This is a genomic window from Shewanella sp. Iso12, assembly GCF_012030025.1.
Taxonomy (GTDB): domain Bacteria; phylum Pseudomonadota; class Gammaproteobacteria; order Enterobacterales; family Shewanellaceae; genus Shewanella; species Shewanella algae.
In genome coordinates, this window is record NZ_JAAUHW010000016.1 from 1 (window position 1) to 56,237 (window position 56,237).

The 56,237-nt window shown below is 51.7% G+C and carries 59 protein-coding genes (1 of these 59 running past the window's edge); 32 read left to right on the forward strand and 27 right to left on the reverse strand.

What is annotated here, in order from left to right; all coding sequences use genetic code 11:
* The 6 genes from HCX89_RS20200 to HCX89_RS20225 form a co-directional block, all read right to left on the reverse strand.
* A partial coding sequence (locus tag HCX89_RS20200; protein WP_167717183.1) for a transposase family protein occupies positions 1-408 on the reverse strand: 408 nt, incomplete at its 3' end.
* A 317-nt stretch (positions 409-725) separates the two neighbouring features.
* On the reverse strand, positions 726-1,394 hold the full coding sequence (locus HCX89_RS20205) for an HNH endonuclease (protein ID WP_167717185.1): 669 nt from the start codon (positions 1,392-1,394) through the stop codon (positions 726-728).
* Positions 1,395-1,398: 4 nt separating this feature from the next.
* Positions 1,399-2,640, reverse strand: a complete 1,242-nt coding sequence (locus HCX89_RS20210) for an AAA family ATPase (protein ID WP_167717187.1) — start codon at positions 2,638-2,640, stop codon at positions 1,399-1,401.
* Positions 2,641-2,923: 283 nt separating this feature from the next.
* Positions 2,924-3,283, reverse strand: coding sequence for a hypothetical protein (locus tag HCX89_RS20215; protein ID WP_167717189.1), 360 nt, complete (start codon positions 3,281-3,283; stop codon positions 2,924-2,926).
* A gap of 2 nt (positions 3,284-3,285) precedes the next feature.
* Positions 3,286-4,449, reverse strand: coding sequence for a hypothetical protein (locus HCX89_RS20220; RefSeq protein WP_167717191.1), 1,164 nt, complete (start codon positions 4,447-4,449; stop codon positions 3,286-3,288).
* Positions 4,442-4,828: a hypothetical protein gene (locus HCX89_RS20225; RefSeq protein ID WP_167717192.1), complete on the reverse strand. Its 387-nt coding sequence runs from the start codon at positions 4,826-4,828 to the stop codon at positions 4,442-4,444. Before HCX89_RS20225 ends, HCX89_RS20220 begins: the two co-directional genes overlap by 8 nt.
* 913 nt (positions 4,829-5,741) lie before the next feature.
* On the opposite strand from HCX89_RS20225, the gene HCX89_RS20230 reads away from it, so the two are divergent.
* Both HCX89_RS20230 and HCX89_RS20235 read left to right on the forward strand, forming a co-directional pair.
* Entirely contained in the window at positions 5,742-7,379 is a 1,638-nt protein-coding gene (locus HCX89_RS20230; protein ID WP_167717194.1) for an AAA family ATPase, read from the forward strand.
* Entirely contained in the window at positions 7,372-8,460 is a 1,089-nt protein-coding gene (locus HCX89_RS20235) for a hypothetical protein (protein ID WP_167717196.1), read from the forward strand. The genes HCX89_RS20230 and HCX89_RS20235 overlap by 8 nt, the downstream gene beginning before the upstream one ends.
* Positions 8,461-9,361: 901 nt before the next feature.
* Here HCX89_RS20235 and HCX89_RS20240 read toward each other — a convergent pair.
* Both HCX89_RS20240 and HCX89_RS20245 read right to left on the reverse strand, forming a co-directional pair.
* Entirely contained in the window at positions 9,362-9,523 is a 162-nt protein-coding gene (locus HCX89_RS20240) for a hypothetical protein (protein WP_167717197.1), read from the reverse strand.
* Between the two features lie 91 nt (positions 9,524-9,614).
* Positions 9,615-11,717 (reverse strand): TonB-dependent siderophore receptor, encoded by a 2,103-nt coding sequence (locus tag HCX89_RS20245; protein ID WP_144218677.1) that lies wholly within the window; start codon positions 11,715-11,717, stop codon positions 9,615-9,617.
* A gap of 125 nt (positions 11,718-11,842) precedes the next feature.
* Between HCX89_RS20245 and HCX89_RS20250 the strand changes: the two genes are divergently transcribed.
* Both HCX89_RS20250 and HCX89_RS20255 read left to right on the forward strand, forming a co-directional pair.
* Positions 11,843-12,997, forward strand: coding sequence for a PepSY domain-containing protein (locus tag HCX89_RS20250; RefSeq protein ID WP_144218679.1), 1,155 nt, complete (start codon positions 11,843-11,845; stop codon positions 12,995-12,997).
* Entirely contained in the window at positions 12,997-13,467 is a 471-nt protein-coding gene (locus HCX89_RS20255; RefSeq protein ID WP_037436671.1) for a hypothetical protein, read from the forward strand. The genes HCX89_RS20250 and HCX89_RS20255 overlap by 1 nt, the downstream gene beginning before the upstream one ends.
* Here HCX89_RS20255 and dpsA read toward each other — a convergent pair whose 3' ends face one another.
* Positions 13,468-13,938, reverse strand: coding sequence for a DNA starvation/stationary phase protection protein DpsA (dpsA, locus tag HCX89_RS20260; protein ID WP_025009858.1), 471 nt, complete (start codon positions 13,936-13,938; stop codon positions 13,468-13,470).
* Between the two features lie 280 nt (positions 13,939-14,218).
* Here dpsA and HCX89_RS20265 point away from each other — a divergent pair, with 280 nt between their 5' ends.
* Both HCX89_RS20265 and rimI read left to right on the forward strand, forming a co-directional pair.
* Entirely contained in the window at positions 14,219-14,554 is a 336-nt protein-coding gene (locus HCX89_RS20265) for a DNA polymerase III subunit psi (protein ID WP_167717199.1), read from the forward strand.
* Positions 14,518-15,009: a ribosomal protein S18-alanine N-acetyltransferase gene (rimI, locus tag HCX89_RS20270; RefSeq protein WP_082052765.1), complete on the forward strand. Its 492-nt coding sequence runs from the start codon at positions 14,518-14,520 to the stop codon at positions 15,007-15,009. The genes HCX89_RS20265 and rimI overlap by 37 nt, the downstream gene beginning before the upstream one ends.
* 151 nt (positions 15,010-15,160) lie before the next feature.
* Here the strand turns inward: rimI and lipA are convergent, their stop codons facing one another.
* From lipA to HCX89_RS20295, 5 genes are all read right to left on the reverse strand, one after another.
* On the reverse strand, positions 15,161-16,126 hold the full coding sequence (gene lipA / locus HCX89_RS20275; protein WP_025009861.1) for a lipoyl synthase: 966 nt from the start codon (positions 16,124-16,126) through the stop codon (positions 15,161-15,163).
* The gene (gene lipB / locus HCX89_RS20280; protein ID WP_039035899.1) at positions 16,119-16,778 is read right to left on the reverse strand and encodes a lipoyl(octanoyl) transferase LipB; all 660 of its coding nucleotides are present in this window, start codon (positions 16,776-16,778) and stop codon (positions 16,119-16,121) included. Before lipB ends, lipA begins: the two co-directional genes overlap by 8 nt.
* Before the next feature lie 137 nt (positions 16,779-16,915).
* Positions 16,916-17,182 (reverse strand): DUF493 family protein YbeD, encoded by a 267-nt coding sequence (ybeD, locus tag HCX89_RS20285; RefSeq protein ID WP_028781166.1) that lies wholly within the window; start codon positions 17,180-17,182, stop codon positions 16,916-16,918.
* A 135-nt stretch (positions 17,183-17,317) separates the two neighbouring features.
* Complete coding sequence (locus HCX89_RS20290; RefSeq protein ID WP_107005592.1) at positions 17,318-19,126, reverse strand: aminopeptidase P family protein; 1,809 nt, start codon at positions 19,124-19,126, stop codon at positions 17,318-17,320.
* Positions 19,127-19,266: 140 nt separating this feature from the next.
* Positions 19,267-19,530 carry a hypothetical protein gene (locus tag HCX89_RS20295; RefSeq protein WP_107005593.1) on the reverse strand — a complete coding sequence of 88 codons (264 nt, stop codon included), beginning with the start codon at positions 19,528-19,530 and terminating at the stop codon, positions 19,267-19,269.
* 115 nt (positions 19,531-19,645) lie between these two features.
* On the opposite strand from HCX89_RS20295, the gene HCX89_RS20300 reads away from it, so the two are divergent.
* Together HCX89_RS20300 and HCX89_RS20305 are read left to right on the forward strand one after the other, a co-directional pair.
* The gene (locus HCX89_RS20300) at positions 19,646-20,836 is read left to right on the forward strand and encodes an MFS transporter (RefSeq protein WP_062793354.1); all 1,191 of its coding nucleotides are present in this window, start codon (positions 19,646-19,648) and stop codon (positions 20,834-20,836) included.
* 84 nt (positions 20,837-20,920) lie between these two features.
* On the forward strand, positions 20,921-21,697 hold the full coding sequence (locus tag HCX89_RS20305) for an ROK family protein (RefSeq protein ID WP_025009865.1): 777 nt from the start codon (positions 20,921-20,923) through the stop codon (positions 21,695-21,697).
* A gap of 30 nt (positions 21,698-21,727) precedes the next feature.
* On the opposite strand, the gene HCX89_RS20310 is transcribed toward HCX89_RS20305, so the two are convergent.
* Positions 21,728-22,048: a hypothetical protein gene (locus HCX89_RS20310; protein WP_096141597.1), complete on the reverse strand. Its 321-nt coding sequence runs from the start codon at positions 22,046-22,048 to the stop codon at positions 21,728-21,730.
* A 159-nt stretch (positions 22,049-22,207) separates the two neighbouring features.
* Here HCX89_RS20310 and HCX89_RS20315 point away from each other — a divergent pair, with 159 nt between their 5' ends.
* Positions 22,208-23,425 carry a Xaa-Pro peptidase family protein gene (locus HCX89_RS20315; RefSeq protein ID WP_167717200.1) on the forward strand — a complete coding sequence of 406 codons (1,218 nt, stop codon included), beginning with the start codon at positions 22,208-22,210 and terminating at the stop codon, positions 23,423-23,425.
* A 55-nt stretch (positions 23,426-23,480) separates the two neighbouring features.
* Here HCX89_RS20315 and HCX89_RS20320 read toward each other — a convergent pair whose 3' ends face one another.
* Complete coding sequence (locus HCX89_RS20320; RefSeq protein ID WP_044733888.1) at positions 23,481-23,951, reverse strand: FKBP-type peptidyl-prolyl cis-trans isomerase; 471 nt, start codon at positions 23,949-23,951, stop codon at positions 23,481-23,483.
* 187 nt (positions 23,952-24,138) lie between these two features.
* On the opposite strand from HCX89_RS20320, the gene HCX89_RS20325 reads away from it, so the two are divergent.
* The gene (locus HCX89_RS20325) at positions 24,139-25,449 is read left to right on the forward strand and encodes a short-chain fatty acid transporter (RefSeq protein ID WP_167717202.1); all 1,311 of its coding nucleotides are present in this window, start codon (positions 24,139-24,141) and stop codon (positions 25,447-25,449) included.
* Here the strand turns inward: HCX89_RS20325 and HCX89_RS20330 are convergent.
* Positions 25,436-25,981, reverse strand: a complete 546-nt coding sequence (locus HCX89_RS20330) for an HPP family protein (RefSeq protein ID WP_167717204.1) — start codon at positions 25,979-25,981, stop codon at positions 25,436-25,438. The genes HCX89_RS20325 and HCX89_RS20330 overlap by 14 nt on opposite strands.
* Positions 25,982-26,098: 117 nt before the next feature.
* On the opposite strand from HCX89_RS20330, the gene HCX89_RS20335 reads away from it, so the two are divergent.
* Positions 26,099-26,659 (forward strand): TetR/AcrR family transcriptional regulator, encoded by a 561-nt coding sequence (locus tag HCX89_RS20335; protein ID WP_107005595.1) that lies wholly within the window; start codon positions 26,099-26,101, stop codon positions 26,657-26,659.
* A 44-nt stretch (positions 26,660-26,703) separates the two neighbouring features.
* Here HCX89_RS20335 and HCX89_RS20340 read toward each other — a convergent pair whose 3' ends face one another.
* The 3 genes from HCX89_RS20340 to HCX89_RS20350 all read right to left on the reverse strand — a co-directional run bounded on the left by HCX89_RS20340 (position 26,704) and on the right by HCX89_RS20350 (position 29,089).
* Positions 26,704-27,333 (reverse strand): cold shock and DUF1294 domain-containing protein, encoded by a 630-nt coding sequence (locus HCX89_RS20340; protein ID WP_167717206.1) that lies wholly within the window; start codon positions 27,331-27,333, stop codon positions 26,704-26,706.
* A complete protein-coding gene (locus tag HCX89_RS20345; protein WP_254428408.1) occupies positions 27,330-28,496 on the reverse strand; it encodes a DUF418 domain-containing protein in 1,167 nt (388 codons plus the stop codon). Before HCX89_RS20345 ends, HCX89_RS20340 begins: the two co-directional genes overlap by 4 nt.
* A gap of 98 nt (positions 28,497-28,594) precedes the next feature.
* Positions 28,595-29,089 (reverse strand): hotdog fold domain-containing protein, encoded by a 495-nt coding sequence (locus HCX89_RS20350; protein ID WP_025889883.1) that lies wholly within the window; start codon positions 29,087-29,089, stop codon positions 28,595-28,597.
* Between the two features lie 359 nt (positions 29,090-29,448).
* Between HCX89_RS20350 and HCX89_RS20355 the strand changes: the two genes are divergently transcribed.
* The 13 genes from HCX89_RS20355 to HCX89_RS20415 all read left to right on the forward strand — a co-directional run bounded on the left by HCX89_RS20355 (position 29,449) and on the right by HCX89_RS20415 (position 40,933).
* A complete protein-coding gene (locus HCX89_RS20355) occupies positions 29,449-30,369 on the forward strand; it encodes a DUF368 domain-containing protein (protein ID WP_025889882.1) in 921 nt (306 codons plus the stop codon).
* Between the two features lie 300 nt (positions 30,370-30,669).
* Positions 30,670-31,626 (forward strand): DUF523 and DUF1722 domain-containing protein, encoded by a 957-nt coding sequence (locus HCX89_RS20360; RefSeq protein WP_144220272.1) that lies wholly within the window; start codon positions 30,670-30,672, stop codon positions 31,624-31,626.
* A complete protein-coding gene (locus HCX89_RS20365) occupies positions 31,616-32,587 on the forward strand; it encodes a MerR family transcriptional regulator (RefSeq protein WP_144220271.1) in 972 nt (323 codons plus the stop codon). The genes HCX89_RS20360 and HCX89_RS20365 overlap by 11 nt, the downstream gene beginning before the upstream one ends.
* 1 nt (position 32,588) lies before the next feature.
* The gene (gene phrB, locus HCX89_RS20370; protein WP_167717207.1) at positions 32,589-34,088 is read left to right on the forward strand and encodes a deoxyribodipyrimidine photo-lyase; all 1,500 of its coding nucleotides are present in this window, start codon (positions 32,589-32,591) and stop codon (positions 34,086-34,088) included.
* Between the two features lie 27 nt (positions 34,089-34,115).
* Entirely contained in the window at positions 34,116-34,610 is a 495-nt protein-coding gene (locus HCX89_RS20375) for a nuclear transport factor 2 family protein (RefSeq protein ID WP_052657954.1), read from the forward strand.
* Positions 34,607-35,356 carry an SDR family NAD(P)-dependent oxidoreductase gene (locus HCX89_RS20380; protein ID WP_167717209.1) on the forward strand — a complete coding sequence of 250 codons (750 nt, stop codon included), beginning with the start codon at positions 34,607-34,609 and terminating at the stop codon, positions 35,354-35,356. The genes HCX89_RS20375 and HCX89_RS20380 overlap by 4 nt, the downstream gene beginning before the upstream one ends.
* Positions 35,353-36,624 carry an NAD(P)/FAD-dependent oxidoreductase gene (locus HCX89_RS20385; RefSeq protein ID WP_167717211.1) on the forward strand — a complete coding sequence of 424 codons (1,272 nt, stop codon included), beginning with the start codon at positions 35,353-35,355 and terminating at the stop codon, positions 36,622-36,624. The genes HCX89_RS20380 and HCX89_RS20385 overlap by 4 nt, the downstream gene beginning before the upstream one ends.
* A complete protein-coding gene (locus HCX89_RS20390) occupies positions 36,621-37,412 on the forward strand; it encodes a DUF1365 domain-containing protein (protein ID WP_101060106.1) in 792 nt (263 codons plus the stop codon). The genes HCX89_RS20385 and HCX89_RS20390 overlap by 4 nt, the downstream gene beginning before the upstream one ends.
* Positions 37,413-37,465: 53 nt before the next feature.
* Positions 37,466-38,725, forward strand: a complete 1,260-nt coding sequence (locus HCX89_RS20395) for a cyclopropane-fatty-acyl-phospholipid synthase family protein (RefSeq protein WP_096141586.1) — start codon at positions 37,466-37,468, stop codon at positions 38,723-38,725.
* 3 nt (positions 38,726-38,728) lie between these two features.
* Positions 38,729-39,352 (forward strand): DUF2878 domain-containing protein, encoded by a 624-nt coding sequence (locus HCX89_RS20400; RefSeq protein WP_107111510.1) that lies wholly within the window; start codon positions 38,729-38,731, stop codon positions 39,350-39,352.
* Positions 39,353-39,364: 12 nt separating this feature from the next.
* The gene (locus HCX89_RS20405) at positions 39,365-40,048 is read left to right on the forward strand and encodes a hypothetical protein (protein ID WP_167717212.1); all 684 of its coding nucleotides are present in this window, start codon (positions 39,365-39,367) and stop codon (positions 40,046-40,048) included.
* Entirely contained in the window at positions 40,036-40,596 is a 561-nt protein-coding gene (locus tag HCX89_RS20410) for a DUF3833 domain-containing protein (protein WP_096141583.1), read from the forward strand. Before HCX89_RS20405 ends, HCX89_RS20410 begins: the two co-directional genes overlap by 13 nt.
* A 106-nt stretch (positions 40,597-40,702) precedes the next feature.
* Positions 40,703-40,933 (forward strand): hypothetical protein, encoded by a 231-nt coding sequence (locus tag HCX89_RS20415; RefSeq protein ID WP_045283660.1) that lies wholly within the window; start codon positions 40,703-40,705, stop codon positions 40,931-40,933.
* Here HCX89_RS20415 and HCX89_RS20420 read toward each other — a convergent pair whose 3' ends face one another.
* Positions 40,934-41,275 (reverse strand): DUF3634 family protein, encoded by a 342-nt coding sequence (locus tag HCX89_RS20420; protein WP_025009884.1) that lies wholly within the window; start codon positions 41,273-41,275, stop codon positions 40,934-40,936.
* A gap of 208 nt (positions 41,276-41,483) precedes the next feature.
* Between HCX89_RS20420 and HCX89_RS20425 the strand changes: the two genes are divergently transcribed.
* Entirely contained in the window at positions 41,484-41,666 is a 183-nt protein-coding gene (locus tag HCX89_RS20425) for a hypothetical protein (protein WP_025890124.1), read from the forward strand.
* 129 nt (positions 41,667-41,795) lie between these two features.
* Here HCX89_RS20425 and HCX89_RS20430 read toward each other — a convergent pair whose 3' ends face one another.
* The 4 genes from HCX89_RS20430 to HCX89_RS20445 all read right to left on the reverse strand — a co-directional run bounded on the left by HCX89_RS20430 (position 41,796) and on the right by HCX89_RS20445 (position 45,849).
* Positions 41,796-42,497 (reverse strand): TorF family putative porin, encoded by a 702-nt coding sequence (locus HCX89_RS20430; protein ID WP_037436715.1) that lies wholly within the window; start codon positions 42,495-42,497, stop codon positions 41,796-41,798.
* A gap of 140 nt (positions 42,498-42,637) precedes the next feature.
* Positions 42,638-43,000, reverse strand: coding sequence for a cupin domain-containing protein (locus HCX89_RS20435; protein WP_167717214.1), 363 nt, complete (start codon positions 42,998-43,000; stop codon positions 42,638-42,640).
* Between the two features lie 10 nt (positions 43,001-43,010).
* Complete coding sequence (locus HCX89_RS20440) at positions 43,011-44,495, reverse strand: CoA-acylating methylmalonate-semialdehyde dehydrogenase (RefSeq protein WP_167717216.1); 1,485 nt, start codon at positions 44,493-44,495, stop codon at positions 43,011-43,013.
* A 16-nt stretch (positions 44,496-44,511) separates the two neighbouring features.
* Complete coding sequence (locus tag HCX89_RS20445) at positions 44,512-45,849, reverse strand: aspartate aminotransferase family protein (protein ID WP_107353239.1); 1,338 nt, start codon at positions 45,847-45,849, stop codon at positions 44,512-44,514.
* Between the two features lie 255 nt (positions 45,850-46,104).
* Here HCX89_RS20445 and HCX89_RS20450 point away from each other — a divergent pair, with 255 nt between their 5' ends.
* Positions 46,105-47,601 (forward strand): aldehyde dehydrogenase, encoded by a 1,497-nt coding sequence (locus HCX89_RS20450; protein ID WP_044733901.1) that lies wholly within the window; start codon positions 46,105-46,107, stop codon positions 47,599-47,601.
* Between the two features lie 322 nt (positions 47,602-47,923).
* Here HCX89_RS20450 and HCX89_RS20455 read toward each other — a convergent pair whose 3' ends face one another.
* Both HCX89_RS20455 and HCX89_RS20460 read right to left on the reverse strand, forming a co-directional pair.
* Positions 47,924-48,145 (reverse strand): hypothetical protein, encoded by a 222-nt coding sequence (locus HCX89_RS20455; protein ID WP_071238081.1) that lies wholly within the window; start codon positions 48,143-48,145, stop codon positions 47,924-47,926.
* Between the two features lie 87 nt (positions 48,146-48,232).
* Positions 48,233-49,540 carry an FAD-binding oxidoreductase gene (locus HCX89_RS20460; protein WP_167717225.1) on the reverse strand — a complete coding sequence of 436 codons (1,308 nt, stop codon included), beginning with the start codon at positions 49,538-49,540 and terminating at the stop codon, positions 48,233-48,235.
* A gap of 209 nt (positions 49,541-49,749) precedes the next feature.
* On the opposite strand from HCX89_RS20460, the gene HCX89_RS20465 reads away from it, so the two are divergent.
* The 6 genes from HCX89_RS20465 to potA all read left to right on the forward strand — a co-directional run.
* Positions 49,750-50,298 carry a cupin domain-containing protein gene (locus HCX89_RS20465; protein WP_028780691.1) on the forward strand — a complete coding sequence of 183 codons (549 nt, stop codon included), beginning with the start codon at positions 49,750-49,752 and terminating at the stop codon, positions 50,296-50,298.
* Between the two features lie 369 nt (positions 50,299-50,667).
* Positions 50,668-51,432 carry a gamma-glutamyl-gamma-aminobutyrate hydrolase family protein gene (locus HCX89_RS20470; RefSeq protein ID WP_028780690.1) on the forward strand — a complete coding sequence of 255 codons (765 nt, stop codon included), beginning with the start codon at positions 50,668-50,670 and terminating at the stop codon, positions 51,430-51,432.
* Between the two features lies 1 nt (position 51,433).
* Positions 51,434-52,783, forward strand: coding sequence for a glutamine synthetase family protein (locus HCX89_RS20475; RefSeq protein ID WP_028780689.1), 1,350 nt, complete (start codon positions 51,434-51,436; stop codon positions 52,781-52,783).
* A 10-nt stretch (positions 52,784-52,793) separates the two neighbouring features.
* Positions 52,794-54,167, forward strand: a complete 1,374-nt coding sequence (locus tag HCX89_RS20480; protein WP_167717218.1) for an aspartate aminotransferase family protein — start codon at positions 52,794-52,796, stop codon at positions 54,165-54,167.
* A gap of 155 nt (positions 54,168-54,322) precedes the next feature.
* The gene (locus HCX89_RS20485; protein ID WP_025009893.1) at positions 54,323-55,420 is read left to right on the forward strand and encodes a polyamine ABC transporter substrate-binding protein; all 1,098 of its coding nucleotides are present in this window, start codon (positions 54,323-54,325) and stop codon (positions 55,418-55,420) included.
* Between the two features lie 118 nt (positions 55,421-55,538).
* Positions 55,539-56,237, forward strand: the 5' portion of a protein-coding gene (potA, locus tag HCX89_RS20490; protein ID WP_025009894.1) for a polyamine ABC transporter ATP-binding protein. 438 nt of this gene lie beyond the right edge of the window; the window shows 699 of its 1,137 coding nt (coding positions 1-699); it begins with the start codon at positions 55,539-55,541; its stop codon lies off the right edge, out of view.

Consider the following 56,237-nt stretch of genomic DNA (forward strand, 5'->3'; position numbering starts at 1 on the left):
TCTTGCCAGCCGACGTTTGTCGATAGTCTTGATGGTATGCCAGTGCAGGCCAATGAGTTGCGAAATATGTTTAATCGGCAAGAGCTTGAGTAGCGCCTCGACATGCTCAATGAGCAGTGTGGTCTGGCGAGCATAGGGCTTTAACCAGCTGATATGTTCCCGAACGATACCGCAATCGGGGCAAAGAATACGGCGGACGGGTAGCCGTAACTGAACCTGAAACGCCAGTATGGTTCGTTCCGATACGCTGCGAAGTGAAGCGTCGTGAACGGCCTTAGCCGGTTTGCCGCAAGCACAGTAGCCGTTATCAATCGGCTTTAGGTGGATGATGAGGGTTTGTTGATTTTGCTCGGTATGGACGGCTTCAAAGCCTTCCCAGAGCGCAATGGGAAAGGTAATATTCGACATTGAGAACGGTTGGGGTTGGTCATTGTTTTGGTTTGGCGACTAAACAATAACTCTCCAACCGTTTTCATTTCCAGTCCACGCTAATCTGCGATGAACCTTTTTTATTGGCCTCTTGGAATTGTATTAGTCTGAATGCAATTTGTCAGTTTCGTTTCCCCGATGTGACTAGATTTGACTGGTTTCCCTAAATCGGTTCAGCCTCAAAGTCATTTAGACTACAAACGCTTTCAATTTTTCTACTCTCGATTATCCCTATGAGAAGTTGTCCAAATCTAAATATAATATGGCTGAGATTAATTCAGCCCTTTGTTCGCTGTTCATTCAGTCCCACCTATAAAATCATGAAGTATTGGTCCTAACTCCTCATCGTCCATAATGCACCAACTTATGAATGCACTGTACGGAGAAGATGGTTTTAGGAGAAGTTTGATACGTGCGGCTGCATCATCCTTTTCTTCCTGTAACGCCATTGGTTTGTAGTAATTGTTCAATTGCGACAAAAGTAGGTTATATTGCTCAAAGACTCTTTTTCTTAGAAATGCAGAAGAAACCGCTTTATTTGGAGTATGTTCACTGTTGAATACTTTATCTAACAACTCCGTAGTTAATATAGTCTTGGCATCAGCGGCTTGAGCTTTAATATGAAGTTTCTTCGCATATGGAGTTGATGGGGGAAGGTGTTTTATTGCGCGAACAACATCAACAGTAGGGTCACAGCAATCTAAAAGGCCATCATACTTAGCGAGTTTGATATTGTTGCAGCGACCACATGAAAAGTATAAATTCGCCCAGTCATACTTTAAGTTTTCATCACCTTCATGTGGAACGAAATGCTCTACATTAATATCTTGCGGCTCAAATGTTTCACAGATATAGCATTTCTTGTGAAATACCTTTTTTAAGGCCTCCCAAACATCTTCGGAGTCATACTTTTTCCCGCTTGCTAGTGATGCAGGAGCTGGTTCATTTCTAACTACATTGAACATGCTACTACCTCTTTGCTTTATTGATTGCTAGCTTTGCGGAATTAACAAAGTAAAGCGATTCAGAGTCCAGTGAATCTTCATTCTCAGGCAATTTCTCTAATAGTGATTGAACCTGTTCAATATCAATGGGATGTTTTTCAAGTAGCTTGGCTAATGTTTCAATATTTTGTTGAAGTAAACTAGAAATTGGAAGAACACCAAATAAGCCCTCTAGAACAGCCTCATAAGAATACATAGATAGATCTTCGACTTGCTCGAGTTTTGACAGGTCGTAAATTACAGCATCATTTACAGATGACACTACAAAAGGTGAATGTGTAGTCACGATAAACTGAACTTTCGGAAATGCCTTTTTAAGGAAAGCTAGGATTTTTTTCTGTATTGATACATGAAGGTGAGCGTCGATCTCGTCAATTAAAACTATTCCCATTAGGTCATCTGGATCTATTAAACGTAATGACACTTTTGTAATTAAATCAGCATAGACTGCCATGATTGAAGAAAACCCAGATGACAAGCTTTGAAATGTGTAGGGTTCTTTGTGTGGCTGATGTATCTCAAAAGAGAGTGAATCTGATTGGAAAACTAGTCTAAGTTTCTCATCTTCAAATAGGTTCTGTAAGTCAGCCTCTAGTTTCTTAAACCATTTATCAATGCGCTCTGCTTCTATTGGGTCATTATTAATTTTCTTGGACTCAGAAAATGCTTGATTGGCGATACTTGTAACAAGGAACTCTTCAAATAGGCATGATGAAGTTTTCCTTTGATTTGAACTTGTAGATAATCGATCTTTTTCTTTAAGGCTACTCAATGATGAAACTGACGATGGCTTCAAAATGTCTGACTTTCTTCCCGCTTCGAAAAGAAGAAGGAGCGCTTTAAAATCTTTGTGCTTTAAAACAAACTCCTCCAGATCAGATAATGTTACTGGTGGTTTCTTGAATTCTTCTATTTTCTGAAGAGTATCTTGTAATGCGCTCACATAGTGGTCGTAACCATTGTTCGCAGGACCAGTATTCTCAATCATCATCTTGTTGTGTGATTTTTGGTTTTCTAGTTGTCTTAAACTATAGTTATATTTCTTTATTACTCGGTCATGTAATTTTTCGTGAAGATAGTTAAGTAGCTGGGTCTTACCGCAACCATTTCCGCCAGTTAAGATCAGCGTTTTACCATCGACGTTGATGTCTACTTCCTTATCAGAATATGGAATTTTAGTTTTAATTTTAGTTAGATAGCCAGACATAATGTTACCCCCAAGTGATACAGACCCGATTGTATACCAAAAAACTAGGAGGCATGAAGTTTAGTTTCTACAAGATGTGCTCACATTAGCTTCGTCTGAGCCTTGCATGGACACCCTACAACGTAAATTTTCCATAATTAAAGTAATCTGTCGCATACTAATTTCGCGAATTCGCCGGCACGTTTTTGTCCAACAGTGAGTTACGGTACCGGCAGTTCGACATTACGATCTAGTCGTGGCTAACCTGCGGATGTGTATGATCGAGTATGAGTTACCGCAACCTCTATTTTTCTTGCTCTGCTTCCTTCAATGCTTTTCTCATCTCAGCTAAGTCTCCTTTGAGGTCATCCATTGACTCACCGTTAGCCGCTTCCAACTGAGCGCGCAGTTTTTTGAGCTGCTTGATTCGCTCGTTCCGTTCAGCGTTTTCCGAGGAGAGGAGGGCCTTATCATGCTGGTTGGGTAGATCAAACTCAGCCCAAGCCTTAGAGAAGTCACGATGAAACTCTTCCGAGCGGATTTGTTGCTGAACTTCATGTGTTTTTTGTTGGATAAGAACTTCCTGCCTACCAGTTAAGGCAAAGTAGATCACAATGGCTGTGATTGGGCAGGCAATGATGATGCCATACAGTACAGATTTCATTTTTAATTACCCCCTTTTATGCCTGGCTGAGACACAGTGAAACTTGTCTCCGTGGAGTTGCTGAGATTGGATGCTTCCTCAGTTTGTAATCGTTCAGACGTTCTCATTGAAAGGTTCCGGGATTTGGATGAACGATTGTCGGTGCTTGCATACTGAGCATTAGACGTCGATGCTTCTTTTGAGTTAGTTCTGGTAGTCGATAACGAAAAAAGAGTGTCGTGATTTAATGATGTCTCCAGCTCCCATGACTCTCCAAAGAGTGAGTTCCCTCGGCCAAAGACAATGAACTCGCCGATTGAAGCTGACAGGTTCTTTGGATCAGCAGAGAAAGAACCGCATGACCATTCGTATTTTCCTTCATACTGATATCCTCGTGTCGATGGCACTGCGCAGTTCCTTCCAAATTGCCTATCTACTATCTTCAAGGCTTTTTCTGGCAAGTCATTACGTATGAGCTGTTTACTCATCGCCTTGGCAAGCGCCATTTTTATCGCGGACTTGTCACTTCCGTTGACCGAAATCCCATTTGATATTTCATCCAGTGTTGCTTCTGCTACAAGGCCGTATGTCGCCCAGCAGACGCCCTCTCTTTTCAGTTGCTCAGATGGAACTCTTATAGATGAAGGCATGCCAGTGGTCGCCCAGTTGAAAGCTGCCTGCTGTAACTCAACTTGGCATTGTCCCAGTGTTTTTTCTTTGTTCCAGGCCATGCAGGCCTGAACGCTTGTAACTAAGGGCTTGGGTTCTAGCTCTGGAAATTGTGGCGCTTGTGGGTTCGTAATGAGCGAACAATTTCTGATGACGTTTGCAGTTTTCCCTCTTGCAGATTTGCCTTTTTCGACATAGGCAAATAGCTCTACAAGAATAGAAAGTGGGGCTGTTTTGACTGAAAGACGGTTAGCCTTTTGATATTGCTGCCTAGATGATGTTTCGTTCGCATCTCGAATTGACGTAGAAGTCGTGTCTCTTTTTTCCTCACCTTTTCTTGCTTCTTCTCCTTTTTGGCGTTGTAACTCCATGCTGGTCTCATCGTTCAGCGTGGTTTCTTTTTGGGTGCGCTTTTCCTGTGAGGATTTTTGACCCACAGTGGCGCTTTCCTGAGCAAGTGTAATGTTTGAGTATGCAATTAATGCAAAGGTCAGCAAACTCAATGACTTTTTAATCATGTTGAAAAGCCTCCTTGAGCAAGGTGATTTGTGAGATGCTATTGATACTCGGCTCTACCAACCATGCGTATCTGTACCTTTGAATGCTTTTACAGAGCGCAACTATGTACTGATCTGCATCCTGAGGTACTGAATGGATTTCCCCATCTTCTTCTGCGGCCATAAAATCAGAAAAATCATCAAAGGCTGTTTTGCTTAGGTACTCAGCCAAATGAGTTGCATCGTCAGAACTCTTGCACAGCAAAACCTCCGGCCAGAGCAGGTCACCATCTGGCCCCCGATTGCCGGGCTGATCGGGTGGGTCTAACCTGACGACCCAAACTTCTCTTAGCTCATGTGCTACAGCTAGGTGGAGCAGCTCAATGCCATTTAACTTCATAAAAATAACTCCGTGCTTAGTGAACGGAGCCATTATCCCGCTGATAATTGCCGAGATTGGCACGCCAAACTGCCCAATTTGGACAAATGTCTTGTCTGTAGAGTCAGAAGGAAATTTCCAGATTTTGACTTAGGTTGGTGTTACTGGTTGAACGTATCTAAATGAATTTAAAAAGATATTTATGTTTCGTTACATGTCACGAATGTAAAATGTGACATGTAACGCCACTGCAAGGGCATATGTGGGAACATTGCACGTTTAAGCCTTGGATATATTGGTTGGCTGCACGATTAACCCCTTAAACCTATGGGATGGCTGCACGATAGGGACTACCCAAAGCCCAATTGGGGGCGTTTACTGAACAAAATGAAGACCAAATCACTTGTATGCGGACTTTTTCGTTGGTCTGAGAGCGTATGTGGGGCCGTTGCACGGTTAACTAGGAGGTCTATGGGAACGTTGCACTGTTGGCCTAAACTGATAATTTTTAATGCTTATGTATCAAAATAGAATGAGCCAACTTGTAGACGAAGAAAATTATGCCTCATAATGAATTTCATCCCAACGATACCTGTTGAATCACTTCGAACTTGTTGGCCAAATTTTTGTAATGCTACCAAGTGGCTACGGTGGCTACGGTGGCTACGGTGGCTACGATGACTATGGTGACTATGGTGACTATGGTGACTATGGTGACTATGGTAATAGTGGCGATTCACTAGGATCTCATCCTAGGTATCTGTCTAAGGTATTGAACAGTAAGTCTTTCACTCGATGTTTGATTTGCTGTGAGGGAAAAGGCCAAAGGCAGAAATGTAGCACTATTAGGTTCAGCTAGTTAGTAAGTAACTAGTTGGTAACGCTTTGTGAATTATAGTATTATTTTTTATGATTTTATTTGAGTGGTTTTTGTATGAAGTTATGTTTTATATGGGTTGATGAGTACAAAGGTTTTAATGACTTTTCTTTAAATTTATCTAGTGATGAAGAGTTCAGCTATGACTCAGCAATAAACAAAATTTGTAAGAAAGAAAATAATAATGTCTTCAAGGAACTATTTGATAGCAGGATTAGAGATGTCACTGCAATTATAGGTAAGAATGGAACTGGAAAAAGTAATTGTTTAGAACTTATTTGTACAGTATTACAAGGATCAATTAAACAATTTAATACAAACTTTATTGCAGTTATCAAAAATGATGAAGGTTATATCGTTTATAAAAATGACAGTGGTAATAGTCAACTAGATGCTAATTTTAACTTCAAGTTGGAAAAGTATGATAGAAAAGTAAAAGGGCTAAATACGATTTTTTTCTCTAATATTTATGATAATCGCAAGTACGAATTCAGCCACGATGTGGTTAATGTTACCGCGAATAATGGGTATGGTTATCAAAGGTTGAAGGGGAAAGTTGGGAATACATTTGATCTAATATCTGCGCAAATTGATCTTATCCAAAAATATAGAGATATTTTAAAGGGCGAGATTGGTATTGATATGCCAAAAGATATGTTGATTGAAATAAATCTTTACAGTCAGTCGTACAGGTTTGATAATGAGTTTGGTGAGTTGTTTCGAAATTTAAGAAAAAGAATTAATGATATAGTTAATGTGGAGAATAAATTTCTTTCTTCTCTCAGGTATATCGTTCTGTTAGATGTCATTCGAATTGTAGAGTTATTTATTCTAGATGATATGACTTCTATTTCATTGAAGGTGGAAGAAAAAGAATCGACAGATTTATATTTAAAGAAAGCACTAAAGATAGCCGCGGAGTTAATAAATTTTCAAGTGTTGGCTAAAGTTAATAATAGTTATAACAAAGAAAGTGCTCAAAGCGTAATAGATAAAATAAAAGCAATAGATATGCTGGAGCAGAATATGGAAAAATTATCTTCCACACTATTGGAAGAAGGTAGAGTAAGTATAGGCGTTTTATCCTTTAAAATTAATTTTGATGCTCATAAGATTGAACAAATAAAGAATTTAAGTAGAGCATTTAGTAATGAAAGGTATATTCGTATCAGTTGGATCGGTATTAGTTCTGGTTCAAAAGCATATCTGACACTTTTTTCTGTTTTGCATGACAAATTAAAAGGAACAAGAAATGATACTCTAGTATGCATAGATGAGGGGGATCTTTACCTTCATCCTGCTTGGCAGATTGATTTTCTAAGAAACATAAACAATTTATTACCTAAATTTTTTAATGCTTATATCCAACTGGTTTTAACTTCTCATTCACCATTCTTATTGACAGATTTACCTAGAGATAACGTGATAATATTACATGAAGGGAAGATTGTTGATAAGAATGAAAATCCTTTAAAGACATTTGGGGCTAATCTATATGATATTTATAGTAATGCCTTTTTTTTAAATGAAAAAAGATTTGGTTCTTTGGCTGATGAGCATATAGATAAAGTTATTGATAGAATATCTAGGAACGATTTAAGTAACTTTGATATTGAAAAAATAACTGGTTTTATAAATTTGATTGGCGATCGCCTATTAAGAAATCAGTTAAAAAGGATGCTTGGAAATGATTAAATTTTCCGATAGTATTCCAATGGGAAACCCGACAGGTTATTTAAATGAAAAAGTTGATGAATATTGGGATATAGTTAATCCTAAAAAAGTCAATGGGGAGCTAAAAAAATATTCATTATGTCAAAGGGCTTTAGATTTACTTTCGGAATATAAAAATGACAAGTATTTAGCAACGGCAGCATTAGATGATAGAGCTAGAAATAGAAGGCATATAGACTTTCTGGAATACCTCGTAGAAGATGATTTCGAAAAATTAGAAGGAATAGTTAAAGCTAAACCTAACGAATTTCCTGGTATACTAGGAAATATATTTAATATTATAAATGTATCCGATATTACTAAAGTGGATAATGGGAAGTTAAAGTCTGTAGGTTTAGGTTATTTGTTGTTGAAAAAAGTTTTCTTCTACGATTCGTTCAGGGGGAGTGATGCCTGCGTGAATTTTTATAAAGGGTTACAATTGGAAGGTAAATATTGTTTTTATTGCAATGAATCAGAATTGAGTGTTATTTCAGCTGAAAAGCCTTTGGCATCAAAGTCATATGTGAATGCGGATGGGAAATTGCTCTTTGACCTAGATCATTTTTATTTGAAAAGTAACTACCCATTTTTCGCTCTATCGTTTTACAATCTTATACCATGTTGTGGTTTATGTAATTCAAGGTTTAGAGGGGTGAAGAAATTCAATATTAACACGCACATTAATCCATATCTCGATTCGTTCGATGAACATTATATATTTAAGTTTGACGAGTGTGAGTTGGCAACTTCTTTTCGCATTGGGCTTTCTAAGTTAACAAAGGTGGAAGTCAGTTTAAAGGGGCATTCTAGCAGGCTCAATGATAAAACAGCAGATGACTTACAAATCAAGAGAAGATATAAAAGTAAACTTAAGCACGTAAATGATATTTTGGATACGATGATTAAATATAGCTATGCTCCTAAAGAAGAACTAGATGACCTGATTTATGGTGTTAACGAGCAGTACGTCCCTAAATCTAGAAGAAGGATTTTAGATGTACGTAGAGCAAAGTTTAGTTTAGATTTTTTGGATATTGCTTTCCCTCTGCTCGATGATTAAGAGCGATGATATTAATCGAAAAGAGGATGTGTAGTAGAAATTAGATACTCCATCCTTGATCGAGCGCTAGTTAATCTCCTACTATGCTTTGGTTAAGCATTGAACAAGGAGGTTTCTATGCCGCGTCCTCGTAGAACCAAGATAAGTCTTGTAGACACAGCCTATTGCTATTACTGTAGCCGTGTGGTTCGACGTGCATTTTTATGCTGCCGTGATAGTTTTAAGGGTAAAAACTATGACCATCGCCGAACTTGGTTAGAATTGCTACTACCATTGCCCGTGAACACAGGCCGCCCGCTGCTGGAGAAGACACTCGCGCAGCCGGAACCCTTAAACCAAAAAAACCAAAAGGGCTGAGCCACAGTGACTTAACTCCTATGTTTACGGTAACCTTAGCCCTTTGATTGACATATACACTGGATGCAGTCCGCATGGCTGAGCTGGATAAAGGAAGATACGACGACGCATTAACCAAGAGTCATACGTCATCTAAGGGGTTTAATAGTACTGAACAGTGACCAAGGTAACTGTTTTAGTGTCCACCTCTGTTGCGTAAACCTTCCTGGTGGCAGCCAAAGCCTTAATTTATCCAAAATCAGGATTAATTATCCATACAAACGACTATCGTATTTCAGGGCTTAGACGTTACCAAACTTTTTCTCATATCTGTATGCTCTTAGTGCAGGGAGTTTAAACAGTTTGGGTTACACACGCTCAGAGTCATACTTGTGATCAAAAATGAGTAATAGGTTCTGTGAAGAGCATATTGTGGTTAGCCGTCTAATCTTATAAGAGTCTGTGAGCTAAGTGAGTGCGAATAGGTATCCTTTTTTTGTGATTAAAATAGTTAGAAATTAGTAATGTAAAGCATTAAAAATCATGTGTTTATTCGATGTTTTTTCTAGTTTGATTTTCTAAGGGAAATCTTATCCAATTGATTTTTATGATTTAAATAACTCACTCCAAAACCGACGGTTGCGGGTTCGAGTCCTGCCACCCCTGCCACATTCCAGACGGCCTGCATAGCAATATGCGGGCCGTTTTTCTTTATGGCTGCATTCAAAGTTTCTCTGTTCTCGATATAAAAAAACAGCAGCCCTACAGGCTGCTGTTTGAGCTACCACTTTACTTACTGAACCATGAGCAAGCAGGGATTACCAGGTGTAGTTGATACTCAGCTCCAGGCTTCTCGGTTCACCAAAGAAACCCTGGTTGTAAAAGTCGATGCTGGAATAATACTTCTTGTCGAACAGGTTCCGGACATTTAACCTGGCAACTAGATTGTCCTGTATTTGATAGCTGGCCATCAGATTAGCCAGGAAATAGCTATCCTGTCTGGAAGAAGCTTTGTTAGGGCCTACCTGGTCTTTGTAGGTTTTACTTTGCCAGCTGATGTTGCCTCCCAGAGTCAGATCGCTCAGCGCCCCGTCGAAGTGATACAGGCTGGAAATACGCAGCAGATGCTTGGGCAAATGAGTCCCGAAGGGGCTGCCATCGGCCTTTTCTGATTCGCTATAGGTATAGCTGAAGAACACGTCCAAGTCGTTGCTGGGGGTGCCGCTAAGCTCCAATTCAAAACCTTTATTGTTGGTGCCTTTCACCGCTCGTTGAGGGAAGCTGCCATCCGGTAGCGGTGGTTGCCCGGGATCGGCTTCGGCGACATTATCTTTTTGCACCTTGAATACCGCCAGGCTTGCCGTCAGCGCTTCATTAAAGAAGTCCCCCTTGGCCCCCAACTCTATGTTGTCGCCTGTGACGGGATCCAGGTACTGGTTATTAACGTCTTTGGCATTCTGGGGTTGAAAGATTTCGGTATAGCTGGCGTAAAGCGACAGGGTATCGTTGAGCTTGTATACCAGTCCGGCGTAAGGCGTGAAAACATCATCATGTTTATAATCCTTGTTGTCCTGGTTTACCTCCATTTCATATTTACTCAACCTGGCACCCAAGATAAGAGTGACATCGTCATGCAGAGATAATTGGCTGGCCAGATAGGCACCCTGCTGGGTTTCGGTCGATTCGCTGCGCTGGGGAGTTTGTGTGTAGGTGGGTTCTTTGATGCTGCCATCCCACTCAAAGAAATTACCCACTTGCAGAGTGTCGCTGCTGTAATATGAATCAGCGTCCACTTCCTGCTTGGAGTAGAGCAGACCCGCAGTTAACCTGTGGCTACGGCCAAAGAGTTCGAAGGGACCCGAAACAAACAGCCTGGCTGCATCTTGATCGCGCCAGGATTGGTAAATCATGGGAAGAGCCCCCATTCCTAGGCCGGTTGTTTTATCGGGATAACCGGACAAGTACAGCAGATGGCCATCCATTTCATCTTCTCTGTGCTCCAAGTCGATTCTCAGATCCCAGTCGCTATCGAAGCTGTGCTCAACTGAAGCAAAAACATTGGTGCCTTCCCGTTCCCAACGGGACCAGGATGCGGCAGTGGTACTGGAGGTGGACAGATCGTCTGCCAGGCTCCCATCGGCATAAAACAGTGGTAACCCACCCCAAGTTGAGCCTTTGGGATCGCGTTTACTATGATCGGCTCCGATCAACAGTTTGGTTTGGTCACTGAGAGCGGCGCTGAACACAGCATAGAGTTGTAGATTTTGCTCTTCCGAGAGATTAACGTAGCTTTCTTTATCCTCGTAGGCTGCAGCAACCCGCGCCTGGTACTTACCATCCTGGTCCAGATCAAATGAGCCGTCACCCTCGACTCGATAACTATTCCAGGAGCCTAGCTTGGCACTCAGATAACCTGATGGATAGGCCTTGGGGCGTTTGCGGATCAGGTTGATGGCGGCCGAGGGTTCACCAGCACCAGTCAGGAGCCCTGTGGCACCACGGACTATCTCCACTCGGTCAAAGATGATGGTATCTGTAACCGCATCGTTGAAGAAGCTGCTGTAGTTTACCGGCACCCCATCAAACTGAAAGTTGGTGATAGGATTGCCTCTGGCATTGAAAAAGTAACGATTGGTTTCAGCCTGCTGGGCATAGATCCCTGGGCTAAGGGTCATGATCTCGGCAATATTATTCAAAGAGAAACTCTGAATAAACTCCTGATCTATGATGGACACAGATTGCGGCGTTTCCCTGAGTGTCAGTGGCAGTCCAGTTGCCGTGGCAGCCTTGTCCAGGCGACTGCCCTTGATCTGTATTACTTCAATATCGCTTGAGTCTGTTGTGGTTTCCTGGTCCTTTGCGTATGCCTGCGGTACCAGACTGATGCCCGCCAACAGGCTGGCAGTGACGACTCTGTGCATATTTCCCCTCTCAATATGATGGCTTGTGTTAGCTGAACTTGGTTTTTCTGTAGTTATTATTGCGATATTGATAATGATTTCTATTGTATTTACAATTCAGCTTTATTTTTTAGCCATGAGAAACTATGCCGAAGATAAGTAATCGCATGTGGTTCCTGTTTCACGGATGGTGTTCATTGCCTATCTGGTTGCTGTTCTGCTTCGTATGTTTGACCGGGACAGTGGCTGTTTTGAGCCATGAGATTACCTGGCTGACGAATCCCGCGGCCAGGGCATTGAATCCGGATGCTTTACCGGAAAAGAGCGTTGCCGAGTTGGTGGAGAATGTGCAGCGTGCTTACCCTGATGCCGATGTCAGCAATGTGATGCTGTTTGAGCCTTATCTGGTGAATGCTGTGGTGTTCTCCGATGTCGACAAGCCCTTTGCTATCGCTTATGTGAACCAGTACAGCGGAGAGATCCAGGAGGTGAACAGTGGTATTACCTTCATAGGATTCATGCGCTCATTGCATGGTTGGTTGCTGTTTCCCTGGCAAAATGGTTTTAGTGTCGGGTATTACCTGGTCAGTGGTTTATCACTGTTGATGTTGGGGTCTGTGATATCCGGGATGGTTATATACAAGCGTTTCTGGCGTAGTTTCTTCAGCCCCAAATTAAGATTCAACCAAGGTAAGAGAACCCTGGTGACAGATTTGCATCGCCTGCTGGGTGTCTGGTCTATCTGGTTTATTGTCCTGATGAGTCTTACCGGTCTTTGGTATCTGGCACAAGGAATAATGTGGCATGCCGATGTCGATATCGAGCCCCACACGCCTCTGGTTGATATCACCGATGTGCCAATGGGCGAAGCCAGACCTCAGCCCTCTTTGAGTCTTAAACAGGCTCTGTTACAGGCCAAAGAGCAGTTTCCCGACTTTCATCCCAGTTATATCAGTTTGCCGGAGCACAACCGGGATCTCTATCGTTTGCAGGGCAGTGGCGATTTCCTGTTTTATGACCAGTATGCCTACGGATTGGAACTGGATCCCTGGAGCGGCGTAATCGTCAGTAGCAAGTCACCGCAAACCATGACCACATTGCAAACTATGATGCATATTGCCGATCCATTGCATTACGGCACTTTGGCTGGCGTTTGGACCAAGACAATCTGGTTCCTGTTTGGCTTATTGCTCAGTGGGATATCTATCACAGGATTTATGATCTGGAGCAGTCGCATATTCAAGGCTGGCAGGCGTCAACAAGAGGTGCCATTAGTGGCAGAGCAACAGGAGAGTTATTGATGAAGAAACGGCTTTCTTTTTGGCAGCGCAATAAATTCAAGCTCAACGGAGTGTTGTTATTGCTGCCCATCTGGTTTCTCTATCGCTCCTTGACGCCTGAATTACCAGTGAGCTGGTCATCAGTAAGTGCCGGGCCGTTTGAGGTAGAGGCCACTCCGGCCGATATGGCGCCGGCTTATCTGCACCATGGTGAATATGTGAAGGACTTTGCCCTGAGGTTTATTGCAGGAGAAGTGAGTGATATTCGCCAGGGATACCTGAATATTGGTCCTGAGCCACTGGCGCTGGAGGTGTTGCAGCAAGGTGAGAGTGGCATCTTGCACGGAAGTCGCCACGGCCAACATGTACACGCCATAGCTCCGGCCGCGTTCGGCGCGGCCGATAAGTTATGGCTAACTCTCGAAGACTGGCACGGACGGCGTTATGTCGCTCATTGGCCTTTGCCGTCGGCTTGGGTGTTAGTGCAGTAATTACTGCACTAACAAGCTGCGAAGCATCCAGGCGGTCTTTTCATGCAGCTGAATACGCTGGGTCAGCAGATCTGCCGTTGCTTCGTCATTGGCCTGGTTCACCAGAGGGTAGAGTGCCCGGGCGTTGCGAATAATGATCTCCTGGCCTTCCAGCAGTTCCTCAAGCATCTGTTTGGCATCTGTGATGCCTGAGTCTTCTTTTATTTCGGTCTGAGCGGCGTAGGCGCTGTAGGATCCCAAGGCTCTTTCACCCAGGGCTCTGACCCGCTCTGCTATGACATCCACCGCGGCAGCCAATTCGGTGTACTGCTCTTCAAACAGTTGGTGTAGGCTGGTGAACATAGGACCTGTCACGTTCCAGTGGAAGCTGTGAGTCTTAAGATAAAGGCTGTAGGTGTCAGCAAGTAAGCGATTCAAACCGTTGGCTATTTCCAGGCGATCGGCTTGGTTGATCCCGATATTGATATTCATAATATAACCTCCGTAAATGATCTGTTTTCTATATTACTCCGGAGGCTAATTAGTTAAAGTGGATAAAGTAGATATCTGCAATCGATTTTGTTTAAGTGGGTTGTCGGGGGATTTGCTCTCAGGTCACAGACAGTTGCTGAGCAAGCTGGTATTCTAAAGCGCTTAACTTGGAAGCTTTGTTGCCGGTTTCTTTCAGTCATTTTTTGCCCTTCTTGTTCGTCCCTCGGCTATGGGTTTTGGGCGACATTTTCAAACTGCGTTAAAGCGGAGCGCAATCACCATGAATAAATATTTGCACGCCATGGGAATAGAGCTGTGGCGCAGTAGACAAGACTCTCCCTCCCAGGTGCCTTTCATGCTGTTGGTGCCTGATGCTGACGAGAGCGTATTGCAGCATCCTCTGGTGCTCAGGGTGTTGGCGTTATTGGGACTGGAGGCCGGGCAGTGCAGCGTCGGTAATCGGCCTGTGGCTGGGCAAGAGGTGATATGGAATATGTTCCCTGAGCCTGTTGAAGGGGCCTGGCTGCATTCATCGCAGCCGGCGCAATTGATGTCAGGCAGCGAGGGCAAGCGCGCCCTATGGCAACAGATTTGGCACAGGTTGGGGGCGAAGTGACAGAGGTTATTGCAATCAGAGCCTTGGAGGCCGATGACCTCGACGAGATGATGAAAATTGAACAACTGGCCCATGAGTTTCCCTGGAGTGAGGCGACTCTGGGCAGTTGCTTTGGCCGTTTTTACCGGGCTCTGGGGTTATATCTAGGACCGGAGCTTCAAGGCTTTTGCTTGCTGCAGGTCTTGTTCGAGGAAGCGACCCTGATGAATATCTGTATCGCTCCTGCCGCACAAGGTCAGGGGTTGGGGCGGCAATTATTACAGGCGGCAATCGAGCTGCTTAAAGAGACTGGAGTGGAGAGATTATTGCTGGAAGTCAGGGTGGGTAATGCCGCCGCTATCGCCTTGTACCGGCGCCTGGGCTTTATTGAGACTGGCTCCAGAGCCGATTACTATCAGGCCAAAGAGGGCCGGGAAGATGCTCTGTTGATGGAGTTGTCTCTTCACTCCTCTTAGTCTCTCTTGGTTCTTTTTCGCTCATCCCGGCTAATATGGACAGAGGCAGCTATGTCAGAGCCTTTGTCGCTAATCTTTAGGCCCATCATTGTACCTTTAAATAGAAAAACAGCGCCTGTGGGCGCTGTTTCTTTAGGTGCTTGGGCTTGGTCTATTTGACCTCTTTCCCCTGGGCCTGAAGGTCGGCATGGTAGCTTGAGCGAACCAGCGGGCCACAGGCGGCGTGGGTAAAGCCAAGTTCGGTTGCCAGGTTGTGGAAGTCGTCAAATTCCTTGGGAGTCACGTAACGCTCCACCGGCAAGTGGAACTTGGATGGCTGCAGATACTGGCCCAGAGTCAGCATGTTGACATTGTGAGCGCGCAGATCTCTGAGCACCTGTTCAATTTCTTCATTGCTTTCACCCAGTCCGAGCATGATCCCCGACTTGGTCGGGATATCCGGGTGGCGCTCTTTAAAGCGTTTGAGCAGATCCAATGACCACTGATAGTTGGCACCGGGACGGGCCTTACGATAGTGAGCCGGAGCCGTTTCCAGGTTGTGGTTGAATACATCCGGTGGCTCGGTCGCCAGAATATCCAGCGCCTGATCGATACGGCCGCGGAAGTCAGGCACCAATATCTCTATCTTGATCTCAGGGTTGAGTTTGCGGATCTCACGGATACAGTCGGCGAAGTGCTGGGCGCCGCCGTCACGCAGATCGTCACGATCCACAGAGGTGATCACCACATACTTGAGCTTCATATCCTTGATGGTCTGTGCCAGCTTGAGAGGCTCCTCGGCGTCAGGCTTGAGTGGGCGGCCATGGGCTACGTCACAGAAGGGACAACGCCGGGTACAGATGGCGCCGAGGATCATAAAGGTGGCTGTACCATGGTTGAAGCACTCGGCCAGGTTTGGACAGGAGGCTTCTTCACACACTGAGTGCAAACCATTTTTACGCAGTGCCTGTTTGATATCCAGGATCCGCTGATTGGAAGATGGCAACTTAACCCGCAACCAATCGGGCTTGCGCAGCATGGTGTCGCGCTCTGATGGCACAACTTTGACCGGGATACGGGCGACCTTTTCGGCGTCCCGCAATTTCACGCCGGGCTGTAATCTTTCTGGCCTATTCATATGACTCTGCTAATCCTTGGTGATGCACTGTTTGCTCATAGCCCAAACGCTGGCTAAAAGTTTCAATCAGGTGTTGGCCTGCCTCCTCGACACTCTGGGGGCCACCGAGTGCTTTGCACTGGGCCATTTCGAGTCCGGCATAACCACAGGGGTTGATACGACGAAAAGGGGCGAGATCCATGTCGACATTCAGCGCCAAGCCGTGGAATGAGCACCCCTTACGGATCCTCAGCCCCAAAGAGGCTATTTTACGCTCCTCGACATAGACACCTGGCGCATCAGACTTGGCATAGGCCGGAATATCGAAGCGCTTGAGCAGCTCCACCAGGCTTTGTTCTATGTCGGTAACCAGCTGTCTTACCCCAAGCTTGCGCCGTTTGATGTTGATAAGAGGGTAGGCGACCAACTGCCCCGGGCCATGGTAAGTTACCTGACCACCGCGATCCACCTGGATCACCGGGATATCGCCGGTGTTGAGCAGATGCTCGCTCTTACCGGCCTGGCCTTGGGTGAAAACCGGTGGATGCTCCACCAGCCAGAGTTCATCTGGGCTGTGTTCGTCACGGGTGTCGGTATAGTGCTGCATGGCATGCCATACAGTCTCATAATCCATGTTACCCAAGTGGCGGATATGCAATGTATTGTCTGGCAAGGGCAACGTCTCCCCCTCTGTTTGAGATGATACCAATCAGTATCAAGCTGTGCTCAATCTTTGATACCGGCAGGTATTATACGCTTCGGCAGGTAAAATGTAATCCAGATCACACTTTCTCTGCCGAGTGCCAGGTATCAGAGTACCCGGCGAACGCCTTCAATAGCGGCAAGTTCAGTGTACAAGGTTTCGATATGTTCCTTGCTGGTCACTCTCACATTTATGGTCACCGAGATGTAGGTGCCTTTGCTGGAGGCCTTGGTGGTGGGGCTGTAATCGCCGGGGGCGTGCTTCTGGACGACTTCGACTACGCGGTCGGCCAGGGTATCGCTGGCATCGCCAACCACTTTAAATGGGAAGGAGGTTGGAAACTCCAGATACTGATCAAAGGTGGTACTTATCATGGGATTGAGATTCTCATGGCAAAATAATAACAGCTATATGGCGGCTATTATATCCCAATTCAAGGGGCGGATCTTCTCGCGAATAGCACAGAGAGTTTGACAAAGGGCGCCGGCCATTGACGGCGCCCTTGGGCGTTACAGCGGCGAGGTGGCCTGTTCGAGCCAGGCCAGTGATTCGCCACTCATCAGCGGTGACAGGGTCTGATAAACGCGGCTGTGATAGTCATTGAACCAATTGAGCTCAGCTTCAGTAAGCAGACTCTTGTCTATCAAGCGTTTATCCATGGGGATCAGAGTCAGAGCGTCGAACTCGAATATCTCCCGCTCGGCCCCTTTGAGCGCTTCACAGGGGCGTACTTCCACCAGGTTTTCCAGACGGATACCGAAGGCATCTGTACGGTAATAGCCGGGCTCGTTGGAAAGCACCATTCCGGGCAGCAAGGGGATGGCATTGAGGTTCTTGCCTATTCTTTGTGGGCCTTCATGAACGCTGAGGAAGTGGCCAACACCATGGCCCGTGCCGTGGTCGTAGTCAAAACCGTGCTGCCACAAGTATTGACGGGCGAAGGCATCCAGTTGTTGTCCCGTAGTGCCCCGTGGGAAGCGGGCCTGATCCAGGGCGATATGCCCCTTGAGCACCAAGGTCACCATCTTTTTCTGCTCGGCGCTGACTTCACCTATGGCTATGGTGCGGGTAACGTCCGTGGTGCCGTCCAGATACTGGGCGCCAGAGTCCACCAGATAGATGCTGTTCATCTCCATCATGGCCGGAGTGCCGTTGAGATGGTTATAGTGGCACATGGCCGCATTGCCGCCGGTGGCGGAAATAGTGTCAAAGCTTGGCTCGCGGTAGAGGGGATCCTCAAGGCGATAGCTCTCGAGCTTATCAGCCAGAGTGCCTTCATCATAGAGTCGGCCAGCAGCCACTTCGGCATCCAGCCAAGCCAGGAAACGGCTTACGGCAACGCCGTCTCGGATATGGCTGGCCCGCATTCCCTGCAGTTCGGCACTGTTTTTACAGGCCTTGGGCAGTGCCACAGGATCGAGTCCGGCGATCAGTTTGGCGCCGGCTGCTTTGGCCTGTAATTGGCTGAAGGCGTTGGCATTATTGGGATCGGCTAAAAGCTTTCTGCCTTCAAGCGCTTGCAACGCTTCGGCGAGCTCCGACTCGGCGCGGAAGCTGACACCGGCCCCTACGTGGGCTTCAATCCCCTGGGGTAATTTGGCAAGCTCGGTAAACAGTGTCATCTCACCATTGGCTTCCAGCAGGGCACAGCCCAGTACCACGGGCAACCTGGGCACGTCCTGACCGCGGATATTGAGTAACCAGCAGAAGGAGTCCAGCGCCGCTATCAGCGCTACATCGGCCCCGGCCTTTTTCACCAGGGCGCCGATTTCACTGCGCTTCTGTTCGCTGCTCTTGCCGGCAGACTCGGCATCGAAGAGGATAATGGGCTTGTTTTCCGGCACGGGTCTGCCTTGCCAGTGCAAATCCACCGGATTGTCGTCAAGCGCCACCAGTGCCATACCCGCCTTACTCAGCGTGGCTTCGGCATCCTGCTGCCAAGCCAGGGTATGCAACCTGGGATCGTAGCCAATGCGGCAACCGGCCGGCAGCTTTTCCGCCAACCATTGTGCCTGGGGCATATCTGTCAGGCTCTCATAACTGAACAGGGTCGAGTCCACCTGTTGCCTCACCTGCACAGTGTAGCGACCATCAGTAAAAATGGCGGCGCCGTCCTTCATCACAATCGCCATCCCCGCTGAGCCGGTAAAGTCGGTCAGCCAATGCAAACGCTCGTTGTGCGCCGGCACATACTCGCCGAGATACTCGTCGGCACGGGGCTGGATAAAGGCATCGAGTTGGTGTTTGGCCATTTCGCTGCGCACGGCATTAAGCCGTGATGCGATATGGGGGCTCTTGGGCGATTGTGATTGCAACATAGGGGCTCCGCTGATGGTCGGCTTGGGTACCCTTGGCCGACCTTGTCTTTATGAGTGATAGCGGATTATGGCAAGCCCTGAAGTCGCTTCGCAAGGGTGGGCATGTTGAAAAAACTTTAACTGCTGTAAAGGGGGCCAAGTTAATTGCTGCCAAACAGAGTCGCTATGCCGACCAAAAAGGAACTAACCAGGGTTGCCATCACTCCCTTGCTGACATCTTCACTGCGTACTCTGTCATCGCTTGGTTGTTGATCCCGCGCCAGCTTTTTATTGCGCTGCTCGACATTGTCGGCCACGTTGTCATAGAGATCCTGAGAAGGGGAGTAAGGTTGGTTGCTGCAGCCTGCCCCCATGCCCAGAAGCAAGGTCAGCAGTAGCACTCTGATACAGTTTCGCTTTCCCACAGTGTTCTTCCTTGAATGAAAATGTTAAAACTGATTGGCTTAGGTTAACTCTATGTATGTTTATTGACCTGTTCAAGGTTTTTATCTGTCTCGACTTTTATTCAAGGATGCCTTTATGCCGCTAAATGTTTGGGTGTTGATGTTGGCGCAGGCCTTTGCCATGAGTGCCACACCTATCATGGTATTGCTCGGAGGCATCATAGGGGCAGAGCTGAGCCCGGTTCCCTCGCTGTCGACACTGCCTATCGCCATGATGGTAGTCGGAGTCGCTGTAGCGATTGTGCCCATCAATATCTTGATGCAGCGTTTGGGTCGGCGACGGGTATTTATCGGTGGCGCCCTGCTGACCAGTGTGGCCGGCGCTATGGCGGCGCTTAGTGTTTGGTATGCCCAGTTCTGGGGATTTTGTGGCAGTGGTCTGCTGCTCGGATGCGGCGGCGCCATTATTCAGCAATACCGTTTTGCCGCCATGGAGTCAGTGGCGCCGACTCTGTCTGCCAAGGCAGCCAGCCGGGTGTTGCTTGGTGGTTTACTCGCCGCCTTCCTCGGGCCAGAACTTGCCTTGCTGGCCAAGGATATTTTGCCGGTAACCTACACTGGGGCCTTTTTGATGGTGACTCTGGTCGGTGTGCTGGCGCTGGCCTGCCTGCTGTTTTATCAAGATGAAGGCCCAGTGCTCAAAGCCTCCAAGGTTGAGAGTATGGATATTCGGCCATTGCCAATTATTTTGCGTCAAAGCCGACTCTGGGTTGCCTGCGGCGCCGCAGTTATAGGCTACGCCTTGATGAGTTTTATCATGACGGCGACCCCGGTACATATGCATCACATAGAGCATCACAGCCTGGAGGATACCAAGTGGGTGATCCAGAGTCATGTGATTGCCATGTATCTGCCCTCGCTGATAAGTGGCTACCTGATAGCCCGCTTGGGTCACACCCGCATCATGTTGGCCGGGCTGGCGCTTTACTGCCTGACCTTGGCTCTGGCGCTGGCGGGGCGTGATCTGCTCAACTATTGGAGTGCGCTGGTGATGTTGGGTGTGGGTTGGAACTTCCTGTTTGTTGCCGGCACTTCGCTGCTGCCTGGCTGTTATCGCCCCGAAGAGAGATTCACTGTGCAGTCTTTCAACGATTCTCTGGTATTTGGCTCTCAAGCATTGGCGTCTCTGGGGGCCGGCTGGGTCATTTATCAGCTCGGCTGGCAACTGCTGCTGGTGATCTGTATTCCCGCCATTGCGACCCAACTTATCCTGATAGCATGGTGGAAGTTAAGTAAAAGCAAAGCGTTACAAATAACAGAACCTTGATGATTAGGTGCGGTGCCGGCAGCACTGTGCTAACATCTTAGGCCGTCTACCGCCTCTGGCGGTACGGTAAAAAGGGGTTTATTGATGTCGACATTAACGATCGAAGTGGGGACTGAAACCGCGCTGTTTCAGCTGCGGCAAGGGGAAACAACAGAACAATATAAAATCCCCACCGGAGAGAGTTTCACCATAGCAGATCTCAATCGGCAATTGGCTGAACTTGAATCTGATTATGGGCTTGCAAACTACCGTCTGGCTCTGGCCTTCCCCGGCATGGTGCGAGACAACCAACTAATATCCTGTCGTGCCTTGCCGGCGCTGGTGGGGCTCAACCCGGAAAAACTCAGCAGCCGTGGTGAACTGGTGGCTATCAGCAATGATATCCACGCCGGTCTGCACGCCATTGCCAGCGTAAAACACCAGTGCGAACTCTTGGTGATGTGTGGCACAGGGATCGGCATGTCACTGGCGCTCAACGGCCGGGTGTTCAGTGGTGCCAATGGCCTGGCCGGTGAGCTTGGGGCTTGCCGGGTGATGACGGAGTCGGGGGAATTCAGCCTCGAACAGTTGGCCAGTGGCGAGTCGGTGCGGCGTCGACGCTTGCGCAACCCGGTAGAACTCTACCGCGCCGGGGCCTATCTGGGGATGGGCATTGCCTGGGCGGTCAATCTACTCAACCCGCAAAAACTCTGGCTCGCCGGTAACATGTTGGCCAATGCCGACTACTACAAGGGCTGTGTCAGCGGTGTTAAAGACTTGGCGGTTCCTGCCACTGTCAGTCAGTGTCAGATAAGTCGGGTCGACGATATGGAGACCTTGGTCTGCCGTGGTCTGCAAGTAATGCTGATGCAACAGGCCTGATACTCTGATTCAAGGGGGAGACATCCCCCTTCAAGCCGGTTCCTGGCAGGCCTGACGCATCTTCAACCAGAAGGCCCTTTGGCACAGGTTGCTGAAGGCTTTTTGTTTTGGGCTGATATCGTTTCCTTTCAGCACCCGATAACGGGTCCAGTTATCTTCACAAAGCTCGCCGATATTGGACTGGTTTGGCTCCTGTTCCAGCTCCTGCTGTTTTTCTATAATGGCGCCATCGGCAAAGTGATATTGCCATAAACCTTCATCGTCCGTGGTGTGAATTTGCACCGACTCCAACAGTTCAGCGCTGCTTGTCCGTCCTTCTATGGCCAGAATATAGTTGGCAAGATCCTGCATATTGTACTCCCGCGTTTGGCGCAAGCAGCATACCAGCGGTCGCCGGAAATTGGCAATTTCGTTTGCTGCCTTTAAAATTTGCATACAATATGCTAAAACTCTCGAGCACATTAATACCCAAGCAAATAACGACTAAAAGTAATCAAGCAGGAGAATTCTATGAGCACAGGCGTTGGCGGCTCAACCCCGGAGCAGGAGTTGGCAAAGCTGGTGGATATGACCCGGGATGTCACAGCGGTGGAAGCCGCCGAATTCAAAACCAGGCAACAAAATGCCCAGGCGCTGATGCAAGAGTTGGGGATAGATGCCCTCTATCTCAACGCCGGCACCAATCTCTATTATTTCTCCGGTCTGCGTTGGTATGCCAGTGAGCGTATGGTAGGAGCGATTTTGCCCAGTCGTGGTGAGCTGGAATACCTGGCGCCGGCATTTGAGCTCGACACCCTCAAGGGCTTTATGTTGCAGCCTGGACGGGTTAACACCTGGCATGAGCACCAGAGTCCCTATGAGCTGTGCCGCAATGTGCTTGAGCGCATGGGCTGTCTGCGCCCGGGCGCCGTTCTGGCTATAGATGAATCTGCCCCTTTCTTTTTGTTTGATGGCCTGCGTGAGGCTTGCCCCGAGCTTGCCTTTGTCAACGGCGCCAAGGTTAGTGCCCAACTGCGAATGCATAAATCGGCCGCCGAGCTGAGGCTGATTCAGCGGGCGATGGATATGACGCTCGAAGTGCACAAGGCCGCCGCCAGAATATTACGCCCGGGGATCAGTACCGCCGAGGTGGAAGATTTTATCGACAAGGCCCATAGAGCCGTGGGGGCCAGTGGCTCCTATTTCTGCATAGTGCTCTTTGGTGAGGACAGTGCCTATCCCCATGGGGTCAAGTCGCCCAAGACGCTGGAGCCGGGTGACACTGTGTTGATAGACACTGGCTGTCAGCTGCATGGTTACAACTCGGATATTACCCGCACTTATGTATTTGGTACGCCAAGCGAGCGGCAGCGGCAATTGTGGGCGCTGGAGCAGGCAGCGCAGCGCTCAGGTTTTGAAGCGGCGGCTTTAGGTGCGCCCTGCAGTGGTGTCGACAAGGCGGCCAGAGCCGTGTTGGAAGCGGCCGGTTTCGGGCCCGGATATCAACTGCCGGGACTGCCCCATAGAACTGGCCACGGCATAGGCTTGGATATTCATGAGTGGCCCTACCTGGTTGATGGCGACAATACCCCACTGGCCGTTGGTATGTGTTTTTCCAATGAGCCCATGCTTTGTGTGCCCGGTGAGTTCGGCGTTCGCCATGAAGATCACTTCTATATGACGGCAGAGGGGCCACGCTGGTTTACCCAGCCGGCCAAGTCGATTGACGATCCCTTCGCGCAGGGTTAACAGCTGTTACTGAAACAACAAACCCGGCTTTGGCCGGGTTTGTTGTTGGGGATTGTTAGTTGATCTTGAGTAATTCCACATCAAAAATCAGTACCGAACCCGGCGGGATGGAGCCGGCAGAGCGATTGCCGTAGCCCAGGCTGCTGGGTATAAAGAAGCGCATCTTGTCGCCTTCTGTCATCAACTGAACCCCTTCGGTCCAGCCCTTGATCACCTGATTGAGTGGAAAGGCGATGGGCTCGCCGCGATCGACCGAGCTGTCAAACACAGTGCCGTCAATCAGGGTGCCATGGTAGTGCACTGTCACCTTATCCTTGGGACCCGGATGAACCTGGCCTTGCCCCTTGTGCAGCAACTGATACTGCAGCCCTGAGTCTGTGGTGACCACACCCTCTTTATGCTTATTGGCCTCAAGAAATACCTCGCCCTTGGCAATATTCTCTTTTGCCAGTTTTTGGCCATTCATGGTGGTGAAAAAGTAAAAAATAACTGCGGCGATAACCACCACGGCAAGCAACATTCTCATTTGGGGATCCTCTGTCCTGAAGGTGGCGCTATCTTAGCAGTTGGACTGCGGCATTTACAGCTTCGGGTTATAGTGTACTTTTGTCGGGCTTTATCCCACAGGCAGACTTGTGTAGGCTATTGATAAAAAAGTGAAAGCTAAATCAGCTCTCCGCAGAATAATCATAATAAGACTCAAGGAAACCCCTATGCTCAATCGCGCCTCCCGGCCACTGGTCAAGCTGGTGGATAAGTATCTGCCCGATCCCTATATCTTTGTGCTCCTGCTTACTCTGTTGGTGTTTGCCGCCGCCATGCTCGGCCAGCAAAAGACACCGGTAGAAGTGCTGGGTTATTGGGGCAGTGGTTTTTGGAACCTGCTCAGTTTCTCGATGCAGATGTTGTTGGTGCTGGTCGCCGGTTTTATGCTGGCCAGCTCTCCGCCGGTGAAGAAGCTGCTGGACGCCATAGCGTCTCTGGCCCGTAGTGCGCCGCAGGCTATCATACTGGTGACCTTGGTCTCCTTGGCGGCCAGTTGGCTCAACTGGGGGTTCGGTTTGGTGGTCGGTGCCCTGTTTGCCAAGGCGTTGGCGCGCCGGGTCAAGGTGGATTACCGTTTGCTGGTGGCCAGTGCCTATTCGGGCTTTGTGGTCTGGCACGGCGGCTTGGCGGGCTCAGTGCCTTTGACAGTGGCCACACCAGGACATTTTGCCGAGGCGCAGATAGGTATTATCCCTACCTCGGAGACCATTTTTGCCGACTTTAATCTGCTGCTACTTGCCTTGCTGTTTATCATAATGCCGCTGGTCAATCGCTTTATGCTGCCGGATGACAAAGAGTCTGTGATAGTCGATCCTGCGCTGCTCGAGGATGCTGCGCCGACTCAGAGTGAGAACAAACGCCCGGCCGACTATCTGGAGAATAGCCGGATACTCGGGATCCTGGTGGGCCTGTGTGGTCTCGGGTATCTGGGGTATTGGTTCTTTGTTCAGGGGGGCAGTCTCAACCTCAACATAGTCAACTTCCTGTTTCTGTTCCTGGCGATAACCCTGCACCAGACGCCGCGCAGTCTGCTGGTTAGTCTCAATGAGGCGATAAAGGGCGGCGCCGGGATAGTGATCCAGTTTCCCTTCTACGCCGGCATCATGGCGGTGATGGTACAATCCGGGTTGGCTCAGGGTATCTCTTCGGGTTTTGTTGCCATTGCCAGCGCCGAGTCACTGCCATTCTGGAGCTTTATCAGCGCCGGGGTGGTGAATATCTTCGTGCCGTCCGGTGGCGGCCAGTGGGCGGTACAGGCACCTATCATGTTGCCGGCCGCCGAGGCACTTGGCGCCGATGTCGCCAGAGTTGCCATGGCGGTGGCCTGGGGGGATGCCTGGACCAACCTGATCCAGCCTTTTTGGGCGCTGCCTGTGTTGGCCATAGCCGGGCTCAAGGCCCGGGATATCATGGGTTTTTGTCTGATGCAGTTGCTGATCACCGGCGTGGTGATAAGTGTTGCCCTCAGTTGGTTTTAGGCCAGCTATGCTTGCTGATCCCCTTGATATACAGGCTCTTGTGATAGGCCCAACCGAAAGCGAGGATCAGCAGCAACCCCGAAACCACAGGCGTTAGCAAAAACTGCCAGTCGGCCCCGGCCAGCATCACCAGCAAGGGGTTGGCGCCGGCCGGTGGATGTGTGGTGTTGGTCAGCATCATCAGGCCGACCCCGAGGCCGGTTCCCAGCCCCAGTGTCAGCGGCGACACTCCCAAGGAGTGCAATAACAAGAGTCCCAGAGCGCAGGTGAGAAGATGGCCGAAGAAGATGTTTTTCGGCTGCGCCAGCGGGCTTTGGGGCAGGGCGTAGAGCAACACCATAGTGGCACCGAATGGTGCCATCAGCAGCAGACTCCAGCTCAGATTCTGCGTCAGCATCTCCTGTAATCCCGCCAGTAATCCAATACAGCTTCCGGCGCCCAGTGTGGCCCAGGCGGCAGCCTGCCAACGGTTTGTCGCCGCTTGGGCTGTGGTTTTTGCTGGTGTTGCAGTCAGGGGAGGCGTGTTGTCCATATCTGTTTTCCTTTGGTTGTCAGCATTTTTGCTTGGTAGAACAATCGGTCTACTTTTTATGGTAGACAGACCGTTCTACTTTTGTCAAACTCATATTGAATCGTTAAGGAGTGTGAGATGGACAAGGTTTCCCAACTGCTTGCCGGCGCCTTTGAACTCTTTTATCGAGAGAGTGTGCATGGGGTGGGCATCAATCAAATTCTGGCCGAGGCCGGCATAGCCAAGAAGACCCTTTATCATCATTTCGAGGGGAAGGAGGCCCTGGTGCTGGCCGTGGTGCGTTATCGCGATCAGCTGTTTTTTGACTGGTTGAATCAAAGGCTGGAGGCGGCGCAAACGCCGACGGAGCTGGTCCATGAGCTGTTTAACGCCCTGGATGATTGGTTCAACAGCCGGGTTGAGTCCCTGAGCCAGTTTCGCGGCTGTTTCTTTATCACTACCGCCGCCGAGTATCCCTCACCCGAGCATCCGGTAAATCGTCTCTGCCGTGAGCATAAGGCCAGGGTTCAAAATGAGCTTGAGCAGAAATTGTCGTCTTGGCTTGGCAGCGAGCACGCTCGTGAGTTGGCCGGGCAGCTGTGTTTGATTAAAGAGGGGGCGATAGTCTCGGCCCAGCTCGTCAGCCGGCAGTATGCTGCCGAGCGCGGCTGCAAGCTGGCACTTGGCTTACTTGATTGAGCCTGCTTGATAGGCGAGCTTGCCCTTGAGTTTAGAGCCAATCGTTAAAAGGCTATTTCGGGCAGCAGTGCCAGCCATCCCAGCTTAAGGGCGGCGCCAAGCGCCAACAGGTTGAGGCCGACACAGCACCAGAACAGGAGTCTAAAACTTGTTTTACTGGTTTTGTGGCGAAACTGATGGCGTGCCAGTAAAGCGCCGGGCCAACCACCGAGCAAACCGGTCAGTTGCAGGGTCGACTCCTTGGTGCGCCAGCGGCCAGTTTCGGCGGCCTTTTTATCACTGGCATAGAGCCAATAACAGAGAAGGCTCAGCAGCAGATACCAGACGGGCACCAAGAGCGGCAGCTTACCCAGTGCCACTAAAGCCAGTAGCAGCAGGGCAAACAGGACTGTGAGCTTACCGACGAAAGACTTGTGACTGCTGCGCTTATTCTGCTGACGCTGTTTTTGTTTGAGTCTGCCCCTGTCCTCGGGAAAGAAGGCCTGTTTTGCCTGACGCCGGCCCTGGTCATCCAGTGTGATGTCAAAGGTCAGCACGTCGCCCACTTGTGGCCTGCGACCGCTCAGGCTCAGTGACTTAATGTGCAGAAACACCCGTTCACTGCCGTCGTTGGGGCTGATAAACCCAAAGCCTTTATCGTCCTGCCAATGGCTGACTTTTCCTTTGTGCTTCATGTGTTTGACTCGTGAGTATTCATGGCGTTATTGATTGGCTTATTGCCAAAGGCCAGACGGCGCCAGAGCCATTCCAGCGGCCCTTGGTTGAAGAACTTAAGGTAGCAGCTGGCCAGTATTATCTGCACCAAGGCATAACCCAGGGCTATGGCCAGGTAGTCTATGCGTTCAAGTGTCAGCAGTAACTCGGGCGCTTGATGGCGAAACAGCCAGATCCCAAAACAGGACTGCAAAATATACAGGCTCAAGGGGATCCGGCCAACCGCCTGCAGGCGTCTTGGCAACCATGGCAGGCGCCGGCCGAACTTAACCAACAGATGAGCATAGATGATAGCCATGGGAATGGCGCTCAGCATGACCAGAATATCGGAAAGCATCACCAATTTGGGGCGGGATTGCAGGCTGAGAATCGTGTCCGCCAGCGACAGCAGCAAGCTCAGCGCCAGCAATTTCCCTAATTTGCCCTGGGGTAAACCTTGGTCAAACAGCCCGCGACGATACAGGCTAATCCCCAGCAGCATCACACCGCTGACAAACCACAGCAGAGTAAATGGCAGGGAAATCAGCATCAACAAGGTCATAAACAGGTGCATCAGCAACTGCTCGCCATAGCTGCCGGTCCAGGCGCTGTATTGTTCATTGAAAAAGGCGTTGCCGCGGATCCAGGTTTCATCACCCGGCAGAAAGATCATCAAACCATAGGCCAGGGTGCCGATGGCGATAAAGAGCAGCGCCCGCCTTTGCTGGGCCTCAATCTCCAGGTTACGATAATGCCAGGCGAGGAAGCCACAAATGCTATAGGTGAGCAGTATATCCCCCGGCCAGATAAACAGGCTGTGCAGCGCCCCAAAGAGCATCAGCCAGAGTAAGCGTGAGCGGATTAAGGGGAAGGGCTCCAATCCTCTGGCGAGGAAATTCTGTTGTTGAATATAGAGGCCGACACCGAAGAGCATGGAAAACAGGCTGAGGAAGCGCCCTTCCAGCAGAAAATTACTCAGGGTTTCGGTAATGGCATCGGTTAAATGAAACTCGGGAAAGGGCGCATAACCATATAAGGTGACGCCCATAAAACTGACATTGAGAAAGAATATCCCCAATACTGCCAGCCCTCTGACGGCATCGATATTGGGGTTGTGACTGATTTTGACCGGCTGTCCCTGCATCTTTTTCCTGCTTACTCTTGAGTACCGTCTAAGGCTTCGATTAGCTGAGCCAAGTTAGCAATCAAACCCGAATGAGGGAAGTGCTGGCTTGTTTCAAATTATGATCCCTTCTCGGTCGCGTTTTTGGCTGGCTTGGCCGAGATCCAGAGCCTGATACTGCCCTTGACCACCAGGATATCATTGCAGTCATAGGCGAGCACCTCGACATCGAGATCCCCAGGCTGCCAGGCATTGGCATCAACCTTGGCCACACAGCGGATATCGCTGCCGGCCTTGGCGGTGTAATCCAGCGTCATGCCCTTGGGGATCCAGCGTAGATGAGGTGGTATTGAAGCCTCGGCCATGACTCCCATCGCCATTTCCAGGCCGTTGCAGATGGCAATGACATGTACTGTACCTATGTGATTCTCCACTGCGCGGCGTTTACGCAGCAGGCATTCACAGTAGTTGGGCTCCAACTGACGGATTATCGGTTTGATACTGCCAAAGTAGGGCGCCATCCGGCTGACCAGCAAGGAGAATATCTTATTGCCAAAGGGCAGGCGCCTGCATTTGTGATACAAGTTCAGGGTCGAATTGGCGGTTTTACTCATAGTGATTCCTTGTGGGTATTCCTTGTTGATGTTCTTTGTTGGTATAGGGTAATGTTTTTGTTATTACTCTGGTCGGATGAGTGTGTATGCTGACGAGCGCTTTGGCAAGAGCCAAGAGGAAAGAGGCAAGAGCATTGGTTAAGACGAGCGAGGGGCACACCAATCTGATCTGGGGCTGAACAGATAGAATAAAATGGCGTGGCAGCAACTGGGGGCTGTGCTTAAAATGACGGTTTCTTCTGGAAGGTGCGAATGGGTGGACCCTTTGCAAGTGCAAGAATCACTTCCTTGGACAATCCAACTTCAATCAGGATTGGTATAATCCGCGAGAATTATCAAAACAGTAGTAAGGAAACCTAGTGAAATTTCTGTTGACCTACCTCAAGGGGCTGGCCATGGGGGCCGCCGATGTGGTGCCCGGCGTTTCCGGGGGAACCATAGCCTTTATTACCGGCATCTATGACACCCTGCTGGAAAGTATTCGCCGTATCAATCCCAGTCTTTGGGGCATTATACGCCGCGACGGGATCAAGGCGGCGTTTGCACATATCAATGGCGCCTTTTTGTTGAGTCTGTTGGCGGGGATCCTCAGCAGTATTCTGAGTCTGGCCAAGCTTATCTCTTACCTGCTGGCACATCATCCTATTCCTGTATGGTCATTCTTTTTCGGGCTGATCCTTATCTCCGTGGTGCATATGCTGCGCCAGGTCAAGGGCGGTTTTTCACTGCCACGGCTACTGATTTTTGCACTGGGAGTGGCCTTTGCATGGGGCATTACCGTGCTGAGCCCGGTTGAGTTGGAAGCCAGCTACTTTAATATTTTTGTTGGCGGTGCCATTGCCATTTGCGCCATGATACTGCCAGGGATATCCGGCAGCTTTATCCTCTTGCTATTGGGACTGTATCCGGCCGTGCTGGCGGCGGCCAAGAATATCCAGTTGGATATTCTTGGCTGTTTTGCTGTCGGTGCCGTGATAGGTATCCTGAGTTTCAGCCATCTGCTGTCGGCGCTGCTGCGGCGCTTTCACGATGCCACCCTTATCTTCCTTACCGGGCTTATGCTGGGGACGCTGGGCAAGATCTGGCCTTGGAAACAGACGCTGAGCTGGCGCACCAATTCCCATGGTGAGCAGGTACCCCTGGTGCAGCAAAACCTGTCTCCCTTTGGCTTTGAGCAACTGACACAGCAGCCGCATCAGTTGGGGTTGGCGCTCTTGTGTGCCGCCGCCGGAATTGGCCTGGTACTCCTGGTTGAGCGCCTGGGGGCCAGCAAGCAGTAATTTCAGGCCTTAGTGCCCTGCAGTGAAAGGTATCAATGATAAAAAACGGGAGCTCAAGGCTCCCGTTTTTTATCTCCCTTCGAATCTCTCTTAAATGCCTTTGCGTTACAGGTTTCATTCAAGATGGGTCTTGCTTCGCCAGCGGATAGCCCAGGCTTGCTGGGCTTGACTCCATTTAAGGTCTTGTATGGCTTGCCAGGCAAGTCGGTTCCTCTTTGCTAAAAAAATATTGTACAAAAACTTGATCCTTGTACAGGTATGTGCCTTAATTTACTACAAGGTTATACAAGGATTCTCAATATGTACAAGTTTGAGCCGCAGCGAATTCAACTGGGTATCAGTGCCTGCCTGTTGGGGCAGCAGGTGCGTTTTGACGGTGGTCATAAGAATTCTGTCTATTGCCAGCAGGAGCTTAGGCAGCATTTTGATTTTGTGCCAGTCTGTCCTGAGATGGCGATAGGTATGGGCGCGCCACGCAAGAGCATACGTCAGGTGCGCCGCGGTGATGAGATCCGGATCCAGAGCCGTGATGCCAGCCTGGATGTAACCGAGAGCCTGCAAAGTTTCAGTGAGGAAAAAGTCGCTGAATTGGGATTTTTAAGTGGCTATTTGCTTTGTGCCAAATCACCTACCTGCGGCATGGAACGGGTCACTGTCTACAAGGAAGGCAGTGATCAGGGGAATCGCAGCGGCATAGGTGTGTTCGCCAAGGCCCTGATGCAACGTTGGCCACAACTGCCGGTTGAAGAAGAGGGGCGCTTGAACGATTTGGTGATCAGGGAAAACTTTTTCACCCGGGTGTATGCCTTCCATGACTGGCAATGTCTGCTGCACTCCGGCTTGAGCCTGCATAAATTGACCCAATTTCATGCCAGATACAAATACCTCTTGCTGGCTCACAGTCCGGCTCAATATCGCCAACTTGGCCCCTTGCTGGCTGACGGCGGCGAAGACTTGCAGGAAACTGCCCGGCGTTACTTTGAAGGCTTTATGGAGGCGCTGAAAAACAAGGCCAGTCGCCGCAATCACACCAGTGCGCTGCAGCATATTCAGGGCTATTTCAAACAACACCTGACCAAGGCGCAGAAGTCTGAGCTTAGCCAGGCGATAGATGAATATCGTCAGGGGCTGCAACCTCTGTTGGTGCCGCTGACATTGATTAAACATTACTTGAGGGAGCATCCGCAGCCGTATATTGCGGCCCAGGTTTATCTCAACCCTCATCCACAGGAGTTAAAACTGCGTTATGCCTACTGATAACATTGCCAACCTTTCCATCGGCGAAGTCGCCAGACTGACGGGGGTGAATCCTGTCACCTTGCGCGCCTGGCAGCGACGGTTTGGACTGGTTATCCCGCAGCGCACCCCTAAGGGCCATAGACTCTACAGTCAGGAGCAGGTTCAGCAGATCCGTGAAATCCTCTCCTGGCTTGAGCAGGGCGTGGCCATCAGCAAGGTCAAGCCACTGCTCAGTGGCCAGACAGAAAAACAGCTGCAGCAAGAAAATGAAGACGACGACTGGCTGAAGTTCAGCAGCAGTCTCACCGAGGCGGCACTTTCTCTCAGCAGTGCCCGCTTTGGCCGCTTGCTGGATGAATTCAGTGCCCTCTATCCCATCGCCTTGTGTTGTCGGCGACTGCGCCATTGGTTGCAAGTATTGGAAACCCAGCTCGATGAACGCCTCGACGGCGCATTTGTCCGCAGTTGGCTCGAAAGCCGTTTGGCTCACTATGTCGGCGCTCGCAGCGAGCAGTTGCTGCGTCAGAAACCCCGTTGGCAACTTCTTTATCTGCCGCTTGGCAAGCAGCCGACATGGAGTGAGCTCTTGCTGCAACTGGAGCTTATTACCCGGGGGGTCAGCCTGTTGCCGCTCAATATAGAGGAGCCTTTGGAAGGTCAGGGGCTGCAACTCTTGGCACACAGGCTGCCGCTGCAGGGACTCTTGTTGCTGCCACCTTCCCAGTTGCCGGGCAGCAGTGTCAAAGCCCTGTTCCAGTTGGCGCGCGCTTTGGATTATCCACTGATCTTGAGCGGGGATTATGTGGCGGCTCATGCCAATGCCTTTGAGCACTATGCCAAGGAACTGGCTGTGACTGAAAAAGGCGCCAAGAAGGACCGGGAGCTCGTCAAGAGTCCTGTGCTTTGCAGCAGCAATGCCGCCATATTGGCATTGCTGGGGCAGGCCGAGTCCGCCTCAAAACAACTGGAGGACAAGTAACATGTCCCAGTCTTTGCCCAATCATGTGCCTTCCTGTGAAAAGGCCTGTGTTGCCATCTGGTTTCGCAGCGATCTGCGCACTTCAGATAACCAGGCTCTGTGGCTGGCGTGCGAAGCGGCAAGGGCCCAAGATCTGCCGCTGCGGGGTTTTTATATTGCGACTCCAGCACAGTGGCAGCAGCACTCTGTTGGTCCCATGCAACTCGATTTCATCGAACGCAGCGTCAATCAACTGCAACGGGCGTTGGCATCTTTGGGGATAGCTTTTGATTTACTGCACTGTGACGATTTCTCTTTGGTGAATGCCACTGTCGAGGCGTATTGCCAACGCCAGGGCGTTAAGCAGATTTTTGCCGGGCGCGAGGTGGAGATTAACGAGCAGCGCCGGGATCAGGCGCTGGAGCAGCTTACCAGGACTATAGGGGTAGGCCTGCAGTTTACCGATGAGCACTGTTTGCTGCCGCCAGGGAGCGTTTGTACCCAAGGCGGCGAAATGTATCGGGTATTTACCCCCTTCTTTCGCCGCTGGCGTGAGCTGCTGGGAAGAGAGGCGATAACGCCGCTGCCGGTACCTGCGCCTCTGGCCCCGGCTTTACCCGAACCCGCAGAGCTGAGTTTTAAGGTCAGCAATCAAGGCAGTAAACAAGACAGCCATCACTGGCCAGTGGGTGAAGGGGCGGCCAGGCAGCGGCTCGATAGTTTTATTGCCAATCAGCTTGCCGATTACGGCCAGGAGCGGGATTTCCCGGCGCTCGATGGCACCAGTTGCCTGTCGCCCTATCTGGCGTTTGGTATTCTCAGCCCGCGGCAATGTGTGGCGGCGTTGCTCAATCGCTTCCCCGAGGCTATGGCAGAGGACAATAGTCCGGGTCGCAGCTGGCTGGCTGAGCTGGCCTGGCGCGAGTTTTACCGCCATCTGCTGCACGCCTGGCCCCAGCTGTGTATGGGCCGCAACTTCAACGTGCTCGGCGATGACATAGTCTGGCGGAACGACCCGCAAGAGTTTGCCGCCTGGTGCGAGGGCCGCACCGGTTATCCGCTGGTGGATGCCGCCATGCGTCAGCTAAACCAGACCGGCTGGATGCACAATCGGCTGCGAATGGTGGCCGCCAGCTTCCTCACCAAACACCTATTGGTGGACTGGCGTTGGGGCGAGCAGTATTTTCGCCGCGCTCTGATAGATGGCGACCTGGCGGCCAATAACGGCGGCTGGCAGTGGTCTGCCGGCACCGGCTGTGATGCCCAGCCCTATTTCAGGATCTTCAACCCCATGAGCCAGAGCGAAAAGTTCGACCCCGACGCCAGTTTTATCCGCCGTTATCTGCCTGAACTGGCGCACTGGCCGCTTAAGCAGATACACCATCCGGGCACGGCTGCATCGTCCCGCTTCACCGAGCCGAGTCTGTTTGCCACTGCGGCTTATCCGCCACCTATAGTCGAGCACAGCGCTGCGCGGCAAAGGGCGTTGACCGCCCTGGCCGTGCTGAAAAAGTCTGCCTGAACTCAGTTCATTAGCCGAGGGATTATCATGACCAGCCACTCAGTTGCCGCGGACATAGCACCCGCTTCACAGCCGGCATCGCCGCAGTCTCAGGAGATTATTCAGGCATTTATTGCCTTGTATCAATCCCTGGGCCCTGAGCAATTGCCCACATTGCGCCAAAGGCTGCAGGCCGTCTATGCGCCTGAGATCTGTTTTTGCGATCCCATGCATCGACTGGAGGGGCTTGAGCAACTGGAACAGTATTTTGCCGGTTTGTATCGCAACCTGACCGAAATCGCCTTTGAGATCACTGACGTCTTGCCCGCCGGGGACCAGGCCGCCATCAGTTGGCAGATGAAGTATTGCCACCCCAAATTGAACCGGGGGCAGAGTATCAGTGTCGATGGTATCAGCCTCATCAAGTTTGGCGACAAAGTCCATTATCACAGGGATTATCTGGATCTGGGGCAGATGCTCTATGAACAGCTGCCACTGCTGGGCTCTGTGGTGCGCATGGTCAAGGGCAGGGCAAGCCGATGAAGACAGTATTGATCACTGGTGCCAGCTCAGGCATAGGTGCCGAGCTCGCCAGACAATATGCCGCCGCCGGTTGGCGGGTCTTGGCCTGTGGCCGCAATGAACAAGCTCTGGCCGCCCTCGAAGGCTGCGAGCCTTTGAGGTTCGATGTCACCGACAGAGACTCGGTGCTGAGGCTTGGCAGCAAGCTCAAATTGGAGTTGGGCCAAGCCAACTGTGTGGATCTGCTGCTGCTCAACGCCGGTACCTGTGAGTACATAGACGAGGCCATGGCCTTTGACAGCGCCCTGTTTGAGCGGGTTATCCGCACCAATCTGTTGGCTGTGGGTTATTGCCTGGAAGCCTTTATGCCTTTGCTTGCCCGTGGCAGCCAACTGGCGCTGATGAGCTCAAGCGTTGTGATGCTGCCTTTCCCGCGGGCGGAGGCCTATGGCGCCTCCAAGGCCGGGATCAGTTACCTGGCTCAGAGCTTGCGGCTCGATCTGGCCCACAAGGGAATAGACGTCAGCGAAATTCGCCCTGGCTTTGTTAAAACGCCGCTCACCGACAAAAATGACTTCGCCATGCCGATGCGGATCTCCGCCGATAAAGCCGCCAACACCATCATCCAAGCCCTGGCCGCCAGACGGCGCCTGATAGCCTTTCCCGGGCGCTTTATCTGGCTGCTGACTCTGCTGAGCTGGCTGCCCCGCAGTTGGTTGGCCGCCGCCCTTGGTAAACCCTCTGCAAAAAACGGGAGCCCAGTATGACAGTTTCAACCGGCAACAAGCCGCGCATCGCCATAGTCGGTTCGGGGATCTCCTCGCTCACTTGTGGTTATCTGTTGTCACAGCAGTATGAGGTGACGCTGTTTGAAGCCGCCGATTATCTGGGCGGGCATACGGCCACAGTGGATGTTGAGCTTGGTGGCAAACCCTACGCCATAGACACAGGGTTTATTGTGTTCAACGATCGCACTTATCCCAGGTTTCAGGCCTTGATGGCCCGGGTCGGTATCAAGGCGCTGGCGACCGAGATGAGCTTCTCGGTGCAAAACCTTGTCAGCGGTCTTGAATACAACGGCCATAGCCTGGCGACCCTGTTTGCGCAAAAGCGCAATCTGCTGAGTCCGACTTTCTGGGGGTTCCTGAGGGAGATTTTGGCCTTCAACAGCCGCTGCAAAGCCTTGTATCAAAGCGGTCGTTACCCGTCGGTGACACTGGGGGAATTTCTCGAACAGCAGGGGTTCTCCGACTTCTTCTGTCAACACTATATCCTGCCGATGGGCGCCGCTATCTGGTCGTCCAGTATTCAGGATATGCGCGCCTTCTCGCTGCCTTTCTTTATCCGTTTCTTTGAACATCATGGACTGTTGGCCGTCAGCAATCGGCCGCAGTGGTATGTGCTCGAAGGCGGCTCCCGCAGTTACATTCCGGCGCTCAGCGCGCCCTTTGCCGAGCGGGTGCATCTCAACTCGCCTGTAGCACAAATCCGCCGCCAAGCGGGGAGCGTGCAGCTCAGAGTCAAGGATAGCTGGCATGAGTTCGATCAGGTGATCCTCGGCTGCCACAGCGATCAGGCACTGGCCATGCTAGGTGACGCCAGTGAGCTGGAGCGGGAGATACTCTCCAGGCTTAAATACCAGGATAACCAGGTGACCTTGCATACAGACACCTCGTTGCTGCCGAAGCACCGCGCCGCCTGGGCCAGTTGGAATTATCGTCTCGATGGCGATGCCAGCCGTCCCGCCTGCGTGACCTACAACATGAATATTTTGCAGCGCCTGCCAAAGTCTGCGCCGAATTTTTTGGTGACCCTGAATCAGGATGAGGCGATAGCCAAGGACAAGGTGCTCAAACGCTTTGTCTATGCTCACCCGGTATTCAATGAACAGAGCCAGGCGGCGCAGCAACGCCGCAGCGAGATCTGCGGCCAAAACCGTATCCATTTTGTCGGCGCCTACTGGTACAACGGCTTTCATGAAGACGGGGTACGCAGCGCCCTGGATGTTTGTGAAAGGTTCGGGGTAAGCCTATGAAACCTGAAACGGGTCTCTACCTCGGCAGCGTCAGCCACTTTAGGCTAACGCCGGTAAGGCACTGTTTTCGCTATCCCTTTGCCCTGATGTTGCTGGACTTGGATGACTTGCCAAGGCTTTCGTCCCTGAGCGGCTTGTTTGGTGAATCCCCTTGGTCTGCGCTGCGTTTTCGGCAGCAGGATTATCTCAAGGCGGCTTCAGAATCGAATACTGCCACCTCGCTGAAACAGCGGGTACTGGATAAGGTGATTGCGCTCGGCGGTGAGGCCGGCTGCGACAGCGTGCTGTTCGCCGGGCAACTGCGCCACTTTGGACTCTATTTCAGCCCGGTCAACTTTTTCTACTGCTTTCAAGGTGATGAGTATAAATACCTGTTGGCTGAGGTGAGCAATACCCCTTGGAATGAGCGTCACTGTTATCTGGTGTCGGCCGAGGCGCCGGCACTTGGCGACAAGTGCTTCCATGTATCGCCTTTTATGTCGCTGGATTATCGCTATCGCTGGCATATTCCGGCGCCGGCAGAGCGGCTCGATTTGCGGATCAGCAATCTGCCCGGCAAGGGGGACGTGGCAGGGCCGGCCCACGAGTCGCAAAAGGCCAGCTTCGATGCAGTATTAAGCCTCAAACGCCGCCCCTTCAATGGCCGTGAGCTCAGGCGTTATCTGTGGGGCTTTCCCTTGATGAGCCTGAAAATTCTTTGGCTCATCTATTGGCAAGCGCTGCGTTTGTGGCTTAAGCGGGTGCCCTTTGTGCCATACGAGCGCAAGCCTCAGGGCGGCACTGATTGATGCTAAAGGTTTGGAAATTTCCCCGAGTGTGACAGCAAACATTGGAGAATGAGATGGAAAACACAGTAGCCAAAAACAGACAGCAGTTGGCCGCCAGCGGCAAGAGTCTATGGGCCAGAGTCATGCAACAGGCCTTGAATGCCTTGGAGGGCGGTTGTCTTAAGCTGCAGTTGGGGAGTGAGCAGTGGACCTTCGGCCCGCTCGATGCAGACCTGGTCGCCATAATTCGTATTCACGATGAACGCTTTTTTCGCCAGGTGATTCTGGGCGGCTCTATCGGCGCCGGTGAAGCCTATATTCAGGGGCACTGGTCCAGTCCGGATGTTACCGCCGTGGTACGCCTGTTTGCCCGTAATCTGCCGCTGCTGGATAAGATAGAGAAACGGTTCTCCTGGTTTTCCAACACAGTTAGCCGGGTGAAACACCTGCTGCGCCGAAACTCAAAGGCAGGTTCAAAGCGCAATATTCTGGCGCACTATGATCTGGGCAACCCCTTGTATCAGGCATTTCTCGACCCTGAGCTGCTCTATTCAAGCGCCGTCTATCCCCATGAAGAGGCGCAGTTGGATGAGGCGCAGCAGTATAAGCTGCAACTGATTTGCGAGCGGCTGGATCTGCAGCCCGGCATGACTCTGCTGGAAATAGGTACCGGTTGGGGCGCCCTGGCTATCTATGCCGCCAAACACTATGGCGTCAAGGTAACCACTACCACTATTTCCGATGCCCAGTACCAATATGCCAGTGAAAGGGTTGCCGCCGAAGGACTGAGTGAGCGCATTACCCTGTTGCGGCAGGATTATCGCCAGCTCAGCGGCCAGTATGACCGTTTGGTTTCGATAGAGATGATAGAGGCAGTGGGCCACGATTATCTGCCGGGCTTTTTTGCCGGCCTGGATGCCCTGCTCAAGCCGAGCGGCAAGCTGTTACTGCAGGCGATCACCATTAAAGATCAACGCTATGACAGCTATCGCAAAGGGGTGGATTTTATTCAGCGCTATATTTTCCCCGGCGGCTGCCTGCCATCTGTCACCGAGATGACGCGCCACTTGCAGCGGCAAACCTCCATGACCCTCTGGTCGTTGGATGATATAGGTCTCGACTATGCACGCACCCTGAATGACTGGCATGCCAACTTCGATGACGCCAGAGAGCGGGTGCGCGAACTCGGCTATGGTGAGGACTTTGTGCGTATGTGGAAGTTTTATCTGAGTTACTGCGAGGGTGGTTTTCTTGAGCGCACCATAAGCACAGTGCAACTGACTGCGGTCAAGGACGGCTATCGTCCGCTTAGCTCAAGACAAATCGCAGGTTAGGCCATGAGACTCTTATCGCCTTGGTTTTTTCTGCTGCTCAATGCAGCCATTTTCCAGTTGGGCTGGTGGTCTTTGATCCTGTTTGCCAATCAGGCGCTGGTGTTTGCTCTCTTGCTGCTTTGTGTCCAGTTGCTGCTTGTCAATCCGGGCTACCGCTCAGCCCTCATGGCAGATAATGCCGGGGATGAGCACAGCCAACTGGCAGAGCAAAGCGTAAAGCGTACCGGATACAGCATGAAAACATTCAACGCCGTGCTGATACCGGCTGTTATCGGCATAGCCTTGGACGCCATGCTGCACCTTGGCGGAGTATTTGAGTTTGACAGTCCCTCGCGGCTTTTACCCTTGTGGCTCTGTTGCCTTTGGGGGCATTTTGCCGCGACGTTGGGGGTGAGTCTGGCCTGGCTCAGGGACTTGCCTAAATGGCAGCAGGCGCTCTTTGGCGCAGTGGGTGGCGCCGGCAGTTACCTGGCGGCATTCAGGTTGGAGGCCGTGGCTTGGCCCCTGGGACAATCGGCTACCTTTAGCTTGTTGATACTCATCTGGTCGCTGCTGCTGCCACTGTTAAGTTATTGCAATCTCAGGCTTGAATGGGGCGCAAATCGCCCAACCAAAGGATTTCTCTGACGGAGACCGGCAATGAAACGATTCATCAAGGGTGTAAACAAGGGAGCAAAGCAAGTCGGTAAGCTGCATAACCCAAGCTTTGCCGGGCTGCTGATGATACTGCTTGGCCTACCCACTCAGGGATGGGCAGACAATTTACAGATTCAAGCGCAGCAGGCTCAAGCGCAGAGCCAAGCGCAGACATCTGAGCCCAAAGCTGCCCAGGTCGAGCCATCAAAGGTGGAGCTTGCCAGCTTTCGGGAAGTGGGCCGCGGTGAAATGGACTGGTGGTTTATAACCCTTTATCGGGCCAGGTTGCTGACGCCGGATGGTAGTTACCAGCCCAATAGCTTCCCGCAGCAGCTGGAAATTCAGTATTACCGGGATATCCCCGCCTCGCGACTCCTGGAGGCCACCAAACACCAGTGGCTGCACTTGGGATATGACAGAGAGCAGATATCTGCCTGGTTGGCGCTGCTTGAAGGGCTCTGGCCGGATGTGGAGCAGGGAGACAGATTGAGCTTTGTGGCAAACGGGCCGCAGCAGGGATACTTTCTGTTCAACGACAAGCCGTTAGCCGCGATTGCCATAGATGAGAGCGCTTCGAGCGAGCATAAGCGTTTTGCCGGCGCCTTTTTGGCGATTTGGTTGTCAGAGCGCAGCAGTCAGCCGCAGCTGAGAGCTCAGTTGATAGGAGAGCAGGCATGCAAATGTTAATGAGCAGGTTTATCGGTTTCACCAAGGTTTGGTTGTTACTTCTGATACTCGGACTGAGCGGTTGTGGCAGTGTCGATATTCATGACTATAGCGCCAGCGAACCTAAGTTGGATCTGCAGCAGTTCTTTAATGGGGAACTGCAGGCTTCAGGCATGGTGGAAGATTACAGTGGCCAGGTGGTGCGCCGTTTCAATGTACGGATGACGGGCAGTTGGCAGGGGAATCAGGGTGTGTTGCAGGAGTGGTTTGAGTATGACGATGGTGAGCTTGCCGAGCGAACCTGGCAGATTACCAAGCTTGCCGATGGCCGCTACCAGGGCAGAGCCGAGGATATTCTGGGGGTGGCAGAAGGGCAAGCTGAGGGCTTTGCCCTGCGCTGGCGCTACGACATGCTGCTGAAGCTCGATAGCGGCGAGTATCAGGTGCATTTCGACGACTGGATGTATCAAACGGCGCCGGACACCATAATCAACCGTAGCGAGATCCGCAAATGGGGCCTAACGGTGGGGGAGGTGACTCTGGTGATCCGTAGGTTGGAAGACAAGTAGCAGAGCGGCGATTAATCGTACGCCATGACTAACGCTGAGTCTCAGCCTGGGTTAAGCTTAGATCTGTTTAAATGGTAACAGTCTATCAACACAGGTTTAAATAACGATGAACAAAAAATCCGCTGTACTGCCATGGGTTTCAATGGGCTTATTGGCACTGGTATCCCTTGGCGGTTGCTCGAGTGGTATCGATTTCAGTTTTAAAGCGCCCGAGGAAGAGCGGGTGAACCCCAATCTACCCGCCGAAGATCCCATGGCACAGGATAACCAGAGGATCATAGATGATGCGCGCCGGGAAGGTAAAATCGACCCTCAAGTGTTTCCCGCTAAACGCTGATCAGCCTAGTTGTTTGCTGTTGTCGCTCTGCTTGCGGTCATAGTATTCGAAGGGAAATAGGTTGCGCAGGCGCTGAATATTGGCATCTCCGGCATTGGCGCTGATGTGCAGCCGCACCTCACCACTGCGTTCGGCGCGTACTGTACAGGTGAGTTTCTCTTTCTTGACCAAGGCGCGGCATTCGCGTTCAAACCTCTCCGGGATCTTACCCTTGTGGGAGGTCATACGACCGTCCTTGAAATGCATTTCAAATATTGTCACCCCTTTTTTGTTAGTGAAAACCAGTTTGTAGATAAGCACTAACGCCAGGGCGATAAAGAATATTTTTAACATAGTGGCCATAGTGAGACTCCTTGTTTCACCAAGAGTGAATACTGTTATCCGGGTGTTATCTTATATCCTCAGTTATACCTGCAAGCGGTAGCGTTTGACAGTGCATCCAAGGCGGATTTTTGTGATAAGGCTAAAAGGACTGGCAAATTGGCTATCCTTGGTTATTATTTGTTCAGGAATATCTGTTTTACCACAAGCCAAGATCAAGGATGAAGCCATGTACCTTTCCAATGCCGAACGCTGGGCGCAAATCTGTGACAAACAAGTGGAACTGATGGGAAAGCTCAGTGAGCAGTTTCCCGAGCGGCGAGAACAACTGCAACACCTCACCCATAGCTGGCAAGACGTCAAACAACAGGTGCGTCAGGGCGATACCCCTCACATACCGCCACTGCGTTGAGAACTGAATCAATTTATACAAAAGAGCCGCTCAGGGAGCGGCTCTTTTACTTTTGGTTGGTGGGAGGAAGATGGGGCTTGCCCGTGCAGGTCTGTCCTATGGCTTGCCTGGGCAGCGCAATTTTGCTGCTTAGAAAGCGTAACTGACACTCGCCAGCACAGTGCCGTCATTCTGGAAGGTGCCACTGCTGATCTCGGCATCCGAATCTATATCTGTGTCCAACCAGGCCACAGACAGACCAAAACCGGCAATCTCAGTAGAGACACCTATGGAGTAATCCAGATATTTGCCCATATCGTCATCGGGCGCATCGCCGAAGTTGTAACCCAAGTGCAGATCCAGGCTCCAGTTTTCGGCAAACTCATAACTATAGTTCAGCTCGGCATAGTGATAGTCCAGATCTGACCCCGCATAGTCATTGGTGTACCAGTAGGCAGCCCTAAAATCGCTGAACTCCAGGCCGAAAGAGATTTCGTTGTAGTCCTGAGAGACATTGTCGCCCGGGTACATATAGCGCAGCAGAGTAATGTCATAGGCCAGGTTGTCGTTGATTTCACCGGCGTAACCCAGGTAGACATCCAGTTCGAAATCGGCACCCACCTGATCCTCTTTGGGAGTACCATCTTCATCGAATTCCACATTACTGGCCCAGGCCCCGACGAAGAAACCCGAGTCGTGACTCCAGTCCAGCCCGCCCTGAACGGCAAAATCACCGGCGGTTTGTGACACGGCCCTAAAGCGGTAGTCATTGGTCACGGCTATCTCGCCGCTGACTTCGGCCATGGCAGAGGTTGAGGTTATGGCGCCGCCAAGCAGCAGTGCCCATAGCAGAGGGTTGGATCTTCTTATCACTTGGTTCACAAGCATTTCTCCCTTCTTTGGTTTGCCGGCCCCGTCCGGGAAGATTCCGGCGCGGCCTGGTTTATGCCAAACAACAGCAGCTATGCTGAGACCTCATGGCGGTTTTGTTTTTATCTGTTGGATTCAAACACCACATAGAACTTGCGGCAGGGAACCGTTACCTGCCAGCTGCCGCGAAACCCGGCCGGGATAACAAACCTGTCGCCCGGGCCAACTTCGAGACGATTTCCCTGCTCATCGCTGATGACACTGTTACCCTCGAGGATTTCGCAATACTCGTGCTCAGTGTAGTCAACTTTCCAAGCACCTGTTTCGCTTTGCCAAATTCCGGTATGAAACTGCTCACAGGGGCTGGAGTAATGGTTCTCCAGCCGTTGGCGCGGCGCGCCCAGCAGACGCTTTTCCTCGGCGACAGGATATTCACTGACCTCGGGAGTATTACGCGCCAGTACTCTGATATTGCTGATGTGCATCAGGCTCTCCCTATTTCATGGTCGGCATGATGAAATCGGCACTCAGCTGCTTGGGCCAGCGGGCGGTAACGGCTTTGCGCCGGGTGTAGAAGCGAACTCCATCCGGGCCGTGCATATGCAGTGGGCCAAACAGCGAGCGTTTCCAACCGCCGAAACTGTGAAATGCCATGGGCACAGGGATAGGCACATTGACCCCCACCATGCCGACTTGCACCGAGTGGCAAAAGTCGCGCGCCAGCTCGCCGCTCTGGGTAAAGATGGCGGTGCCGTTGCCGAACTCATGTTGATTGATAAGAGCCAGCGCCGAGTCATAGTCGGCTACCCTGACTATGCAAAGCACTGGGCCGAAGATCTCTTCCCGGTAAATCTGCATCTCAGGGGTTACGCCATCGAACAGGGTCGCACCGAGAAAGAAACCTTCGCTGTCTGCCAAGGTATTGCGGCCATCGACCAGGCAAACTGCGCCCTGCTGTATACCGCTGTCTATATAGCTGCAGACCTTGTCCAGATGCGCGCGGGAGATAAGCGGCCCCATTTCCATACCCGGCTCCAGGCCGTTACCTACCTTGAGCGCGGCTATCTTGGGTTGCAGTTTTTCTATCAGGGCATCGGCCACATCAGCAACCGCCAGTACCACGGAAATTGCCATACAGCGCTCGCCGGCAGAGCCATAGGCCGCGCCCATCAGGGCGTTGCTGGCCAGTTCCAGATCGGCATCAGGCATCAGCAGCATGTGGTTCTTGGCGCCGCCGAGTGCCTGTACCCGCTTGCCGTGGACCGATGCCTTACTGTAGATATACTCGGCCACAGGCGTAGAACCGACAAAGGAGATGGCCTGAACATTCTGATGGCAGAGCAGAGTATCTACCGCCAGCTTGTCGCCGTTGATGACATTGAAAACCCCATCCGGCAGTCCGGCCTGGGTCAGCAGCTCGGCAATTCTGAGTACCGGCGCCGGATTCTTTTCCGATGGCTTCATCACAAAGGTATTGCCGCAGGCGATGGCAATCGGGAACATCCACATGGGAACCATCACAGGGAAATTGAACGGCGAAATGCCAGCAACCACCCCGAGCGGTTGATTGATGCTCCAGGCATCGACGCCAGTGCCAACCTGTTCAGTATGTTCCCCCTTGAGAAGATGGGGAATGCCGCAGGCAAACTCCACCACTTCCAGCCCTCGAACCAACTCGCCCCTGGCATCCTCAAGCACTTTGCCGTGTTGCAGGCAGATAAGTTCGGCCAGCTCATCCATGTGGGCTTCTACCAGGGCTTTGAAGCGAAACAGCACCCGCGCCCGGTTAAGGGGCGATACCTTTGACCAAGCGTTAAAAGCCTGCTTGGCCGAGTCTATCGCCCGTTCTGTATCTGCCTTAGAGGCGAGGGCGACTCTGGCTTGCTCTTCGCCGCTGGCCGGGTTGAAAATGGGCAGTGAAGCCTGAGCCTGGCTGCCATCTGTCTCATGTCCATCTATATAGTGGCTGTAAATACGCATAACTATCCTGTGTGCTTCAGTCGACGGTTTGGATGGCGTCGGCCAGGGTGGAAATCAGTTGATCTATTTGGGACTCTTCCACTATCAGTGGTGGTGAGAGGGCTATGATGTCGGCGGTGGCCCGTACCAGCGCACCTTGCCAGAAACAGCGCTCGAAAATCTGATAGCCGCGTTTGCCAACACCTTGCGGGCTGGGGGCCAGCTGAATGCCACCCACCAGGCCGGTATTGCGAATATCGATGACATTGGGCAGCCCCTTGAGACTGTGCAGCGCCTGCTCAAAGTAGGGCGCCATCGTTGTAGTGCGCTCAAACAGCTTTTCGTCACGGTAGATATCCAGGGTGGCCAGTGCCGCCGCGGCCGCAACCGGATGCCCTGAATAGGTATAGCCGTGAAAGAACTCGATCATCGTCTCAGGGCCCTGCATACAGGCATCGTGAATCGCTTGCTGCACAAACACCGCGCCCATAGGGATGGCGCCATTGTTGAGCGCCTTGGCCGTGGTCATTATGTCCGGAGTCACATCCCAGTGGTTGCTGGCAAAAGCGCCGCCCACCCGGCCAAAACCTGTGATTACCTCATCGAATATCAGCAAGATGCCGTATTTTTGAGTGATCTCCCGAAGGCGCTTGAGATAGCCCTTGGGAGGCAATATTACCCCGGCCGAACCTGACATGGGCTCGACGATAACGGCGGCGATATTCTCTGCGCCATGCAGGGCAATCAGCCCCTCGAGCGCCTCGGCCTTGTCGGCGCCATGCTCGGGCAAGCCGCGGCTGAAGGCGTTGGCTTCCATATCCAGAGTGTGGGGCAGGTGATCGACGCCGCCGAGGAGCTGCGGGCTGAAACCTTTGCGGTTATTGCCAATTCCGCCCACCGAAATACCGCCAAACCCCACGCCGTGATAGCCCAGCTCACGGCCGATAAAACGGCTGCGGCTCGGCTCGCCATTGGCTCTGTGGTAACACAGCGCCAGCTTGAGTGCGGTGTCGACCGACTCTGAGCCCGAGTTGGTAAAGAAGATACGGTTCATGCCGGGCGGGGCGATTTCACTGAGGCGCTCGGCCAACTCGAATGCCAACGGATGACCCATCTGAAAGCTGGGGGCATAGTCCATTTCGCGGATCTGACGGCTGACCGCCTCACTGATCTCCGCCCGGCCATGGCCGGCATTACAGCACCAAAGACCTGCGGTGCCGTCCAGCACCTGACGGCCATCGACATCCCGGTAATACATGCCTTCGGCCGAAGCCAGTAGCCTGGGAGTTTGCTTGAATTGACGGTTGGCACTGAAAGGCATCCAGTAATGCTCGAGATTGCCCTGTGTTTTCGCCTGTTGTTTTAGCTCTGCCATAAGCATTAACCTTAGTGTTGCGGGCTTGTTAATGGTGATTGATATTTCGCTATGCTATGTCAGAAATAATGAACATGGAAGGCCTGTGTGCAATTATTTATGCCAAAAAATCTATTTTTGTAAAATATATTGAATTTATGCCGTGCTCGAGGCTAATCTGGAGCGACCCGAATAACTCGCGATGGCTGCACGAGTTGGCCGCGATAGGCCTACTGAGGTAGTGGAATGCCCGCTTGCAAGCAGATGAGAGGATTTATGAGTACACCGCAAACCCGTCAGCAATGGCAGCAGTTGGCCGCGCAATTGCAGATCTGTGGCCAGGCCTTTATCCATGGAGAGTATTGTGCAGCCGTATCCGGCGAGACCTTCGATTGCATCAGCCCTGTGGATGGCAACAAGCTTGCCGCCGTAGCCAGTTGCGATCTGGCCGATGCCGAGGCAGCGGTGGCCAGTGCCAGAGCCAGTTTTGAATCCGGAGTCTGGTCGCGAATGGCGCCGGTAGAGCGCAAAAAGGTGATGATACGCTTTGCCGATTTGCTGGAGGCGCATAGCGATGAACTGGCCTTGCTGGAAACCCTGGATATGGGCAAGCCAATCCGTTTTTCCAAGTCGGTGGATGTGACCAATGCCGCCAGGGCCTTGCGTTGGTCCGGCGAAGCGGTTGACAAGATTTACGACGAAATAGCGCCCACCGCTGACAATGAAATCGGCATGATCACCCGTGAGCCTGTCGGGGTAGTGGCCGCGATTGTGCCGTGGAACTTCCCCCTGCTGATGGCCTGCTGGAAACTGGGGCCGGCGCTGGCCAGCGGTAACTCTGTTATCCTCAAACCCTCGGAAAAATCCCCTTTGACGGCGATTCGTATGGCTGCCATTGCCTTGGAAGCCGGGATCCCGCCCGGAGTGCTCAATGTATTGCCCGGTTTTGGTCATACAGTTGGCAAGGCGCTGGCGCTGCATATGGATGTCGATACCCTGGTGTTTACCGGCTCCACCAAGATAGCCAAGCAACTGATGGTCTACGCCGGTCAGTCCAATATGAAACGTGTGTGGTTGGAGGCCGGTGGCAAGAGCCCCCACATAGTCTTTAACGATTGCCCGGATCTCAAGGCGGCGGCGCAGGCGGCAGCTTCGGCCATCGCCTTCAACCAGGGTGAAGTTTGCACCGCAGGTTCGCGCCTGCTGGTGGAGTCCGGGGTCAAGGAGCAACTGATAGCGCTCATTATCGACGAACTCAAATCCTGGCAGCCGGGGCATCCGCTGGATCCGGATACCGTCAGTGGCGCCGTGGTGGATCAGCAGCAGCTGCAGACTATTCTCGGTTATATCGAGGCGGGTAAGCAGCAAGGCGCTGTGCTGGCCTGTGGCGGCGAGCAACTCATGGCTGAAACCGGTGGCGTTTATGTGGCGCCGACCCTGTTCCGTGAAGTGAATAACCAGATGAGTATCGCCCGCGAGGAGATCTTCGGCCCTGTATTGAGTGTGATTGAATTTGAGGGAATGGAGCAGGCGATAGCCATAGGCAACGATAGCATCTATGGCTTGGCGGCCGGTGTGTGGACAGCGGATCTCAGCAAGGCCCACAGAACCGCCAAGGCGCTGAGAAGCGGCATGGTGTGGATCAATCATTATGACGGCGGCGATATGACGGCGCCTTTCGGTGGTTATAAGCAGTCGGGTAACGGCCGAGATAAGTCGCTGCATGCTTTTGATAAATACACAGAAATTAAGGCAACCTGGATAGCCATTTAATCGGTTTGCTGTCATAGACAATCCCCCTGCCTTGCGGGGGGATTGTCGCTAAGGAAGGTACGAACAAGTCCCATGCGTGCTCTGCGTCGGCTTACAAGCCTGGATGCAAGGCGTGGTTCGCAGCAAATGGCCCTAGTCCTTTGCAAGAAGCACAACACAGCAGGCAGGCTTGTAAGCCACGCCCTTCGGGGCTTGCACAGCAATCGGCTCTCTGCGTTATCCGACTTCGACAAGCCCCGGCATGCCTTCAGTCAGATGCCTTGAACGCCAATTGCTGTGTAAGCCAGAGTGCCGCGAGGACTTATTCGCACCTTCCTTAAGTTCAGGGCTTGAGATGTTCACGCACAGGTTCAAACAGCGCATCGAGCAACACTTGAGTGTGGTTATCTTCGACTCGCAGCTCCAGCCAACCGTCGCTGCCGAGAATTTCAAGCTGCCTGCACACGAGTTTCGGCGGTGAGACTTGCAGTTCCCCTTTGAGGCGAAAAATCCCCAGCGGAGTATGAATGCGGCTGATATCGAAGGGAGTATTCACGACTGCCACAACGCTTTTGCTGTACTTACTTTCAAAATGGCTCCCTACTCAACATACACTCGTCTTCAAAACAGGCCTTTTCAAGACAAGCCTTGTTCAGAATAGATCCTTGAATCTATGGTACAGCATGCCTGCCGCCAGAATGGGCGAGCGCAGCGCCGGGCCACCCGGGAAGGTCATATGCTCTATTGAGGCAAAGATATCGAAGCGCTCAGCCTGCTGACTGATAGCTTCTGCCAGCAGACGACCCGCCATATGGGTGGCATTGACGCCATGCCCGGCATAGGCCTGGGCGAAATAGATGTTGGGGCTATCCGGCAACCTGCCTATCTGCGGCATACGATTGGCGCCTATCCCTATCATGCCACCCCACTGATAATCTATTTTCACGCCCTTGAGCGCCGGGAAGACTCTTTCCATATTGGGCCTGAGCGCGGCGCAAATGTCCTTGGGATCTCTGCCCGAGTAGTTGCACAGTCCGCCAAATAACAGGCGGTTGTCGGCCGACAGATGAAAATAGTCCAGTGCTATGCTCATATCGGCGAAGGCCATATTTTGCGGAATAATGTCAGCGCAGAGTGCTTGCGATAGGGGCTCGGTCGCTAGCAGATAACTGCCGGCCGGTAGCACCTTGCCGCCGATATGAGGTTCGAGTTTGGCACCTATATAGGCATTGCCGGCCAAAATCAGATAGCGGCAACGGACTTCACCTCTCTCAGTCCTGACCCGTATCTGCTCGCCCTTGATGATTTCGGTGGCGGCGCTGTCTTCATAGATGTTAACCCCCAGGCTTCGGGCTGCACGGGCCTCGCCGAGGGCCAGATTCAAAGGGTGCAGATGGCCGCTGCCCATGTCGCTGAGCGCGCCGAGATAACGCTCAGAGCCTATGACTTCCGGCAACTGCTCCTTGGATAACAGCTTGAGTTTATGTGGGTAGCCAAGTTGCTCAAGCTCGGTAAGCTCCTGCTCAAGCTCCTGCATATGTCTTGGTTTCAGCGCCAGATCGCAGTAGCCCCAGCGCAGATCGCAATCGATTTGGTATTGCGCGATCCGTTCCCGGACGATATCGACGGCTTCAAAACCCATCTGCTTGATAGCCAGTACACCTTCTTTACCTATACTGGGCTCAAACTGTTCAATATTATGGCCAATACCGCGGATCAACTCCCCGCCATTACGCCCTGAGGCGCCCCAGCCCACTTTTTTGGCTTCCAGTATGGTGACTGCAAAGCCTCGTTCAGCCAGTTCTATGGCACTGTTGAGGCCGCTGAAGCCTGCGCCTATAACGCAGACATCTGTTTCCAAGGACTCTTCCAGCCTGGGATGCTGAAACAATTCTTTGGCGGTCGCATGGTAAAAAGAGGCGGGATAGTTGTCACTGTGAATGGGGGACTGGATTGGCATCATGGCTCCGTTCTTGTTATAAGTTTGGGCTCGGCTGGTTACATCCGACGGTCGTCGCACTCTTGCCTTCAAAGTGTTCGTTTTATTTAACATGCTTTTGTCATATAATACAAAACAATTTCACCGGGACCCTGGTTGCCCTTGTGCAGAAGCCGCTGCCGACCGTGTCCTGTAACCGCCTGATAAGAGATTTTTGGGGGATTTGCGATTTGGATATAGGTGCCAGCCTCAAGGCTGTTAGAAAGATGAAAGGCCTGTCCCAGCGTGAGCTGGCTAAACGCGCCGGGGTGACCAACAGCACCATCTCTATGATAGAGAAAAACAGTGTCAGCCCTTCAGTCAGTTCACTCAAGAAAGTGCTTTCGGGGATCCCCATGTCGCTGGTGGAGTTTTTCTCCATAGGTGAAAACGGCACTACCGAGCAAAAAGTGGTGTATCGCTCCAATGAGCTTTTGGACATAGGCACTGGGCCACTGGAGTTCAAGCTTATTGGTCGGGATTACCCCAACCGAGCCATGTCTGTGATGTCGGAGACTTATCCCCCGGGAGCCGATACGGGGGAAGAGATGCTGCGCCACGAAGGGGAAGAAGCGGCGCTGGTGATCACCGGTCGCTTTGAACTGACGGTCGGTGAAGAGGTGTTTATTCTGGAGGCCGGTGACAGCTACTATTTCAATAGCGAACAACCACACAGGTTCCGCAATCCTTTCGATGAACCCTGTCATCTGGTCAGTGCCACCACTCCTGCCAACTTTTGATCTTCCATTTCCTCTGCTGATTGCGATTTGCTGCCCGTAAATTCACTTCGGGCAGCATATTTGCCTGAAAGTGTAAATAATATCGACCGTATAACCCCGTGTGCACCGAATTGGTGCCCGCTGAACCAGTGTGATGCAAAGCCAATTTTTTGCCTTGTTCAAGCTTGTTTACACCTATCTCAAATACAAGGGATTTTTAAATATTCATTTAAAAATAAAAGCTTAAATAATTTTAGTTTGAGGCTGCGTTTAACAGGATATTAACCTCTTGCCTGTGCGAAAAAATCCGTGTAGTGTGTGAAAAAATGAACATTTGCTTTAGTGAATGTTCAAAACTGAGACCTGGATTTGAGTGTTTTGGGGTGAGATATGGCACAGGCAGCAATGGCGTTGGTGGGTGTAACCGCATGCAATGAGCAGTTGGGGCTGCATCCTTTCAATATTGTTGGCGAGAAATACCTCTTGGGCGTGGTCGAAGGTGCCGGAGCCTGGCCCCTGGTGATCCCGGCATTGGGGGCCGATACCCCGATAGCACAACTGCTCGAACGTCTGGACGGCATATTGTTTACCGGCTCCCCCTCCAATGTTGAACCTCATCATTACCAAGGCCCGGCCAGCGAGCCGGGCACCCACCATGATCCCAAGCGGGATGACACTACCTTGCCTTTAATTCGCGCTGCCATAGAGGCCGGAGTGCCGGTACTCGGGATCTGCCGCGGCTTTCAGGAAATGAATGTGGCTTACGGCGGCAGTTTGCACCAGAAGCTCTATGAAGTGGGTGGTTTTATTGAACACAGAGAAGACAAGAGCGCGCCGCTGGAGGTGCAGTATGGCTTGTCCCACGAGGTCAGCATAGAACCTGGAGGGATGCTTTTCGACGCCTGGGGCCGTAGCCATGCGATGGTTAATTCCGTCCATACTCAGGGCGTGGAGCGCCTGGGTCAGGGGTTGCGGCCTGAAGCGCATGCTCCAGATGGTCTGATTGAAGCCTTCTCTGTCACCGACGCCAAGGCATTCGCCTTGGGAGTGCAGTGGCATCCGGAATGGCAGGTCAGAAATAACCCCTTCTACAGCGCAATTTTTAAGGCCTTTGGGGAGGCTTGCAGTCTTAGGGCGCAACAGCGGAATAAATAATATGAATAAGCTTGAAGCCTTCTTAAAAGAACAAAAAATAACCGAAGTTGAATGTGTTATCTGCGATATGACAGGTATCGCCCGCGGTAAAATTGCCCCGGTAGACAAGTTTATCGATGAAAAGGGCATGCGGCTGCCCGAGAGTGTGCTGCTGCAAACCGTGACCGGCGATTATGTCGATGATGAGGCCTACTATGGCCTGCTCAACAGCGCCGATATCGACTTTGTCTGCGTGCCCGATGAAAACGCGGTCTTTATGTTGCCCTGGACCCTGGAGGCCACGGCTCAGGTGATCCACGATACCTATGACAAGATGGGCAATCCGCTGGAGCTGTCGCCGCGCAACGTATTGAAAAAAGTGCTCAAGCTCTATGAAGACAAGGGCTGGGAGCCTGTGATTGCCCCCGAGATGGAGTTTTATCTCACCAGTCGCAGTGACGATCCCGATCTGCCACTCAAGCCCCCGGTTGGTCGTTCCGGCCGAGCCGAATCCGGACGTCAGTCCTTCTCCATCGATGCCGCCAATGAGTATGACCCCCTGTTTGAGGATATGTACGACTGGTGTGAGGCGCAGGAGCTGGATATCGATACCCTGATCCACGAGGAAGGCACGGCGCAGATGGAGATCAACTTCAGCCACGGCAATCCACTGGCGCTGGCGGATCAGGTGTTTGTGTTCAAACGCACCCTGAGGGAGGCTGCCCTCAAGCACGGCGTCTGCGCCACCTTTATGGCCAAGCCTGTGACCAATGAGCCTGGCAGCGCCATGCACCTGCATCAGAGCGTTATCGACAAGGAAACCGGCAAGAATATCTTCACCCGCGAAGACGGTACCATGAGCCAGAACTTTCTCAGTTATATCGGCGGGCTGCAGCGCTTTATGCCGGAATTTCTGCCGCTGATGGCGCCCAACGTCAACTCATTCCGCCGCTTCCTGCCGGGCACCTCGGCACCGGTCAATCTGGAGTGGGGCGAGGAGAATCGCACCTGTGGCCTGAGGATCCCCGAGTCTTCACCGCAAAACCGCCGCATTGAAAACCGCATCCCGGGGGCCGATGCCAACGCCTATCTGGCCATTGCCGCCAGCTTGTTGTGCGGCTATTTGGGAATAGTTGAAGACGTGAAGCCTTCGACGCCGGTGCAGGGCCGGGCCAACGAAGACCGCTCGGGGATCTCTTTGCCGCAGACGCTGGAAGAGGCAATGGCCATGATGGAAGAGAGCCAATATTGCCGTAAATATCTGGGGGAAGATTTCACCACAGGTTTTGTCGCGGTCAAGCGCGCCGAGCTTGAGAATTTTCGCCGGGTGGTGAGTTCCTGGGAGCGGGAATTCCTGCTGCTGACTGTCTAAGGAGGGAGAGATGAAATCACAACAGACCCAAAGCTGGCAGGCCAAGGACCATGCCCACCACTTGCATCCATTTACCGATCCCAAGGCGTTGAAACAGGCAGGCGGGCGGGTGATTACCCGCGCCGATGGTGTCTATATCTGGGATTCACAGGGCAATCAAATTCTCGATGGCATGGCCGGACTCTGGTGCGTCAACATGGGCTATGGCCTGCGTTCCATCGCCGATGTGGCGGCACATCAGTTGCTGGAATTGCCTTACTACAACAGCTTCTTTCAGTGCAGCCACCCGCCGGCGATTGAACTGGCCGCCGAGATAGCCGCGCTGGCACCACCTCATATGAACAAGGTGTTCTTCACCGGCTCTGGCTCAGAGGCCAATGACACCAACTTGCGCCTGGTGCGTCATTACTGGGACATCCAGGGCAAGCCGGAGAAGAAAACCATTATCTCGCGCTACAATGCCTATCACGGTTCCACAGTTGCCGGTGCCAGTCTTGGTGGCATGAGTGGTATGCATGCCCAGGGCGATTTGCCCATTCCCGGCATAGTCCACATCGCCCAACCTTACTGGTATGGCGAAGGCCAGGAACTGTCTGCCGAAGAGTTTGGCATTCGCTGCGCCCGCGAGCTTGAAAGCAAGATCCTCGAGCTGGGTGAAGACAAGGTGGCGGCCTTTATTGCCGAGCCTATTCAGGGCGCCGGCGGCGTGATAGTCCCGCCGGACAGCTATTGGCCGGAGATCAAAAAGATCCTCGCCAAGTACGACATATTGTTCATCCTCGATGAAGTGATCACCGGCTTTGGCCGCACCGGCTGTTACTTTGCCGCCGAGTATTACGATCTTGCGCCGGATCTTATCACCATAGCCAAGGGGATGACTTCGGGCTACGCCCCCATGGGCGGAGTGATAGTGTCGGATAAAGTCGCCGATGCGCTGGATAAGGGCGGTGAATTTGCTCACGGCTACACTTATTCGGGCCATCCACTCAGTGCCGCTGTGGCACTGGAAAACTTACGCCTGATGAAGCAGGAAAACATAGTCGCCAAAGTGGCCGAGGAAACCGCGCCTTATCTGCAGCAGCGGCTGCGGGAAGTCTTGGCCCAGCATCCGCTGGTGGGTGAGGTGCGCGGCGTTGGCATGGTGGCCGCGCTGGAACTGGTCGCAGATAAGGCGAGTCATCAGCGCTTTGCTGCCGAGCTAGGGGTAGGCACTCAGTGCCGGGAGCATTCCATCGCCAGTGGCTTGGTGATGCGGGCGGTGGGAGACACTATGATCATCGCGCCACCCCTGGTGATAACCCAGGCTCAAATCGATGAATTGGTAACAAAGGCGAAACAAGCGCTCGATATGACCTACGCAAGCGTACGAAAATTGAACGACTAAGATTGCCTGCCATTGGCGGTAAGGGCATGATATACCTTGCTGCCAAGGCGCCGATGCGGGTTTTAGGGAGTAGCATTGGTGACACTAATAACAATGACAATAAGTTAACAATTGAAGGCGGGTTACAACCGCTGCTACCCGTAAAAGGAGAGAGCATGAAGCTATTGACCAAAGTAACGTCTGTGGCACTGTTGGGAGGTCTTGCGGCCGCTGCCACGGCCCAGGCCGAAGAAGTCGTCCGGGTGTATAACTGGAGTGACTATATCGCCGAAGATACCCTGGCCAACTTCCAGAAGGAAACCGGGATCCGGGTGATCTATGACGTGTTTGACAGCAACGAAGTAGTTGAAGCCAAACTGCTTTCCGGCCGCTCCGGTTATGACATTGTCGTGCCTTCGAACAACTTTCTTGCCAAGCAGATCAAGGCCGGGGCCTTTAAGCCTCTGGATAAAAGCAAGCTGAGCAACTATCAGAATCTGGATCCCCAGTTGATGAAACAGCTGGAGAAGGCCGATCCGGGCAATCAGTATGCCGTGCCTTACCTCTGGGGCACCAACGGTATAGGCTATAACGTCGCCAAGGTAAAAGAGCTGCTGGGAGAGGATGCTCCCACAGATTCGCTCGAACTGATGTTCAACCCCAAGTATGCCGAGAAGCTGTCATCCTGCGGCATGTCCATGCTGGACTCGGCCGATGATATGGTGCCGCAAGCGCTGATCTATCTGGGATTGGATCCCAACAGTACCAAGGCGTCCGACTTTGACAAGGCCGGTGAAGTGCTGGCCAAGATACGGCCTTATATCACCTATTTCCACTCATCGCGTTATATCTCGGATCTGGCCAATGGTGATATCTGTGTCGCCTTCGGTTTCTCCGGCGATATCCTCCAGGCGGCTACTCGCGCCGATGAGGCAGGTAACGGCAACAAGATTGCCTATGCCATTCCCAAGGAAGGCGCCAACCTGTGGTTCGATATGTTGGCTATTCCTGCCGACGCCGGCAATGTCGACAATGCGCTGACCTTTATCAACTACCTGCTCAGGCCGGAAGTGATAGCCCCCATCTCCAACTATGTTTCCTACGCCAACCCCAATGTACCGGCACAGAAACTGGTGGATGAGTCTATCCGCAACGATCCCGGCATCTATCCACCACAGGCAACTTTGGACAACCTGTATGTGGGGGAAATTCGTCCACTCAAGGCCCAGCGGGCCCTGACCCGGGTTTGGACCAAGGTTAAATCCGGCCAATAACAATAACTCAGGGGCCAGGTGCCCCTTCATTGTCTGATTGCGTAGTACAGGCAAACTTTACTCGTTCCACCAGCGGCGGCCGCTGAGCCGCCCATTTGGTATTTTGCGGAGAAGTATTATGGCAATCACCTCGGGCATTCCTGTCAAACCCAATAATAAAACCCAGGATGAAGTGCTGCTCAAAATCGAGCGGGTCAGCAAGCTCTTTGACGATGTTCGCGCCGTGGATGATGTGTCGCTGACCATCAACAAGGGCGAGATCTTTGCTTTGCTCGGCGGCTCAGGCTCAGGCAAGTCGACTCTTTTGAGAATGTTGGCCGGTTTTGAAAAGCCTACCGAAGGACGCATTTTTCTCGATGGTCAGGACATTACCCACCTGCCGCCCTATGAACGCCCCATCAATATGATGTTCCAATCCTACGCCCTGTTTCCCCATATGACGGTGGCGCAGAATATCGCCTTCGGCCTCAAGCAGGACAAGTTACCCAAGGCTGAAATCGAGCAGCGGGTGCAGGAGATGCTCAAGCTGGTGCATATGGAAAAATATGCCCGCCGCAAGCCGCATCAACTTTCCGGCGGTCAGCGCCAGCGGGTGGCGTTGGCCCGTTCTTTGGCCAAGCGGCCGAAACTCCTGTTGCTGGACGAGCCCATGGGAGCGCTGGATAAAAAACTGCGGACCCAGATGCAGCTTGAAGTGGTGGAAATTCTCGAGCGGGTGGGGGTGACCTGCGTCATGGTTACCCATGATCAGGAAGAAGCCATGACCATGGCCGAGCGGATTGCCATCATGAGCGATGGCTGGATAGCCCAGACCGGC

Coding starts and splice junctions, on each gene's coding strand:
- HCX89_RS20210 (WP_167717187.1), bottom strand. CDS start 2,640: ATGTCTGGCTATCTAACTAAAATTAAAACTAAAATTCCATATTCTGAT.
- HCX89_RS20460 (WP_167717225.1), bottom strand. CDS start 49,540: ATGCCAATCCAGTCCCCCATTCACAGTGACAACTATCCCGCCTCTTTT.
- HCX89_RS20440 (WP_167717216.1), bottom strand. CDS start 44,495: ATGCGTATTTACAGCCACTATATAGATGGACATGAGACAGATGGCAGC.
- HCX89_RS20420 (WP_025009884.1), bottom strand. CDS start 41,275: ATGGCCACTATGTTAAAAATATTCTTTATCGCCCTGGCGTTAGTGCTT.
- HCX89_RS20255 (WP_037436671.1), top strand. CDS start 12,997: ATGAAGAAACGGCTTTCTTTTTGGCAGCGCAATAAATTCAAGCTCAAC.
- HCX89_RS20250 (WP_144218679.1), top strand. CDS start 11,843: ATGCCGAAGATAAGTAATCGCATGTGGTTCCTGTTTCACGGATGGTGT.
- rimI (WP_082052765.1), top strand. CDS start 14,518: ATGGCAACAGATTTGGCACAGGTTGGGGGCGAAGTGACAGAGGTTATT.
- HCX89_RS20215 (WP_167717189.1), bottom strand. CDS start 3,283: ATGAAATCTGTACTGTATGGCATCATCATTGCCTGCCCAATCACAGCC.
- HCX89_RS20360 (WP_144220272.1), top strand. CDS start 30,670: ATGTACAAGTTTGAGCCGCAGCGAATTCAACTGGGTATCAGTGCCTGC.
- HCX89_RS20310 (WP_096141597.1), bottom strand. CDS start 22,048: ATGCAGGATCTTGCCAACTATATTCTGGCCATAGAAGGACGGACAAGC.
- HCX89_RS20450 (WP_044733901.1), top strand. CDS start 46,105: ATGAGTACACCGCAAACCCGTCAGCAATGGCAGCAGTTGGCCGCGCAA.
- lipA (WP_025009861.1), bottom strand. CDS start 16,126: ATGAATAGGCCAGAAAGATTACAGCCCGGCGTGAAATTGCGGGACGCC.
- HCX89_RS20445 (WP_107353239.1), bottom strand. CDS start 45,849: ATGGCAGAGCTAAAACAACAGGCGAAAACACAGGGCAATCTCGAGCAT.
- HCX89_RS20325 (WP_167717202.1), top strand. CDS start 24,139: ATGCTCAATCGCGCCTCCCGGCCACTGGTCAAGCTGGTGGATAAGTAT.
- HCX89_RS20205 (WP_167717185.1), bottom strand. CDS start 1,394: ATGTTCAATGTAGTTAGAAATGAACCAGCTCCTGCATCACTAGCAAGC.
- HCX89_RS20315 (WP_167717200.1), top strand. CDS start 22,208: ATGAGCACAGGCGTTGGCGGCTCAACCCCGGAGCAGGAGTTGGCAAAG.
- HCX89_RS20305 (WP_025009865.1), top strand. CDS start 20,921: ATGTCGACATTAACGATCGAAGTGGGGACTGAAACCGCGCTGTTTCAG.
- HCX89_RS20410 (WP_096141583.1), top strand. CDS start 40,036: ATGCAAATGTTAATGAGCAGGTTTATCGGTTTCACCAAGGTTTGGTTG.
- HCX89_RS20400 (WP_107111510.1), top strand. CDS start 38,729: ATGAGACTCTTATCGCCTTGGTTTTTTCTGCTGCTCAATGCAGCCATT.
- HCX89_RS20335 (WP_107005595.1), top strand. CDS start 26,099: ATGGACAAGGTTTCCCAACTGCTTGCCGGCGCCTTTGAACTCTTTTAT.
- HCX89_RS20475 (WP_028780689.1), top strand. CDS start 51,434: ATGAATAAGCTTGAAGCCTTCTTAAAAGAACAAAAAATAACCGAAGTT.
- HCX89_RS20480 (WP_167717218.1), top strand. CDS start 52,794: ATGAAATCACAACAGACCCAAAGCTGGCAGGCCAAGGACCATGCCCAC.
- phrB (WP_167717207.1), top strand. CDS start 32,589: ATGTCCCAGTCTTTGCCCAATCATGTGCCTTCCTGTGAAAAGGCCTGT.
- HCX89_RS20375 (WP_052657954.1), top strand. CDS start 34,116: ATGACCAGCCACTCAGTTGCCGCGGACATAGCACCCGCTTCACAGCCG.
- HCX89_RS20345 (WP_254428408.1), bottom strand. CDS start 28,496: ATGCAGGGACAGCCGGTCAAAATCAGTCACAACCCCAATATCGATGCC.
- HCX89_RS20220 (WP_167717191.1), bottom strand. CDS start 4,449: ATGATTAAAAAGTCATTGAGTTTGCTGACCTTTGCATTAATTGCATAC.
- HCX89_RS20320 (WP_044733888.1), bottom strand. CDS start 23,951: ATGAGAATGTTGCTTGCCGTGGTGGTTATCGCCGCAGTTATTTTTTAC.
- HCX89_RS20330 (WP_167717204.1), bottom strand. CDS start 25,981: ATGGACAACACGCCTCCCCTGACTGCAACACCAGCAAAAACCACAGCC.
- HCX89_RS20365 (WP_144220271.1), top strand. CDS start 31,616: ATGCCTACTGATAACATTGCCAACCTTTCCATCGGCGAAGTCGCCAGA.
- HCX89_RS20425 (WP_025890124.1), top strand. CDS start 41,484: ATGTACCTTTCCAATGCCGAACGCTGGGCGCAAATCTGTGACAAACAA.
- HCX89_RS20390 (WP_101060106.1), top strand. CDS start 36,621: ATGAAACCTGAAACGGGTCTCTACCTCGGCAGCGTCAGCCACTTTAGG.
- HCX89_RS20290 (WP_107005592.1), bottom strand. CDS start 19,126: ATGTTGCAATCACAATCGCCCAAGAGCCCCCATATCGCATCACGGCTT.
- HCX89_RS20340 (WP_167717206.1), bottom strand. CDS start 27,333: ATGAAGCACAAAGGAAAAGTCAGCCATTGGCAGGACGATAAAGGCTTT.
- HCX89_RS20230 (WP_167717194.1), top strand. CDS start 5,742: ATGAAGTTATGTTTTATATGGGTTGATGAGTACAAAGGTTTTAATGAC.
- HCX89_RS20350 (WP_025889883.1), bottom strand. CDS start 29,089: ATGAGTAAAACCGCCAATTCGACCCTGAACTTGTATCACAAATGCAGG.
- HCX89_RS20265 (WP_167717199.1), top strand. CDS start 14,219: ATGAATAAATATTTGCACGCCATGGGAATAGAGCTGTGGCGCAGTAGA.
- HCX89_RS20415 (WP_045283660.1), top strand. CDS start 40,703: ATGAACAAAAAATCCGCTGTACTGCCATGGGTTTCAATGGGCTTATTG.
- HCX89_RS20380 (WP_167717209.1), top strand. CDS start 34,607: ATGAAGACAGTATTGATCACTGGTGCCAGCTCAGGCATAGGTGCCGAG.
- HCX89_RS20385 (WP_167717211.1), top strand. CDS start 35,353: ATGACAGTTTCAACCGGCAACAAGCCGCGCATCGCCATAGTCGGTTCG.
- HCX89_RS20300 (WP_062793354.1), top strand. CDS start 19,646: ATGCCGCTAAATGTTTGGGTGTTGATGTTGGCGCAGGCCTTTGCCATG.
- HCX89_RS20470 (WP_028780690.1), top strand. CDS start 50,668: ATGGCACAGGCAGCAATGGCGTTGGTGGGTGTAACCGCATGCAATGAG.
- dpsA (WP_025009858.1), bottom strand. CDS start 13,938: ATGAATATCAATATCGGGATCAACCAAGCCGATCGCCTGGAAATAGCC.
- HCX89_RS20405 (WP_167717212.1), top strand. CDS start 39,365: ATGAAACGATTCATCAAGGGTGTAAACAAGGGAGCAAAGCAAGTCGGT.
- HCX89_RS20395 (WP_096141586.1), top strand. CDS start 37,466: ATGGAAAACACAGTAGCCAAAAACAGACAGCAGTTGGCCGCCAGCGGC.
- HCX89_RS20245 (WP_144218677.1), bottom strand. CDS start 11,717: ATGCACAGAGTCGTCACTGCCAGCCTGTTGGCGGGCATCAGTCTGGTA.
- HCX89_RS20235 (WP_167717196.1), top strand. CDS start 7,372: ATGATTAAATTTTCCGATAGTATTCCAATGGGAAACCCGACAGGTTAT.
- ybeD (WP_028781166.1), bottom strand. CDS start 17,182: ATGATAAGTACCACCTTTGATCAGTATCTGGAGTTTCCAACCTCCTTC.
- HCX89_RS20225 (WP_167717192.1), bottom strand. CDS start 4,828: ATGAAGTTAAATGGCATTGAGCTGCTCCACCTAGCTGTAGCACATGAG.
- HCX89_RS20435 (WP_167717214.1), bottom strand. CDS start 43,000: ATGCACATCAGCAATATCAGAGTACTGGCGCGTAATACTCCCGAGGTC.
- HCX89_RS20485 (WP_025009893.1), top strand. CDS start 54,323: ATGAAGCTATTGACCAAAGTAACGTCTGTGGCACTGTTGGGAGGTCTT.